The organism is Caballeronia sp. AZ1_KS37, assembly GCF_023631165.1.
GTDB classification, from domain to species: Bacteria; Pseudomonadota; Gammaproteobacteria; order Burkholderiales; family Burkholderiaceae; genus Caballeronia; species Caballeronia zhejiangensis.
Genome location: NZ_JALQDP010000024.1, coordinates 1 through 54803, shown reverse-complemented (window position 1 = coordinate 54803; position 54803 = coordinate 1). Strand labels below are relative to the sequence as shown.

The following is a 54803-nucleotide window of genomic DNA, read 5'->3' as shown; positions in this document are numbered from 1 at the left end:
GCGGTTTCACGACGACCGGCAGCGCGGCGCTGCGCGTGGCGTCGGCGGCGAGCCAGCGCGTGAGCGCGTCGCGCGCGTCGAATTCGCCCGCGACCGGCCAGTAGAACCCGACGCTGCGCGCTTCGTGCCGCGCGAGCACTTCCTGAAGACGGATCGCGAGCGCCTCGTTTCGTGCGTCCTGGCCGGCTTGCTCCTGTTGCGCCTCGCGCTTCGCGAGAAGGGTCGCGCGCAAGGCGCTTTTCGGCTCACGCTTGGGTTCGTCGCAAACGTTGCGTGCTATGCTTTCCTCCGATCTCAGGACCCGGTTCAAGACCATTCGCGCTCCAGAAATAAAGATGTCAAAACGCCTCAACCGAGTATATCTCGCGGTCGGCGCAGCCCTTGCCGCCGCGACGCTCGTCGCCTGCGGCACGGCCTCCGCCGTCCGTCCCGATGCAGATTTCTCCCCCACGTCCGACGACCGCGTCTTCCTGCAGCTGCGCGATGCCGCGCGCGCGAACGATGCGGGCAAGGCCGCGATGCTCGCCGCACAGATTCCGAATTACCCGGCGCCGAGCTACATCGAATACTTCACGATCAAGCCGCAGCTTTTCGATTCGCAGGGCCACGCGCGCCTCGACGCGCCCGACGCGCCGGTGCTCTCGTTCCTGCAGCGCTACGACGGCCAGGCGATTGCGGACCGCCTGCGCAACGACTATCTCGTCGTGCTCGGCGGCCGTCACGACTGGAAGAACTTCGAGCAGCAGTATTCCCGTTTCGTTCTCAACGACGACACGCAGGTCAAGTGCTATGCGCTCGAAGCGCGTTTGTCGCGCGGCGAGAACGTCGCGGATGCGGCGCGCGCGCTGCTCGTCGAGCCGAAATGGTATGGCGACGGTTGCGTCGATCTGATCGGCGCGCTCGCGGCGTCCGGCCAGTTCACGAGCGACGATGTCTGGCAGCAGATCCGCCTTGCCTACGAGCAGAACTACACGTCGACGGGTTCGAATATCGTCGACGCGCTCGGCCAGGAAAAGCCGAAGGATTCGCTCTTCGACGACGCCGTCAACAAGCCGCCGCTCTATCTCGCGCGCGGCGTGATGCCCAACACGCCGGCGCATCAGCTGACGCTGCTCGCGGTCACGCGCCTCGCCCGCAACGATCCGGCGATGGCCGCCGCCACGTTCAGTTCCGTCGCGCCGAGTCTCACGCCCGCGGAGCGCGCGACCGGCTGGGGCACGATCGGCTATCAGGCGGCGATCAAGCGCATGCCGTCGGCGGCCGACTGGTATCGGCTGTCGGCGAACGCGCAATTGTCCAACCCGGCGTACGAATGGCGCACGCGCAGCGCGCTCCTCATCGGCGACTGGAACATGGTGCGTTGGTCCATCGAACAGATGCCGCCCACACTGCGCGCGCAGCCGTCGTGGGTCTACTGGCACGCGCGCGCCGTGAAGCAGGCCGGCGATACGGCCACGGCGAATCAGGAATTCCAGAGCATCGCCGATCAATACAACTTCTACGGCCAGCTCGCGCTCGAAGAGCTCGGTCAGAAGATCACGGTGCCGCCGCGCACCACGGTGTCCGACGCCGAGATCGAGCAGATGCAATCGGTGCCGGGCTTCGCGCTGTCGCAGCGTTTCTACGCGCTGAACATGCGGCTCGAAGGCAACCGCGAATGGAACTGGCCGCTGCGCACGATGACGGATCGTCAACTGCTCGCCGCCGCGCAGTATGCGAAGCGCATCGAGATGTTCGACCGCACGGTCAACACCGCCGACAAGACGAAAGCCGAGCACGATTTCACGCTGCGCTATCTGTCGCCGTTCCGCGATATCGTCGAGCGCGACGCGAAGGACACCAATCTCGACATCGAATGGGCGTACGGGCTGATCCGTCAGGAATCGCGTTTCATCATCAACGCGCGGTCGGAAGTCGGCGCGGGCGGCCTGATGCAACTGATGCCGGGCACGGCGCAACTCGTCGCGAAGAAGATCGGTCTTGGCACGGTGTCGCGCGCGCAGATGAACGACATCAACACCAATATCCTGCTCGGCACGAATTACCTGTCGATGATCTACAATCAATTCGATAACTCGCCCGTGCTCGCGACCGCTGGCTACAACGCGGGGCCGGGCCGGCCGAAGCAGTGGCGTCAGGACTTGCGCGCACCCGTCGAGGGCGCGGTTTTTGCTGAAACGATCCCTTTCACCGAGACTCGCGATTACGTGAAGAACGTGCTGTCGAACACCGTCTATTACGCGGCGCTGTTCGAAGGCCGCCCGCAGTCGTTGAAGGCGCGTCTGGGCTACATCGCACCCTGACCGTCTGAAACGAAGCTTCACGCCCGCGCGTCGAACGACAGGACGCGCGGGCGTTTTCATTTCTGCGCCGGCGTTCTGAACTGAAGCCGCATTCGTCAGGCCGCGACCCAAGAGGCGAACTATGCGACACCAACATATAGCGTTGATCGGCGGTTCGGGATTCATCGGCAGCCATCTCGTCAATGCGCTCGTCGATCTCGGCAAGAACGTGCGCGTCGCGACGCGACGGCGCTCGAACGCCGCGCATCTCACGCTGTTGCCCGTCGACGTCATCGAGACCGATGTGCACGATCCCGTGCAACTCGCCGCGTTCATCGATCAGAGCGATGCCGTGATCAATCTCGTCGGCATTCTTCAGGGACGGCGCGACGATCCGTACGGGCCGGAGTTCGCGAAAGCGCATGTCGAACTGCCGCGCAAGATCGCCGCCGCGTGCGAGGCGAAGGGCGTGCGGCGTCTGTTGCATATGAGCGCGATCGGCGCCGATCCGGCGGGCCCGAGCATGTATCTGCGTTCGAAGGGCGACGGCGAAAAGATCGTCCGAGAATCCGGACTCGACTGGACGGTCTTTCGCAGTTCCGTCGTGTTCGGTCCGGAGGACAATCTCCTGAATCAGTTTGCGTTTCTGGAACGCATGTTCCCGGTGATTCCGCTCGCTTGTGCCGATGCGCAGTTTCAGCCGGTCTTCGTCGGCGACGTGGCGAAGGCGATGGTCAACGTGCTCGATCTCGACGCCGCCAATGGCCATGTCTACGAGCTCGCCGGGCCGAGCGTCTACACGCTCGCGGAACTGGTGCGTTTCGCGGGCGCGACCATCGGCAAGCATTCGCGCATCATCAAGCTGCCGGAGAGCCTCGGCCGCCTGCAGGCGATGACGATGGAAATGGCGCCCGGCCAGCCCGTCATCTCGCGCGACAATCTCGATTCGATGAAGACGCCGAGCATCGCGAGCGGGCCGCTTGCGCCGGAACTGGGCATCGACGAGCCGGCGAGCATCGAGACCATCGCGCCGCTGTATCTGAGCGGCAACTCGCCGCGCTCGCGCTTCAACGGATATCGCGCAACCGCGCATCGTTAATCTTCTTTTTGTGATCGCATGAAACTCGTTATCGGTGACAAGTTCAATTCTTCCTGGTCGATGCGCCCGTGGGTGCTGCTCAAACATTTCGGCATCCCGTTCGAAGAGACGCTGATCCGCCTCGGCCAGCCCGACACGAAAGCGAAGATTCTCGAAGTGTCGCCGTCCGGCAAGGTGCCGTGCCTCATCACCGATGCGGGCGATTCCGTGTGGGAGTCGCTCGCGATCGTCGAAACGATCGCCGAGGCGCATCCCGAACACGCGATGTGGCCACGCGATGCGGCTCTCCGCGCGCGCGCCCGCAGCATCAGCGCGGAAATGCACGCGGGTTTCGCGGACTTGCGCGAGAACATGCCGATGGAAATCACGACGCGCGCGCCGGGCGCGGGCGCGACGCCGGGCGCGCTCGCGAACATCGCGCGCATCGAGGCGATCTGGGCGGAGTGCCTGGCGAAATCGGGCGGGCCGTTTTTGTTCGGCGAGTTCGGTATCGCGGACGCGATGTTCGCGCCGGTCGTCATGCGCTTCAACACCTACGCGCCTGAACTGAGCGCGACGTCGCTCGATTATGCGAAGCGCGTGACGGCGCTGCCCGCGGTCGCGGCGTGGATCGACGGCGCGCGCGAGGAAGCGCGATGAACATCTACGCAGTCGGAGGCGCGATCCGCGACGAATTGCTCGGCGTGCCGGTGGTGGATCGCGATTATGTCGTCGTCGGCGCGACGCCCGAGCAGATGGTGGCGCAGGGTTATCGGCCGGTCGGCAAGGACTTTCCGGTGTTTTTGCATCCGCAGACGCACGAGGAATACGCGCTCGCGCGCACGGAGCGCAAGACGGCGGCGGGTTATCACGGCTTCCAGTTCTACTATTCGCCGGATGTGACGCTCGAGGAAGATCTCGCGCGCCGCGATCTCACGATCAACGCGATGGCGCGCGAAGTCACGCCGGCGGGCGAGCTGACCGGTCCGGTGATCGATCCGTTCGACGGGCAGAGCGATCTGAAGAACAAGTTGTTCAGGCATGTCGGCGATGCGTTCATCGAGGATCCGGTGCGTATTCTGCGACTCGCGCGTTTTGCGGCGCGTTTCGCGGATTTCGATGTCGCGCCCGAAACCGCCGAGCTGATGAAGCGGATGGTCGCGGCGGGCGAAGTCGATGCGCTCGTCGCCGAGCGTGTGTGGCAGGAAGTGTCGCGCGGGCTGATGGAAAAGAAGCCGTCGCGCATGTTCGACGTGCTGCGCGGATGCGGCGCGCTCGCGCGGATTCTGCCGGAGGTGGATGCGTTGTGGGGCGTGCCGCAGCGCGCGGACTATCACCCGGAAGTGGATACCGGCGTGCACGTGATGATGGTGCTCGACTACGCGGCGTCGCAGGGATTCGCATTGCCGGTGCGCTTCGCGGCGCTGACGCACGATCTTGGCAAGGCGACGACGCCGGAGCATGTTTTGCCGCGGCATATCGGCCATGAGGGACGCAGCGTCGACCTCTTGCGGCCTTTGTGCGAGCGCTTGCGCGTGCCGAACGAATGCCGCGATCTGGCGATGCTCGTCGCGCGTGAGCACGGGAATATTCATCGCGTGATGGAGATGGGCGCGGCGGCGCTCGTCAGGCTGTTCGAGCGATCGGATGCGATACGCAAGCCTGCGCGGTTTGCTGAAGCGCTACAGGCTTGTGTCGCGGATGCGCGTGGGCGGCTTGGGTTGGAGCAGCAGGCTTATCCGCAGGCTGAGCGTTTGCGGGAGGCGTTGGTTGCGGCTCGTGCGGTCGATGCCGGGGCCGTTGCGCAGGCGTTTGCTTCTAATCCTTCCAAGATCAAGGATGCCGTGCATGATGCGCGGGTCGCGGCGGTGAAAGGCGCTTTGGGGGTTTGACGGCTTCTTGTTTTGCTTTGTTTTGCTTTGTTTTGCTTTGTCCTGCGGTTCGTTAGTTTTTTTGTTTTCGCCGGATCCCGTGTTCGTGTCGGTCTATTAGCGTTGCCCCTGTGCGGGGCGGCACCTACTTTCTTTGCTGCTGCAAAGAAAGTAGGCAAAGAAAGCAGCTTTTCAGGCCCGCGGTCACACGCAATTTGGGTAGTTCTCTCGTCCTCGATGGCACTCGCCTAAAGAGTGCCCTCATCACAATAACCGGGCTTGGATCGCGCACGGTCCGCCGCCCGAAACCGTTGAGAACGCTGGTTCAGCACGAAAGAGCTTCGGCACAGCGCTACGCGCTGCCGCCGGGTCTGCAAAGGAAGCCATCGGTTTGCGCGCGCAGTGCGATAAAGATGTTAGTAGCGAAGCACACGCAGACCCGATTCACCGGTCGGCCGCGAAGCGGGCCGGAGCTATTTAGTGCTGAACCGGTTTGTTGTGTGGTGCGATGTGGCAGACCGTGCGCGAGCCAAGCCCGATGGGGCCTATGAGGGCACTCTTTAGGCAGCCCACGATGGACGAGAGGACTACCCAAATTGCGTGTGACCGCGGGCGTGTCAGTAGCTGCTTTCTTTGCTTACTTTCTTTGCAGCAGCAAAGAAAGTGAGTGCCGCCCCGCACAGGGGCAGTGCTAATAGACCGACACGAAAACGGGATCCGGCGAAAACGAAAGCAGAAGCAGAAGCAAAAGCAAAAAACCCTCAAAGCGCCCGCGCAATCAACGACAACAAAACCGACAACAGCAGCGTCGACATAAAGGGAAACGAATATTCCCGCCCAAATATCCGCAGCGTGAAATCTCCGGGAAGCCTCCCGATGCCGATCTTCTTGAGCCACGGCAGCGACCCCGAAAGAATCGCGAGCGCGATAAACGTAGTGAGCAGCCAGCGGATCATGATCGCTTACTCATAGCGTATGAGACCGATCGCCGGCCGAAAACGCATCCAGCATTCCGGGAATGCCGCGCGAAAACGCGATCACCTTGAACAACTCGCCCATTTCCGCCTCCGAAAGCAGCTTCTGCACGGCATTCGCAGCAGGCAAAAAGCGCTTCACATCAGCGAGATCGAGATCGCTGAGCACATCGGTGATGCCGGCATTCATCAGAAACCGCGCCTGCGACGTAAATCCGAGCAAATCCGCACCCGCTTCGACGCCTGCTTCCGCGATGCCCGTAAACTCGACATGCGCCGTGATGTCCTGCAATCCCGGATACAGAAACGGATCCGAATGCGCGCGATGCCGGTAGTGACACATCAGCGTGCCCGCCGCGCGCTGCGCGTGATAGAACTCGCGTCGCGGAAAACCATAGTCGATGAAAAATGCCGCACCGCGCACAAGCATCGTGCAGACGGTCTTCGTGAACGCGAGCGCGGCCTCGTGCGTCTCCGTCACATATTCGGCAAAAGGCTCGTCGTTGGCTTCATCGATGGCGGCATCGATCAGTTCGACCTGCGCGTCCGGCGCAATCGGCCGGTCATCGAAGGCAAAGCGGTCGTTCAGCGCCACGACGCCACGCTCGTGCCACGCGCCGAGCTTGCGCACGACCAGACGCACAGGCATCGCGTCGAGCACTTCGTTGCCGATCACGACGCCCTCGAACGCATCGGGCAGCGCGTCGAGCCATTTCACCTTCGCGGCGAGCGCCGGCGCGTCCTTCTCGATGGTCTCGCGCTGACGTTCGCGCAACTCGCCCGAAAGATCGACGATCGTGTAGCTGTCGAAGGCGACATCGAGTTCGGCGAGCGCGTTCAGCAAGCCCGCCGCGAGCCTGCCGGTGCCCGCGCCGAATTCCATCAATTGCTTCGTGTCGCTTTGTTGCAACGCCTGCGCGACGGGCCGCGCGAGCGTCGTCGCGAAAAGCGGGGACAGTTCCGGCGCGGTGACGAAATCGCTGCCGTCTTCCGCGCGGCGGCCGAATTTCATTGCTCCGCCGCTGTAATAGCCGAGGCCGGGCGCGTACAGCGCGAGGTCCATATAGCGGTCGAACGGCAACCAGCCGCCCGCCGCGGCAATGCGCCCGCGGATCAGGTCGGTGAGCGCTTCGGACTGCGCGAGCGCGTCGGCGCCCGGAGCAGGTAAACTATCGGATTGTCTGGCATTCGGATTCATCCCAGTATTGTAAATGAGCGCTTCCACGCCGTTTTCTTCCGTCAACACGTCGTCATCCGGTTCCGTTTCGCGTGCGCGCGCCGTGCTCGTGACCGGCGCGGCGAAACGCATCGGGCGCGGCGTCGCGCTCGAATTCGCGCGGCAAGGCTGGGATGTGGCCGTGCATTACGGCCACTCGGCGCATGAAGCGCGCGAAACCGTCGCGGATATCGAGTCGCTCGGGCGCCGCGCGGTTGCACTGAAAGCGGATCTCGCCGTCGAGGCCGAGGTAGAACGGCTCGTGCCGGCGTGCGCCGAAGCGTTCGGCGGTCTGAACTGCGTGGTGAACTGCGCGTCGCGTTTCGACGAAGATACGGCCATCGACTTCGGCTACGCGAAGCTGCTCGAGATGACCGCCGTCAACGTCGCGGCGCCGCTCACGCTCGCGCGCATGCTGCACGAGATCACGCCCGAGTCCGCAACCGTCGATGACGCGCAACGCGGCGTCGTCATCAACGTGCTGGATCAGAAGCTGTACAACATGAACCCGGACTACCTGTCGTACACGCTGACGAAGGCGGCGCTCGAAAACGCCACCATCGCGCTCGCGCAGGCGCTGGGTCCGAAACTGCGCGTCGTCGGCCTCGCGCCCGGTCTGACGCTGATTTCCGCCGGCCAGACGCCCGCGTCGTTCGAGACGGCGCATCGCGTGACGCCGCTCAACCGCGCATCGACGGTCGACGACGTCGCGCAGGCCGCGTGTTATCTCGCGAACGCGCACGGCGTGACCGGCACGACGCTCGTCGTCGACGGCGGCCAGCATCTCGTGCCGAGTCCGCGCGACGTCATGTACATGATCGGCGCGCAAAAGTCCTGAAACGCGCCACTGAATATTGGAACCAACATGCTTGCCGCACTTTCGCATCCCCGGCTGACCGATTGCCGGCGGCTTTTTCTGCGTAACTACGAAGTTCGCATCAACATCGGTGTGCATGACTTCGAAAAGCGCGGCGAGCAACGTGTCGTCATCAACGTCGAGTTGTACGTGCCGCTCGCGCTGTCGACGCCCGTCGCCGACAAGCTCGCCGAAGTCGTCGACTACGATTTCATGCGCTCGACCATCGCCGAGCGCGTGAAGCGCGGACACATCCATTTGCAGGAAACGCTGTGCGACGACGTCGCGGCCGCGCTGCTCGCGCATCCGAACGTGCGCGCCGTGGCCGTGTCGACGGAAAAGCCCGACGTCTATCCCGATTGCGACGCGGTCGGCGTCGAAGTCTTCCGCATCAAAGAGGAACGAGCATGAACGCGCGCGACACGATCGAAGCCGCAGCCGAAACCGCAAAAGCGCAAAAGCCGGTGCGCGAGGCGCTGACGAAGCGCCAGCAAAAGGAAGCGTACGAGAACAACAAGCTGTTCAAGCGCATCGCGCGCCAGGTCGGCGAGGCGATCGGCGACTTCAACATGATCGAGGAAGGCGACAAGGTCATGGTGTGCCTGTCCGGCGGCAAGGACAGCTACGCGATGCTCGACATCCTCATGCGCCTGCGCGAGCGCGCGCCGATCAACTTCGAGATCGTCGCCGTCAATCTCGATCAGAAGCAGCCGGGCTTTCCGGAACACGTGCTGCCGGAATATCTGAGCAAGCTCGACATTCCGTTTCATATCGAGAATCAGGACACGTACAGCATCGTCAAGCGGCTCGTGCCGGAAGGCAAGACGACATGTTCGCTCTGCTCGCGACTGCGCCGGGGCATTTTGTATCGAGTCGCGGGCGAGCTCGGCGCGACGAAGATCGCGCTCGGACATCATCGCGACGACATCCTGCAGACGCTGCTGCTCAACATGTTCTACGGCGGCAAGCTGAAGGGCATGCCGCCCAAGCTGCAATCCGATGACGGCAAGAACATCGTCATTCGTCCGCTCGCGTACGTGAAGGAAGTCGATCTCGAAAAATACGCCGAACTGCGCGAATTCCCGATCATTCCGTGCAATCTGTGCGGCAGCCAGCCGAATCTGAAGCGCGCGGAAATGAAGGCGCTGGTCCGAGAATGGGACAAGCGTTTTCCGGGGCGCGTGGAAAACATGTTCAACGCGCTGTCGAACGTGGTGCCGTCGCATCTGATGGACAGCAAACTTTTCCCGTTCGCCGGATTGCGCGCGACGGGCGAGGCCGATCCGCAAGGCGATATCGCGTTCGACGAGGAACCGTGTGCGACCGAACCGTCAGGAACGTCCGGCACGGTTTCAATTGTGCAGTTCGACGACCTGTAACCTTTATCCAATAAGGCGCAGCGTGGGTTTCGCCGCATTGCGCCAAAGAGCCGCGTGATAAATTGGCGGCTCGTCATACCAGCAAGGCTTTCAGCGATGAACATCGTGATTCTGGCTGCCGGCATGGGCAAGCGCATGCGCTCCGCCCTGCCGAAAGTGCTTCATCCATTGGCGGGCAAACCGCTGCTCGCGCACGTCATCGATACGGCGCGCACGCTGTCGCCGACGCGGCTCGTCGTCGTCGTCGGACATGGCGCGGAAAAGGTTCGCGAGGCCGTCGGCGCGCCGGACGTCCAGTTCGCTCTGCAGGACAAACAACTCGGCACGGGACACGCCGTGCAGCAGGCGCTGCCGCTGCTCGATCCATCGGTTCCGACGCTCGTGCTGTACGGCGACGTGCCGCTCACGCGTGCGAGCACGCTCGAACGTCTGATCGCCGCCGCGGGCGCGGAGCGCTACGGCGTCCTGACCGTGAACGTGGGCGATCCGACGGGCTACGGGCGCATCGTGCGCGACGCCGCGGGCAAGGTGAAGAAGATCGTCGAGCAAAAGGATGCGAGCGAGGAAGAACGGCGCATCGCGGAAATCAATACGGGGATCGTCATCACGCCGACGCGCACGCTCGAATCGTGGCTCGCGTCGCTGAAGAACAACAACGCGCAGGGCGAGTTCTATCTGACGGACGTCGTCGAGCGCGCGATCGAAGCGGGCGTCGAAGTCGTCACCGCGCAGCCGGACGCCGAATGGGAAACGCTCGGCGTGAACAGCAAGATCCAGCTCGCGGAGCTGGAGCGCATCCATCAGCGCAACGTCGCGAACGCGCTGCTCGATGCGGGCGTGACGCTGATGGACCCGGCGCGCATCGACGTGCGCGGCACGCTCGAATGCGGCGCGGATGTGTCGATCGACGTGAACTGCGTCTTCGAAGGACGCGTGACGCTCGCCGACAACGTGACGATCGGCCCGAACTGCGTGATCCGCGACGCGACCATCGGCGCGGGCACGCGAATCGATGCGTACACGCACATCGAAGGCGGCAAGACGGGCGCGAACGTCGTGCTCGGTCCGTACGCGCGGCTGCGTCCGGGCGCGACGCTCGGCGATGAAGCGCATGTCGGCAACTTCGTCGAAGTGAAGAATGCGGTGTTCGGGCGCGGCTCGAAGGCGAACCATCTCAGCTATATCGGCGATTCGGATGTCGGCGCGCGCGTGAACATCGGCGCGGGCACCATCACCTGTAATTACGACGGCGCGAACAAGCATCGCACGGTGATCGAGGACGACGTGTTCGTCGGCTCGGATACGCAACTGGTCGCGCCGGTGCGCGTGGGCCGCGGCGTGACGATCGCGGCCGGCACGACAGTGTGGAAGGACGTTGGCGAAGGCGAGCTGGTGCTCAATGAGAAGTCGCAAGTGAGCAAGACGGGCTACGTGCGCCCGGTCAAGAAGAAGTCGTAAGGCTGTACGTCAGATTCAGCCCAACGCGCGCGGCGCATCGTGCATCGCGCTTTCGAATGCAAGTCTCAGAGGAAGAACGTCCATGTGCGGAATTGTCGGCGCGGTAGCGCAACGTAACATCGTCTCGGTGCTGGTCGAAGGTCTGCGCCGGCTCGAATATCGCGGCTACGACTCGTGCGGCGTGGCCGTTCTGAGCAACGGCGAGCCGCGCCGCGCGCGCAGCGTCGCGCGCGTATCCGATCTCGACGCGCAAGTGCGCGAGACGAACCTCGGCGGCATGACCGGCATCGCGCACACGCGCTGGGCCACGCACGGCGCGCCCGTCACCGACAACGCGCATCCGATCTTCTCGCGCGATACCGTCGCGCTCGTGCACAACGGCATCATCGAGAACTACGAGTCGCTGCGCGAAATGCTGAAGGGCAAGGGCTACGAGTTCGTGTCGCAGACCGACACCGAAGTCATCGCGCATCTGATTCACAGCATGTATCGCGGCGATCTCTTTCAAACCGTGCGCGAGGCCGTGAAGCAACTGCACGGCGCGTATGCGATCGCGGTGATGCACCGGAATCAGCCGCATACGGTCGTCGGCGCGCGTCAGGGTTCGCCGCTCGTCGTCGGCGTGGGCGAGGGCGAAAACTTCCTGGCTTCCGATGCGCTCGCGCTCGCCGGCAGCACGGACCGCTTCGCGTTCCTCGAAGAAGGCGATGTTGTCGAGATCGGTCTCGAAGGCGTGAAGATCGTCGATCGCGAAGGTGTACCCGCCGAGCGCGAAGTGCGCGTGGTGACGGCGTACGGCGGCGCGGTCGAGCTCGGGCCGTATCGCCATTTCATGCAAAAGGAAATCTTCGAGCAGCCGCGCGCGATCACCGACACGATTCCGCAAGCCGACGAGTTCAGCCCGAGCCTCTTCGGTGAAGCGGCGCGCGACGCGTTCTCGCAGGTCGACAGCATTCTCATTCTCGCGTGCGGCACGAGCTACTACTCGGGCGTGACGGCGAAATACTGGCTCGAATCGATCGCGAAGATTCCGACGCAGGTCGAGATCGCGAGCGAATATCGTTATCGCGAATCGGTGCCGAATCCAAAGGCGCTGGTCGTCGTGATTTCGCAATCGGGCGAAACCGCCGACACGCTCGCCGCGCTCAAGCACGCGCAGTCGCTCGGCCACAAGCACACGCTCGCCGTGTGCAACGTCGCGACGAGCGCGATGGTGCGCCAGACCGAACTCGCATTCCTGACGCACGCGGGCACCGAAATCGGCGTGGCATCGACGAAGGCGTTCACGACGCAGCTCGTCGGTCTCTTCGTGCTCGCGGTGACGCTCGCGAAGATGCGCGGTCACGTCGACGCGAAGCGCGAAGCGGCGTACTTCACGCAACTGCGCCACTTGCCGGCTGCGCTGAACAGCGTGCTCGCGCTGGAGCCGCAGATCATCGCGTGGTCGGAAGAGTTCGCGCGCAAGGAGAATGCGCTGTTCCTCGGCCGCGGCCTGCATTATCCGATCGCACTCGAAGGCGCGTTGAAGCTCAAGGAAATTTCGTACATCCACGCTGAAGCGTATCCGGCGGGCGAGCTGAAGCACGGGCCGCTCGCGCTCGTCACCGAGGCGATGCCGGTCGTGACCGTCGCGCCGAACGACGCGCTGCTCGAAAAGCTGAAGTCGAACATGCAGGAAGTGCGCGCGCGCGGCGGCGAACTGTACGTGTTCGCGGATGCGGATACGCGCATCGTCAGCGAGGACGGCATCCATGTGATCCGCATGCCGGAGCATTACGGCGCGTTGTCGCCGATCCTGCACGTCGTGCCGCTGCAGTTGCTCGCGTATCACACGGCGTGTGCGCGCGGGACGGATGTCGACAAGCCGCGCAATCTGGCTAAGTCGGTGACGGTGGAATAAGGTCGGTTGATCGGCTGAAAAAGAATAAAGAGGTCCGCGCATGTCGCGGACCTTTTTCATTTTCACGCGCCGATCATCCATCCGCCGATCGCGGTCAGCGCCACGACGATCACCGGAGACACGCGCCCCACGACGAGCAAACCGAACGCGGCCAACGCCAGCGCGACATCCGCACGCGAATGCACGGCGCTCGTCCAGACCGGGTCGTACAGCGCCGCGCCGAGAATGCCGACGACCGCCGCGTTCACGCCGCCCATCGCGCGCTGTATCGCGTCCCGCTGACGCAACGTCTCCCAGAACGGCAGTGCGCCGAGCACGAGCAGAAACGCGGGCAGGAACATGGCGACGAGCATCGCGAAACCGCCGATCCATCCGCCGAGCGGCGCGGGCATCACCGCGCCCAGAAACGCGGCGAAGGTAAAGAGCGGCCCCGGCACGGCTTGGGCCGCGCCATATCCGGCGAGAAAAACATCGTCGGGCACCCATCCGTTCGGCACGACGCTCGCCTGAAGCAGCGGCAACACGACGTGCCCGCCGCCGAAAACGAGCGAGCCCGACCGGTAAAACACCGACGCCATCGCGAGCCAGTTCGCGCCGGTCCAACCGGCGACCCCCGGCAGCAAAGCGAGCAGCACGAAAAAAACCGCGAGCAGCATCGCGCCCTGCGTTCTGCCGATGCCATATCGCCGATGCTTCGCCGACGCCAGATGCGTCAGCGTCAACATCCGCCAGCCGATGACTCCGCCGAACGCGATGGCGCCCAATTGCCCGGCGGCCGACGGCACGGTCAGCGCGATCAACGCGGCGGCCACGGCGATGCCGGCCCGCAACCGGTCCGGACACAGCGACGTCTTCATGCCCCACACCGCTTGCGAGACGATGGCGACCGCCGCGAGCTTGAGACCGTGCACGATCCCGGAGTGAATCAGCTGCGCCGAGTGCGCCAGGCCGAGGGCGAAGAGAATCAGCGCAATCGCGGACGGCAACGTGAAGCCGGTCCATGCCGCCAGCGCGCCGATCCATCCTGCGCGCGCGAAGCCGATCGCGATTCCGACCTGGCTGCTCGCCGGCCCGGGAAGGAACTGACATAGCGCGACGAGATCGGTGAAGCTCGTGTCGTCGAGCCATTTCCGGCGTTCGACGAATTCAGCGCGAAAGTAGCCGATGTGCGCGACCGGTCCGCCGAACGATGTCAGGCCGAGTTTGAGAAACGTCGCGAACACTTCGAACGGCGTTCCGCGCGCGGACTTCGGTTCATGCAAAGCCATCGTCCTGTGGACAACCTTGTTGGCACATCGTCGCGTTAACTGTTGGCGCTTTCTGAACAACTCGACGTCCGTCGAAACGACGCGAAAGTTGTCCCGAGTTCAGGCCGAAACCACGCCCGCCATACCGGAGTTGTCGGCGCGGTAAACCTCTGACGTAAAAAGCGCATTGCCAGTTATCCACCGATTTGCGGCGAGCTTGTTAACTACTACCACGTATACATACGAACTCTTTTGTTTACTCAGACAACGTGGCGGCACTGCCCAAAACATCGGCGCTCATTCAGGCGGCAGCGCCATGCGCGTGTCTCAACCGTTCGCGGCTGTTGCTCAGATGCATGCGCATCGCGGCGCGGGCATCGTCCGGATCCTGACGCACGATCGCCTGATAGATCGCCTTGTGCTCGCTCAGCACACAGCGCAGACGCTCGATCTGATCCAGCTCCGCGATTTCGGCCTTGCCCAGCCGCGTGCGCGGACTGACGCCGCGTCCCATCTGACTAAGCACGTCGTGGAAATAGCGATTCCCGCTCGCCCGCGCGATCTGCAAGTGAAACTCGACGTCGTGTTGCAGCACGTCCGTACTTCCGTTCGAGAGTTGCTCCTCGAAGCGCTTGAGCGCGGCGGCGATCTGCTTCAGATGCGCGTCCGTGCGCCTGCCGGCGGCGAGCGCGGCGGCGGCGCCTTCGAGATCGATGCGAAATTCGATGATCGCCATGATGTCCAGCAGGTTCGACAGGTCGGCATCCGCGAGACGCACCGATTCGCGTTCCTCGGGCGAGCGGATGAACGTGCCGACGCCGTGCCGCGTTTCCACGACGTTCGCCGCCTGCAAGCGCGACACCGCCTCGCGCACCACGGACCGGCTCACCGACAGTTGCTTCATCAGCGCGGCTTCGGTCGGGATCTTGTCGCCGGGACGGAGAACGCCGCGTTCGATATCCTCGATCAGGGTTGCGACGACTTTATCGGTGAGACTGGCCATGGTGATTCGCTGCTGATGGATATTGTTCTGGGAAGCGGGGCGTTTACGCCCGTTGTCGGACGTCTTGGCTTCGCTTAGGATCGGTCGACGCGCATGGCGCGATAAGCCTCGCGCGTGGGGATGTCCGACGACGCATCTTCCTGCGTGGGGAACGCTTCGTCAATTCGACGCGGCCCGCATGTCCTGCAGATTGATATAAGACATCGTATAAGTAGAATTAGACGATTCTTAGCAGAAATCTCTTAAACTAAAGGAATGCAGGGTTTACGCCGCTGTCGTTTTCCCGCGTTTCCACAGTACCCTGTGTTAAGACGTCCGATAACTACGTGAGTTCGGACTTGCCGCTTTCCAATCAAATCGCCGTCGTCACAGGGAGGCATCATGCCGTCTTCGTCACCATATCAACCGCTGCCCAATACATTCCGAACGTCGCTGCGCGAGCGCAAGCGGCTGATCGGATGCTGGATGTCGCTGGCGAGTCCGATCGTCACCGAACTCGTCGGCGTGGTCGGATTCGACTGGATGCTGCTCGACGCCGAGCACGCGCCGAACGACGCGCTCACGCTCATCCCGCAATTGATGGCGCTGAAAGACAGCCCGAGCGCGCCTGTCGTGCGCCCGCAGGCCAACGATCCCGTCGCGATCAAGAAGCTGCTCGACGGCGGTGTCGTCAATTTCCTGATTCCGTTCGTCGACAGCGCCGCCGATGCCGAGCGCGCCGTCGCCGCGACGCGTTATCCTCCTCAGGGCATCCGCGGCGTGTCGGTCGGGCATCGCGGCAATCGCTACGGCACGGTTCCGAACTACTTCCAGGTCGCGAACGACAATATCAGCGTCGCGGTGCAGATCGAGAGCCGCGCGGCGGTCGAAGCGATCGACGAGATCATCGCGGTCGAAGGCGTCGACGCGCTGTTCGTCGGACCGTCGGATCTCGCGGCATCGTACGGTCACATCGGCCAAGCGAACCATCCGGACGTGCAGGCGGTCATCGCACATGTGTTCGAGCGCGCGCACGCGGCCGGCAAGCCGAGCGGCATTCTCGCGCCCGTGCAGGAAGACGCCGAGCGCTATCTGGCAATGGGCAGCACATTCGTCGCCGTGTGCGCGGATCTGGGGATGCTCAGAAACGCGGCGCAGGGCGTGCGCAAACATTTCATCCCGGACTGAGCGTCGCGCTCGACAAACCGGCATCGAAAATCGACATCAAGGAGCGATACATGCAAAAGGCAGGCTTCATCGGACTGGGCATCATGGGCAATCCCATGGCGGCCAATCTTCTCAAGGGCGGCGTCCAGCTCGCGGCATTCACGCGCAGCGGCGTGCCCGCCGATCTGACCGGCGCGGGCGCCACGGCCTGTGATTCGCCCGCGGCCGTCGCGGAGCAGGCCGACGTCATCTTCATCATGGTGCCGGACACGCCGGACGTCGAACGCGTGCTGTTCGGCGAGAACGGCGTCGCGAGCAAGCTGAAGAGCGGTCAGATCGTCGTCGACATGAGCTCCATTTCGCCGATCGCCACGCGCGAATTCGCGGCGAAAGTGCGCGAGAAGGGCGCGGATTATCTCGACGCGCCCGTCTCCGGCGGCGAAGTCGGCGCGAAGGCCGCGTCGCTGACGATCATGGTCGGCGGCGCGCAAGCCACGTTCGACAAGGTCAAGCCGCTTTTCGACCTGATGGGCAAGAACATCTCGCTGATCGGCGAAGTCGGCGCGGGACAGGTCTGCAAAGTCGCGAATCAGGTGATCGTCGCGGCGACCATCGAGGCGGTCGGCGAAGCGCTCTTGCTCGCATCGAAGGCCGGCGTCGATGCCGAAAAGGTTCGCACCGCGCTGATGGGCGGCTTCGCGTCGTCGCGCATTCTCGAAGTGCACGGCGAGCGCATGACGAAGCGCACGTTCAATCCGGGCTTCCGTATCGAGCTGCATCAGAAGGATTTGAATCTGGCGCTCGCGACGGCGCAATCGCTCGGCGTCGCGCTGCCGAACACGTCGACGTGCATGCAGTTGTTCAATGCGTGCGCCGCGCACGGCGGCAAGGCGTGGGATCACTCGGGCATGGTCCGCGCGCTCGAGATCATGGCGAATCACGAGATCGGGCAGGACAAGAAGTAAGCGTCAGCATTTCCCGTCTTCGTTGAACACTGCCGGCCTCGCGCCGGCAGTGTCGTTTTCGCAACCGGTTTTGTGCTTCTGAAGTTGTCAGACGTCCTAGTTTAAAGGGCCAGCGTCCGCACATGCGCTCCGTGTCCATCGGCGTGTAAGCCATATACGACAAGCCTAGAGCCGAGAAAGGGTAAACACGCGATTGGCCCCGAAAGCATCTCGCCATAGAATGTCATCAGACAACGTACCACGAGACGCGATCCGGAGACATCCCTTGAACACGATTCCCGCCACGCCAGCCGCCGATCTGCTCGAATCGGCCAGCGCCAAGGTCAAGCGCCATGTGCTGCCCTTGTTCCTCATCATGTTCATCGCGAACTACATCGATCGCGTGAACGTCGGTTTCGTGAGCTCGCATTTGCAGACCGATCTCGGCATCGGCGCGGCGGCGTACGGTCTCGGCAGCGGTCTGTTTTTCATCGGCTATGCGCTGTTCGAAGTGCCGTCCAACGTGCTGATGCAGAAGTACGGCGCGCGCGCGTGGCTCACGCGCATCATGGGTACGTGGGGCGTCGTCGCGGCGATGATGGCCTTCGTGCAGAACGAAACGTCGTTCTACGTGCTGCGCTTTCTCCTGGGCGTCGCGGAAGCGGGATTCTTCCCGGGCGTCATCTATTACTTCACGCAATGGCTGCCGCAGAAGGAACGCGGCAAGGCGATCGCGATTTTCCTCGGCGGCTCGGCGTTCGCATCGATTCTGTCCGGCCCGATCACGGGCGGTCTGCTGTCGATTCGCGGTCTTGGCCTGCACGGCTGGCAGTGGATGTTTCTGATCGAAGGCGGGTTCTCCGTCATCCTGTGCGGCGTGAGCTGGATGCTGCTGAAATCGCGCATCAGCGATGCTCACTGGCTCTCCGTCGACGAGCAACGCGCGCTGCAAAACGCGATCGCATCCGAACAGGCGGAACGCGAAGCGGCCACCGGCGGCCACATTCCCGCGATCAAGCTGCTGAAAGATCCGCAGATCGTGCTGTTCTGCTTCATGTATTTCGCGATTCAGCTCACGATTTACGCCGCGACCTTCTGGCTGCCGACGATCATCCGCAAGATGGGCGGCCTCACCGATTTCCAGGTCGGCCTCTACAACACGATTCCGTGGATGATCGCGATCGTCGCGATGTACTGCTTCGCGCTGCTCTCCGCGCGCTGGCGCTTCCAGCAGGCGTGGGTCGCCGTGGCGCTCGTGATCGCGGCATGTGGCCTGTTCGCATCGACGACCGGCAACGCGGTGCTGTCGTTCGTCGCCATCTGCTTCTCCGCGATCGGCTTCAAGGCGGCGTCGTCGCTGTTCTGGCCGATTCCGCAAGGCTATCTCGATGCGCGCGTCGCGGCTGGCGTGCTCGCGCTCATCAACTCGGTCGGCAATCTCGGCGGTTTCTTCGCGCCTGCGACCTTCGGCTATCTTCAACAACATACGGGCTCGGTGTCGGGCGGCTTGTACGGCCTCGGCGTCGCATCGCTGATCGCGGCGGTCGCGGTCTTCTTCACGCGCAACCGCCGCTCGGATCGCACGCCGGACGGCCACGTCGCGCATCAAGGCGCGCACTGAAACCCGCTTCAACCTCTCTGGGAAGGATCACGCTCATGTCCACGAACACTCCGAAAGTCACCGAATTGCGCGTCGTGCCGGTCGCGGGCCGCGACAGCATGCTCATGAACCTGTCCGGCGCGCACGGTCCGTTCTTCACGCGCAATCTCGTGATCCTGACGGACAGCGCGGGCAACACGGGCGTCGGCGAAGTGCCGGGCGGCGAGAACATCCGCCAGACGATCGACGATGCGCGCTCGCTCGTCGTCGGGCAATCGGTCGGCAATCTGCATGCGGTGCTGAATCAGGTCCGCACGAAATTCGCCGATCGCGACGCGGGCGGCCGCGGCCTGCAAACCTTCGATCTGCGCACGACGATCCACGCCGTCACCGCGCTCGAAGCCGCGCTGCTCGACCTGCTCGGCAAGCATCTCGGCGTGCCCGTCGCGGCCTTGCTCGGCGAAGGCCAGCAGCGCGATGAAGTGGAAATGCTCGGCTATCTGTTCTACATCGGCGATCGCCACAAGACGGATCTGCCGTATGCGTCCGGCGCGGACGGCAAGGACGATTGGGACCGCGTGCGTACCGAAGTCGCGCTGACGCCTGAGGCGGTCGTGCGTCTGGCCGAAGCGGCACAAGCGCGCTATGGCTTCAACGATTTCAAGCTGAAGGGCGGCGTGCTCGCGGGCGATGCGGAAATCGAAGCCGTCACGGCGCTCGCCGAGCGTTTTCCGGATGCGCGCGTGACGCTCGATCCGAACGGCGCGTGGTCATTGGCCGAAGCGATCCGCCTGTGCCGCGACAAGCACGACGTGCTCGCCTACGCGGAAGATCCGTGCGGCGCGGAAAACGGCTACTCCGGCCGCGAAGTGATGGCGGAATTCCGCCGCGCGACCGGCCTGCCGACGGCGACGAACATGATCGCGACGGACTGGCGTCAGATGGGTCATGCGATCCAGTTGCAATCGGTCGACATTCCGCTCGCCGATCCGCATTTCTGGACGATGCAAGGCTCGGTGCGCGTCGCGCAGATGTGCAACGACTGGGGCCTGACGTGGGGCTCGCATTCGAATAATCACTTCGACGTGTCGCTCGCGATGTTCACGCACGTCGCCGCTGCCGCGCCGGGCAAGATCACCGCTATCGACACGCACTGGATCTGGCAGGACGGCCAGCGTTTGACGCGCGATCCGCTCCAGATCGTCGGCGGGAAAGTGAAGGTGCCGGAAGCGCCGGGCCTGGGCGTCGAACTGGATATGGACGAAGTCGAGAGGGCGCACGAACTGTACAAGCAGCATGGACTCGGCGCGCGCGACGACGGCGTCGCGATGCAATATCTGATTCCGAACTGGAAGTTCGACAACAAGAAGCCGTGTCTCGTCCGCTAAAGGTTCTTTAGCCTTTCAGACGTTCGATGAGCGTGATCGACGCCGCGGGATTGCGCTCCTTGAATCCGCTGATGACGTAGAGAAACACATCGCGCGATGCGGCTTTCGGCGCAGCCTTGCCGAAGGTCTGCAAGTCGTCCGGCGAGCCGCCCGACGACCACGTCTTCGCGCGCTCGGCCCAGCGATCGAGCGCCGCTTTCGCATAGCCCTTCGCCTGCTTGTCGGTCGTGCCCATGATGCGCGCATAGACGAACGGCGCGGTGATATCCGCGATTTGCGGATACTTCGAATCCCCCGCGATGACCACCGCGACGCGATACTTCCGCGCGAGCGCAACGAAGGCCGCATCGCAAAAGCTCTCGTGCCGAACTTCGACCGCGTGACGAATCGCGCGGCCTTCCACTTTCGCGGGCAGCAGTTCGAGAAAGCGTTCGAAGTCCTCCGGATCGAACGTCTTGGTCGGCGCGAATTGCCAGTTGATCGGGCCGAGCTTGTCCTTCAGTTCGAGCACGCCGCTGCCGAAGAATCGCTCGATGGTATCGCCCGCTTCGGCGAGCACCCGGCGATTCGTCGCGTAGCGCGGCGCCTTCAGCGAGAACACGAAGTCGTCGGGCGTTTCGTCGCGCCACTTGATGAACGTCGCGGGCTTTTGCGCGCCGTAGAACGTGCCGTTCACTTCGATGGACGTCAGCGCGCGGCTCGCGTATTCGAGTTCGCGCTTTTGCGGCAGATCGTCCGGATAGAACGTGCCGCGCCACGGCTCGAACGTCCATCCGCCGACGCCGACGCGAATGCGCGCGGTCTTGCTTTTCGAGGTGGCCATCGCGCGCTTACTTCCGGCCGGCATCGAGCGAACCGTCCGGCTCGCGCGTCTCGGTCACGACTTGGTTGAAGCCTTCGTCGAAGAGAGGTGCGGGAGATTCGTCGCAGTGCATGCTGGCCATTCCGTGGATAAGGGAAGCGCGTCCGTTCTCACCGAACGGACGCGCCGGGTCATGCACCTATGCTGGCGCAGTCTAAAAAATTCACTGGCCGAAGAAGATATTGCATTGCGGCCCGCGCGTGCAGGGCTTGGAGGCCGGACTGTCCATCGTGCCCATCGTGGTTGCGCCGGCCGCGCCGCGTGTCATCGGCGAGCCGCCGTAGGACGTGTCGGTCGACTGGCCCTGCATGGCGCTTTGCGCGGGCGCGCCGGGATCGGTCCAGGTGTCGGCGGTGGCCTGTCCCGGAACCTGCGCGGTGCGGTAATAGGACTGCTGAGCCGATGCGAGACCGGCAGTGGCGAGTAACGAGGCGGCGAGCGCCGCCATGGCGATACGTGATTTCATGTCGACTCCTTGATCGAAAGGCGCGTTCGCGTGTACGCCGCGCAACGCTGTTCGCTGATTCGAATCGTTGATCCGCACGGAACGTGCCACGAGTGCTGCATGTGCCATGCATGGCGCTGGCGAGCGGATATTGGCGCCGGTTCCCGGCGAGCCTGCCGCGACGGGTTTCCCGGACTTGTTCGAATGTGATGCAGACGGAGCGCCGGTGCGCTTGCCGGCGAATGGGACCCGCGGGTCCGCAGAAGACGCATGCCGCGCTGCACTCTTCGTTATAGGCCGTCGCTCCGCGATTGAACAGGGCAATTGAACGCGCATGGCGCTCGCGGTCGCGTGCGTGACGCGAAGCTGTCGATCGCGCCATCGCCTAGAATGCGATGGCTAATCCACGAACGCAGGGACATCGCCGCCATGACCGTCACCATCTATCACAACCCGAAGTGCGGGACTTCGCGCAACACGCTCGCACTGATCCGCAACGCGGGCATCGAGCCGGCGGTGATCGAGTATCTGACGCATCCTCCGAGCCGCGAGACGCTCGTTGCGCTGATCGCGCGCGCGGGACTGTCGGTGCGCGAAGCGCTGCGCGAGAAGGGCACGCCATACGCCGAACTCGGCCTCGACGATCCGAGCCTCAGCGACGAACAACTCATCGACGCGATGCTCGCGCATCCGATTCTCATCAACCGTCCGTTCGTCGATACGCCGAAGGGCGCGCGGCTGTGCCGGCCATCGGAGCTCGTGCTCGATATCCTGCCCGAAGCGCAGAAGGGGCCGTTCACGAAGGAAGATGGCGAAGTCGTCATCGACGGTTCCGGCAAGCGTGTGCGCTAGGACACCTTCGTTTTCGCTGACCGTTACCTGACGTTACCTTTCTGGCAAACCCGTTGCACCTGTATCCGTCATCGCTTTCTAGACTGCACTGACTCACACGGCACTCGGTGCAAGGAGAAAGCGGCATGAAGAAGAAACTTCTTGGTACGGCGATCGGGCTGGCGGGGCTCGCGGCACTTGCGATATCGGCATCGGCGAACGCGCACGTCGATGTGGCGGTGGGCGTGGGCGTGCCGGTCTACACGCAGCCCGTGTACGCGCAGCCCGCGGTGCCGGTCGGCTATTACGGATATGGATACGGCGATCGCGACGAACGCTGGCGCGAGCGCGAATGGCGTCGTCACGAATGGCGCGAGCGCCGCTGGCATCACGAGATGCGCCGCGAGCAACGCTGGCGCGAGCGTCATGAATGGTAAAAGCGCGCGGGAATCCGCGTTCGAACGCGGCGCGCCGAAAGGCTGCGCCGCGTTTTTACATGCGTCATGCGACGCCATGACGCAGGTCGACCTGTTCAAGGCACGCCGATTCGAGCCGTAAACACGTCGGTGTTGTCGGATACTCGTGCTCTTTCGCCGCGAATCCCTTTTAGCGAATCTTTTCGTCGCACCGCGCGTGCGGCGTCGTTTGCTCAAAGCACGAGCGATAACCCGTCCACTTTCAGCGATGTTCAGTCCCGTCAGCATTCTCGTCGTCACCGCGCTGTCGAGCATCCTCTCGATACTGGTGCTGATCTCGCTGCTCTCGCACGCGATTGCGGGCGTGCCGCGCTGGCTTGGGGCGAACGTCATCGCAATCGTTTCGCTCTTGCTTTTCGCCGTGCAGAACGTGGCGCCGGCGTGGCTCGGCATCGTCGTCGCGAATCAGTTGCTCGCCGCGACGGTCCTGCTCATCTACGAAGGCTGCAACGATTTCTTCGACGTTCGCATGCGTCCCGCGCAGCGCTGGGCCGGCTGGATCATGTGGCTCGGCGTGATGGCGGGCATCGTCTACTTCACATATGTGACGCCGGATGTGAATGCGCGCGTCGTGATTGTGTCGGCGTTTCATGCCGCGTGCGATTTCGCGATCGCCGGACGCGTGCTGATCGAGCGTCCGAGGGAACGGCCGCGCTATAACTACTTGTTCGTCGCCGGCGCGGCGGCGCTCGGCGCGCTCGGCCATACGGTGCGCGGCGCGATCTACGTCGTGGAGCCGCCCGCGCAGACATCGCTGCTGCAGCCCGGCGTGATGCAGATCACGTTTCTCGCGCTCGGCATTCTCGTGCTGCCGTCGCTGTGCATCGGCCTCGTGATGATGGCGCACGACCGTCTCGCGCAGCGGCTCGAACGGCTTGCGCGCTTCGACGATCTCACCGGCGCGCTTTCGCGCAAGGCATTGCTGGCCGGCGCGGGCGAGCGTCTCGCGCGGGCGCGGCAGGAAGGCGAGCGCGAGTTCGTCGCGGTCATCGACATCGATCACTTCAAGAGCGTGAACGACCGCTACGGTCACGCGGCGGGCGACGAAGTGTTGCGCCATTTCGCGTCGATCGTGCGCGCGCGCATTCGCGAAGACGATGCGTTCGGGCGTATCGGCGGCGAGGAGTTTTGTCTTTTCTGCACGGCGGCGCGCATCGACGATGTCACCGCGCTCGTCGAGCGGCTGCGCAAGACCGTCGAGGCGACGCCGTGCGCCGTGCCCGGCGGCCTGCTGCATTACACCTTCAGCGCGGGCATTGCGATGTGGGACGGGCGCGAGCCGCCCGCATCGCTGATGGCGCGCGCCGACGGCCTGCTCTATGCCGCGAAGGTCGCGGGCCGCAATCGCGTGAAAGCGCCCGCCGCCGACGCGTTCGCCTAAGCCTCTTCGACGTCCGCGTATTTCTGGCGTTCGTCTTCCGGCTTGCTCATCCAGCGACGCAACAGACGCTTCTCGACGACGCGCCCGATCGTGAGCAGCGCGATCATCAGGATCATCGCGATGAACGCGAGGCTCCAGACGCCCAGTCCGCAGACGATGCCCACCGCCGCCGTCACCCAGATCGACGCCGCCGTCGTGAGCCCGCGCACGCGATTCTCGCGCGGATTCTGCAGGATCACGCCCGCGCCGAGAAAGCCGACGCCCGTCACGATGCCCTGCACGGCGCGCGACACGTCAGCGTCGTTGGAGAGCGTCATCGAGAAACCTTGCGCGCACATGGTCGCGATGCACGCGCCGAGCGACACGAGCCCGAGCGTCTTCATGCCGGTCGGCTTGCCGTGCAGATCGCGATCGATGCCGATGATGCAGCCGATCAGCATCGCGGCCAGCATGCGCAACACGGCGTCGGCGAGAATGGGATAGGGAAGCATCGCGTGTAAAAAGGTAATCGTAAGCCGGGCCATCTTCGCATGCGGCGCCGGCGCGCGCGCAATTTTGGCGCGCTAACGTGCCGGTTCTGCTTTATATCGAACGCAAAACGGGGAGACGAAGTGACTCAGATGCCGAAATTCACGATGGTCGATGCCGCGCCGACGCCCGTCGGCCCTTTCTCGCACGCAGCCGAAGCCGACGGCTGGGTGTTCCTCACCGGTCAGATGCCGACCGATCCGAACGACGACGGCGCGCCGTTGCCCGAAGGCGTCGCCGCGCAGACGCGCCGCGTGATGGACAACCTGATTCTCGTGCTGAACGGCGTCGGGCTGACGCTCGACAATGTGGTCAGCGTGCGTATCTTTCTGACCGAGTTCAAGCGCGACTACGACGCGATGAACGCGGTGTATCGCTCATACTTTCTGCCGAAGCCGCTGCCGGCGCGAACGTGCATCGGCGTGACGGGGCTTGCGCGCGATGCGCTCGTGGAGATCGATTTCGTCGCGAAACGTCCTTGAGCGCGATTACTTCCGTTTCGACGCATCGACCCAGCGGAAAGTGAGGTTGATGCGCTCGCCGCGCGCCCCCGGCTCTTTCGGCACGCGATGCACCCATTCGCGCTGCGTGCGCCCGCGCATCACGAGCAGGCTGCCGTGTGTGAGCGCGAGCGTGTGCGTCGCGTGCGTGCGCGCGTGACGAAACTCGAAGGTGCGCGTCGCGCCGAGACTCACCGATGCGATCACCGGCTCGGGCCCGAGTTCGCGTTCCTTGTCGGCATGCCATCCCATGCTGTCGAGGCCGCTGCGATAGCGGTTGAGCAGCACGCTGTTGAAGCGCGCATCGCAGGCGGCCTCGGCGCGCTCGCGAAGTTGCGCGACGGCGGGCGTCCACGGCTGCGGCACATTGCGGATGCCGGAATAGACATAGACCGCGTCCGGTTCGCCTTGCCACGCGGTCAGGCGCGGCAGCGGCACGCGGCCGCCCGGCGTGGTCATCGTGTCCTGCTGCCAGGCGACTTCCGCGATCAGGGCGCCCATCAGATCGGAAGCCGCGTCGGCGTCGATCCAGTCCGGATGCCACGCGATGTCGGGCTTGGGAATGTCGTCGAAGAGATCGAACATGACTGTGGTGCGAGACGGCGGCGGAAGGAACGTTCACGATAGCAGAGCCGCCGGGCGGCGTGATTGCGGAGTCGTTTTCAGCCTGGAAGGGTCAGTTCGGCCTCTTATCTGCCCGCAGCCGTACATCGCCGCCATAACCGGACCACCCCCCAAGAGACCAGTCCGGCCACGATCGCATCGATGGCGAGCATCGACGCGATGTAGAGAAACTCGTAGTCCTGCACCTTCAGCATCCTGGCAACGCCGATCAGGATTTGCTGCTGATCTGCGGGTATTGGCAGCGGATAGGTGTGGACGTACCGCACCGCAAGCCGAAACAGACCGAGGAACAGAAGCATTACGAGCACTACGCTAAGGACACGTTTTCCCAATTGTCGTTACCTCGATCCAACCGTAAGCCTCGATGCGGCCCGCTCTGACGGAGATCTTCGGCGTGTGCAGCAGCGCATGCCGCAGCCTCTGAAAGTCCGCCCAACTCTCGAGTGTGATGCAGCCAAGCGAAATACCTGCGCCGCCGCGAGGGTGCAACCGGAAGTTGCCGCGGCGAACGCCATTGATCCACGTCCAGTCATCGACGGAGCCGTCATCCCGGTACAGCGCGAACCACTCACCGTGATTGCTTGGACTGTTTCGCACCCAATCATTCCATAGGTCTTTCATCCAGGCCTGCGCTTGCGAGGCCACGCCTCCGGTAGGCCGTGCGACGATCCAATACTTTCCTTCGGGTATCGGCCCTGCATCGGGCACCGCCGTGCAGCCGCCCCGGTTCTTGTATATGCCGTCCCCCGAGAATGCCTGGAAAACGCCGACTCCGAGCACCGTTAACGTCGCCCGCGACGTATTGTCGGCGACAAATTTGCCTTGGAGTGGCATGGCAGCACGCTTGTCATTTTGTGGAACCCACACAATGGAGTAAGACGGGCCGACCGGGAAATACGGTTTTTCTGAACTCAGAGTGCTTTCTTGCAGGGGTATCCGACGGATGCGCCGGCATGTTGGGCAACCCGCTGTGCTACATTGCCCCAATCATCTCAATAACGTCGTGCGAGGGTCGGAACATCCGCTTTGGCCTTTTCGTGCGACGACGGCAACGGGGAACTGCATGAACACCACCGCCCAAGCAAGCGGCGGCACGGTGCCGGGCCGCCGCATCCTGCTCGTCGACGACAGCGTCGATGCGGCGCTTGCCATGTCGATGCTGCTCGAAGCGCTCGGCCATGAAGTCCGCACCGAGCATGACGGCCCGCGCGCGCTCGCATCGCTCGACGATTTCAAACCGGATGTTGTCGTGCTCGATATCGGATTGCCGGGCATGAGCGGCTTCGACGTCGCGCGCGAAATGAGAAAGCGCGACGCGACCCGAAGCGCGCTGCTGCTTGCATTGACCGGCTGGGGCAGCGATGCCGATCGTCGCAGCGCGCTCGACGCGGGCTTCGATCATCATCTGACGAAGCCCGTCACCATCGCCGATCTGGAAGCGCTGCTCACGAAGCCCTGAGCGCGCTCACTCCACGCGCAGCCGCGCCATGTACGGAAGGTGATCGGACAGCCACGCGGTGTCCTGCGTCGGCACGAGCCATTCGACCGGCTTCAGGCCGCGCACGAACATCTTGTCGAGCGCGAGCGCCGGTGAGAAAGCCGGAAACGTGCGGCCCGATTCGCCGAGCATCGTCGCGACTTCGCTCATGCCGAGTTCGCCGAAAAGCGGCACGGAGTCGTTGCGCCAGTCGTTGAAATCGCCCGCCAGCATGAGCGGACCTTCCGGCGCTTCCTTCGCGATCCAGTGCGCGATCCAGTTCATCTGACGCAGCCGCGCCTGCCGCGTCAACGCGAGATGCGCGCACAGCAATGTGATGGCCTGACCGGCGAAGGTCGCGCGCGCGACCAGCAAGCCGCGCTTTTCGAAACGATGCGCGGAGATGTCCCAGCGCCCGGAAAGATCGAGCGGATGCGGCGAGAGAATCGCATTGCCATGCCGCCACGACGGCTTGAACACGTTCGGTCCGAGCGCGATCTGCAATTCGAGCGCGGTGGCGATCTCGGTCGCCTGGCAATGCCAGACATCGTCGAGCGGCGCGTCGAACGGCTTGCCGAAGCCGCTTGCGAGCACGGGCTGCGGCATGCGCCGCGCCATCGCTTCCTGAAGAAAATAGACGTCGGCGTTGGTGGTCTGAACCCACCGTTGCATCGCGGTCCACGCGCGCAGGCCGAGGGGCGAGCGGCCCTTGTGCAGATTCCAGCTGACCGCCGTGAAATCCGGCGTGGCCGAATGAGCGGACGGGCCTGGCGGAAGATGTTCTGGGTTTCGCATGCGTTCTTTGTCTCGAGCGGCGGCCTCTTGAGTCTATGTCACCGCGGTTGTCATTGCGCCGCCGCCGGCGACCCCAGGCTCGCGCGTACCCGGTAGGCGAGCGACGGATTGCTGTCGATGAGCTGCCACTGCGCCCATTCGCCTGGCTTGAGCGCCAAGCCCGGATGCGATCCGCTCACCTGACGCGGCACCGGCGGCAGCTTGCAGCCCGAGGGCGATGCGCGCGAGCTATCGTCCTGCAAGGTTTCCTGCGCGTCGATGGCGAGCGTGATGTCGTCGGCGTTCGCGCGCGTCGGCGAAATGGTGATGGTGCGTTGCAGATCGATGTCGCCGGCAGGCTGATCCGCGCAGCCGACGCGATTCTGCACCTTGTTGTGATGCGTGTCGGTGCGCGCCTGTCCGACGTTCGTCGTGCCGGAAAACGAGTCGATCTGTTGTCCGTCGCGCACGACCTGCAACTCCCAGGTCACCGGTTGCGATGGCGCGGTCTGCGCCTGCGCGTTAAGCGCGCCAAGACCGGCGCCCGTCATGAGCGCGGCATTCAGAAAGACGGTGCGTATCGTTTTATGCATTGAAAGCGACTCCTGCGCGCGGACTGTTCGGATGGCGGCGCGGCTGGCGCGTCGCTGGATCGGCGTTCTCCGGCGAATTCGTTGTGACACGGCGGCGCAGGTACGGTTCAGCCAGACCGCGCAACACACAATTGTGGACGAACGAAACGAATCTCAACCTGGCCTGACGCGAAGCAGATTTCGAACCCGCTCGCCGCGTCGTCCGACGATGATACTCGCACGCTTTGCGCGCATCGCGATTAGCAGCACACGCGTTCGACTGCTCGCTTGCGTGCGGTTTTGGCGTCGATACACTGGACTCGTCGACCATAAAAATTGACGGGGTGTGACATGACGACGGCCGTGGTCAAACAGGAACTCGCAGTGGCATCGTTCAGCAAGGTCTACAGTCTCGACGATGTGGAGTCCGCGCTCAACGATCTCTCCGAAGGCGCGAACGACGCCTTGCGCGCCACTTACGAAAAAATGCTCAAAGTGGGTAATCTGCGTTTCTGCGTGAAGCCGAACCGCATGCCGTCGGTGAACGATCTCGCCGCGGATCTGCCGAATTTCGAGGAGCCGCTCGCCGATATCCGCAAGCAGATCGCGCTGTGCCTCGAAACCGACGATCGCCTCGAACTCATGCCGATGCTGCTGCTCGGCGAGCCGGGCATCGGCAAGACGCACTTCGCGAAGCAGCTCGCGCGGCTGCTCGGCACGTCGAATCACTATGTCGCGATGAGCTCGCTGACGGCGGGCTGGATCCTGTCGGGGGCGTCGTCGCAATGGCGCAATGCGAAGCCCGGCAAGGTGTTCGATGCGCTCGTGAACGGCAGCTACGCGAATCCCGTCATGACCGTCGACGAAATCGACAAGGCCACCGGCGACGCGCAATACGATCCGCTCGGCGCGCTCTATGCGCTGCTGGAGCATGACACGGCGCAGACTTTCGTCGACGAATTCGCCGAAGTGCCGATCAACGCGGGCAACGTCGTGTGGATCGCGACGGCCAACGACGCGCGCGCGATTCCCGAGCCCCTGATGAATCGCATGAACGTCTACGAAATTCCGCCGCCCGATCGCGACGGCGCGCGGCGCATCGCGCAGTCGATTTACGCCGAAATCCGCAATGCTCATTCGTGGGGCGCGCGTTTTCCGGAAACACTCGGCGACGCGCCGCTCGACGCGCTCACGCAGGCGTCGCCGCGCGGCATGCGGCGCGCGATGCTGAACGCGTTCGGCAACGCGCGTATCGACGGACGGCATCACGTCGAAGCGCGCGACATTCAGATCGACCGCAACTTGCGCAAAAAAGCGATCGGCTTCTGAAAGCGCGCCGTTCGCGAAATTGCCGAAAAGGCCGCCAAAACCTGTCGTTTTTGACATCTGGCGGCCAGATTCTTGCCTTTTTCTGAATTGCACCGGAAAACGATCTAATCGGCGTGCATTTGTTGTGTAACGCGCAATAGTCCCGAACGTAAAATAGTTGGGACAAATCTGCCGCGGAAGAAGACATGGATCGGATCGAGTGCGTAGTAATCGGGGCGGGCGTCGTCGGACTGGCGATCGCCCGAGCGCTGGCCAAGCGCGGCCGCGAAGTCATCGTGCTGGAGGCGGGCGAGGGCATCGGCATCGGCACGAGCTCGCGCAACAGCGAAGTCGTTCACGCAGGCATCTACTATCCGCGCGGATCGCTGAAGGCCGAACTGTGCGTGCGCGGGCGCGACATGCTCTACGCGTTCTGTCAGGAGCACGGCGTGCCGCACCGGCAATGCGGCAAGCTGCTCGTCGCGACGGCGCGCAATCAGGTGCCGCAACTCGCGGCGCTGGAACAGAAGGGCATCGAGAATCGCGTGAAGGGACTCGTGCGCATCAGCGGCGCGCAGGCGGCCGAGATGGAGCCGCAACTTCAATGCGTCGAGGCGGTGTGGTCGCCGCTGACGGGCATCGTCGACAGTCATCAGTACATGCTCGCGCTGCAGGGCGAGGCGGAGAATCACGGCGCGAATATCGTGTTCCATACGCCGGTCACGTCGATCGATGCGCGCGAAGGCTGCTTCATCGTCGAGACGGGTGGCGAGTCGCCGGCGCGCTTTCGGGCGTCGTTTCTCATCAACAGTGCGGGCTTGCATGCGAACGAGATCGCGCGGCGCATTCGCGGACTCGACGATCGTCACGTGCCGCCGCTCTACTTCGCGAAGGGCAACTACTTCAGCGTGAGCGGACGCGCGCCGTTCGAGCGGCTCATTTATCCGATGCCGAACGAAGCCGGCCTCGGCGTGCATCTGACGATCGATCTCGGCGGGCAGGCGAAGTTCGGTCCGGACGTCGAATGGGTGCAGGCGCTCAATTACGACGTCGATCCGCGTCGCGCCGATTCCTTCTACGCCGCGATCCGCGCGTATTGGCCGGGTCTGCCCGACGACGCGCTTCAACCCGCGTACGCCGGCATCCGTCCGAAGCTGTCCGGTCCGGGCCAGGCGGCGGCGGATTTCGTGATCCAGGGCAAATCGGCGCACGGCGTGCCGGGACTCGTGAACCTCTTCGGCATCGAATCGCCGGGATTGACGGCATCGCTCGCGATCGCCGAACGCGTCGCCGACATGGCGCGCTGACTGTCATGCGACTTTCCGCCGTGCCTTATCTCTAACATTTGGCGTCGTCGACTCGCTTTCAGGTTGCTATGCTCGGGTATCGCCGTCGCCAAGAACGGCGCTATCCCCCAATACAACATGGAGTGAGTCACCATGAAGACATCACGTCGCACGTTTCTCATTACCAGCGTGGGCGTCGCATCGACGTTCGCGCTCGGCTCGAAAGCGGCCTTCTCCGCCGACGCCCCGAAAGTCGCTGAAAGCGATCCCACCGCGCAGGCACTCGGCTACAAGGAAGACGCGAGCAAGGTCGACAAGGCCAAGTTCGCGAAGTACGCCGCCGGGCAGGACTGCGGCAACTGTCAGTTCTATCAGGGCAAGCCGACGGACGCCTACGCGCCGTGCCCGATGTTCAGCAACAAGCAGGTCGCGGCGAAGGGCTGGTGCAGCGCCTATGTGAAAAAGGCATAAGCGCGGCTCGCGCCCGAGCCGAAGCGCGCCCGGCCGAAAGGCACGGCGCGCTTTTCTTCGTTCGCAATTAGCTTGATCGGGAGAAAAACCGTCTTTACACTCGCCAAGGAAAAAAGAGCCGCGCGTTCGCATCTTTAAAGCGCGGACACCCACTGACCTTGGGGGATCGCATGCCAGGAAGAGCATTGAACGCGCGCGCCGTGATGGCGGCGGTCATCGGCAACGCGCTGGAGTGGTACGACTTCACCGTGTTCGGCTTCATGACGGTCGTCATCGCCCGCTTGTTCTTTCCGAGCAGCAGCGATTATTCGTCGATTCTTCTCACCACCGCGACCTTCGGCGTCGCGTTCGTGATGCGTCCCGTGGGCGGCATCGTTCTCGGCCTGTATGCGGATCGCGCGGGGCGCAAGGCGGCGCTGACGCTCGTCATCGGACTGATGACGCTCGGCATTCTCCTGCTCGCGATAGCCCCGCCTTATTCGGCGATCGGCATCGGCGCGCCGCTCGTCATCGTGTTCGCGCGGCTGCTGCAGGGATTTTCCGCTGGCGGCGAGTTCGGCAGTTCGACCGCGCTGCTGATCGAAGCGGCGCCGTTTTCGAAGCGCGGCTTCTACGGCAGTTTCCAGATGGCGAGCCAGGCGGCGTCGCTCCTGCTCGGCGCGATCGTCGGCTCGGCGATTTCGCGCGGACTGTCGCCCGAAGCGCTCGATTCATGGGGATGGCGCGTGCCGTTCATCTTCGGTCTCGTGATCGGGCCGGTCGGGCTGTACATTCGCCGCAACATGGCCGACACCGAAGCGTTCCTGCACGCGAAGAAAACCGCGCGCCGCGCGACGCTCGGCGAAGTGTTCAGCACGCATGGCCGCGAGGTGCTGTGCGGGCTCGGCTCGGTGATCGCGTTGACGGTGAGCGTGTACGTGCTGATCGCCTATCTGCCGACGTTCGCCGTCAAGCAATTGAAGCTGCCGTTCGGTCAGTCGTTCACGGCGTTGATCGTCGGCAATCTTCTGCTGACGGTGCTGTCGCCGGTCACGGGCGCGTGGTCGGATCGCATCGGGCGCAAAGGGCTGTCGCTGTGGTCGCTCGCGATCACGCTCGTCATCATCTATCCGCTTTTCGCGTGGCTCGCGGCGGAACCGAGCGTGATGCGGCTCGTTGTCGTGCAGGCGCTGCTGTCGATCGCGCTGTCGGGATACTACGGGCCGTTCGGCGCGCTGATCGCGGAGCTATTTCCGGCGCACGTGCGCTCGACAGGGCTTTCCCTCGCGTACAACATCGCGGTGATGATCTTCGGCGGCTTCGGACAGTTCATCGTGACGTGGCTCATCCGCGTGACCGAATCGCAACTCGCACCCACGTTCTATGTGATGGGCGGGCTCGTGCTCTCGCTGATCGCGGTGGCGTGCATCCCGGCGACGCGCCATGCGGATGTCGACGAAGCGCGCGACCTCACGCGTTAGGCGCAAGCCGACTACACGGCCGGGCGCGCGCAGGCGATTCTTCCTAACCCGTTCGGACAGGTGGCATGGGGCGAACGTTGGCGGTCATAATCGGCCCATCGTCGTGCAAATGCGAAGGCGGAAAATGGTTAGGACCGTTGAATTAATCGAGCGTAAGTATGAAGCGGGGCGGGCAGCGGGGCGGTTGTCGAGCGAATGGGGCGAGATGCCGTTGCTGGATTCGGAGAAGCTCGTCGTGGTTCCGAAGGACAGGCTGGCGCTGTACATTGCGCGGCTTCAAGAGGTCGAAAACGAGCTTTGCCGGCGGACAGTCGACGAGACGTTCGAGTTGATGGAGGCGCAGGGCGTCAGGTTTCTTACGCCGGCATATCTGGAAGAGGAGGAAGCGTCGCAAGGTGGGAAGCTTCTGCGAGCGCGGCGCATACGTAGGACGCGGGCGCCGAAATCGTCGTTTCTCAATATGTTTCGCAACATGTTCGCGAAACGAACGAAGCAGGCCGGATGATGGGGCGCGGCGTGAAGTTCTTGATGCCGGGCTGGTGTGATTATCACCAGTGGCGCAGTTCGGATGCAAAGACCTTCGAGAAGCTGACGAGCCTGATCGATGAGTCCTGCCGCAGCCCGTTCAAGGGAACGGGCAAGCCGGAACCGCTCAGGCACGACAAAGCGTAGTCGCCGCGCATCGTTCGCTGCCGCGGCCACCACGGCGACAACCAGCGCTTACCGCTCCAGCCCCGCCTTCACCAGCAACTCGGCCAGCACTTCCGTCATCCCGCCTTCATGCGCTTCGGCGCGTTCCTTCAACTGCTTGACGAGCTTTTCATCGAGCTTGCACGCGAACGGCACGAGCCCCTTCGCCTGATCGAGCTTGCGCTGTTCACGCCGATCGAGCTTCTGCGCATCCGCTGCGCCCACGCGTGCCCGGCCGCCCTGCTTGAGGTCGTTGGCGAGTTTGAATGCCTTGTTCTGTTCCAGTTCGAATTTGTTCACGCGATGCTCCGATGCGACGATTGATTGCAAGTCCGACATTGTACGGAACTAGCGACCCGCCTCCGCCAGCGCATCGATGCGCGCCCGCATGCGCCGCCAGTGCGAGCCTTCCCAGAACACGCGATGGCACACATCGCAGGTCACGAAGCGCGCATGCCGCTCACGTACGCCCTCGGGCACGCGGCCGTCGATCTCGCCGGGCGCGGCCGGACGCAATGGCGCGTTGCACATCAGGCAGAGACGGAACGCGCGGACGTGCGGCGCGAGATCGAAGCGCTCCGAGACTTCGCGGAACTGGTCATCGGCTTGCAGGGTCCGCACGTAGCATCCGCGCAAGACGGTGCGGCGCTTGAGCAATTCGCGATCGCGCGTGAGCACGATGCGCGCTTCGTCCTGCGCGAGCTGCTCGATTTCATCGTCGGGGAAGTTGTTGTCGTAGCGCGTGTCGAAGCCCGCCAGCCGGAGGAGTTGCGCGAGTCCGCCGAGATGTGCATCGGCGATGAAACGCAGGTCCGCGGCGTCGAGCGGCGGGCGCAGCAGCAGCGCGCCGTTCTCCATTCCGGCGGGCGCGTGACGCGCGGGATAAACCTCGATGAGATCGTCCGGCTCGATCGGGGCGTCGAATCCAACCGCGCGGCCGGCCTTCACGATCAGATCGACTTCGGTATGCGGCACGCCGAGCGCCTCGATCATGTGCTTGGTCGACGAAGACTTCGCGCACGCGCACGCGAACGTGTGCCCGCGCAGGGATCGAGCGAGGAAATCGTTCAGTTCGCGATGGAAGTGAAAGCGCGCCTTGACCATGCAGCAGTATGGCATTGCGCGCTTCTGCGCGCTTTCCGGCGATGTGCTTTACTGGCGCTCGGTCCGCGCGGCATTGCGCGCGCGGCAAGCGGACAAGGCAAAGGAGCACACGAGCATGGATATCGGATTCATCGGATTGGGGGAAATGGGCGGCGCGATGGCGGAGCGCGCGCTCAAGGCGGGGCACAGCGTGCGCGTCTGGAATCGCTCGCGCGACAAAACGCGCGCGCTCGCGGATCAGGGCGCGTCGGTCGTCGATACGCCCGAGCAGGCTTTCGCCGGCGACGCCGCGTTCTCCATGCTCGCCGACGATACCGCGCTGCGCTCCGTGCTCGTCGATGGCGGCCTGCTCAAGCACGCGCCGAAAGGCCTGGTGCACGTCAACATGGCGACGATCTCGGCGGCGCTCGCCACCGAGCTCGCCGAATTGCACGCGCAGCACGGCGTCGCGTATGTCGCCGCGCCGGTGCTCGGCCGGCCGGACGTCGCGGCGGCGGGCAAGCTCAACATTCTCGCGGCGGGCGCGGGCGAAGCGATCGACCGTGTGCAGCCCGTCCTCGATGCGCTCGGCCAGAAAACGTGGCGCGTCGGCAGCGAGCCGCAGCACGCGAACGTGCTCAAGCTCGCCGCGAATTTCATGCTGGCGTCGGCGATCGAGAGCTTCGGCGAGGCGGCGGCGCTCGTGAGCGGCCACGGCATCGAATCGCAGACGCTGCTCGACGTCATCACGAATTCGCTGTTTCCGGGTCCGGTGTACCAGGGCTACGGGAAGATGATCGCCGAGCGGCGCTACGAGCCCGCGCTCTTCAAGGCGCGTCTCGGACTAAAGGACGTGCGTCTCGCGATCGCCGCGGGCGATGCCGTCAACGTGCCGCTGCCGGTGGCGAGCGTCGTGCGCGACAACCTCGTCGATGCGCTCGCCCACGGCGACGGCGAGAAGGATTTCGCCGTGCTCGGTCAGGTGGCCGCGCGCCGCGCGGGGCGCGAGTCGTAAATCGATGTCGTGGCGAAGGCGGTCAAACGGCATAATTCGAATCCCGTTTCCGTCCTTGCCACGCCGCAATGAGCCTGCATCTCTGGTGGCTGTTCGTCGCCACCGTCTTCGTCGTATCCGCGATTCCCGGCCCCAACATGCTGCTCGTCATGACGCACGGCGCACGGCATGGTCTCGAGCGCTCGACCGCCACCATGGCCGGCTGTCTGACGGCGCTCGTCATCATGTTGTCGGTGTCGGCGGCGGGGTTGGGCGTGTTTCTCGAAGCGTGGCCGCGCCTCTTCGACACGCTGCGTCTGATCGGCGCGGCGTATCTCGTCTGGCTCGGCGTGAAAAGCTGGCGCGCCAAGGCGGGCGCGATCGACGTGCGCGACGAAACCGGCGGCGCGCATGCTTTCAGACCCTTCACGCTTTTTCGCAACGGCTTTCTCGTCGCGAGCAGCAATCCGAAGGCGATTCTCTTTGCGGCGGCGCTGCTGCCGCAGTTCATCGATGCAAGCCGGCCGGTCTTGCCGCAATTCGCGGTGCTCGTGTCGACGTTCGCCGTCATCGAGGTGAGCTGGTACGCCGTGTACGCGGGGCTCGGCGCGCGCATCGGCGACAAACTGAAAAGCGCGAGCGTCGCGCAGGTGTTCAACCGGCTGACGGGCGGCGTGTTCGTCGGCTTCGGCGCGATGATGGCGCTCGTGCGTCACTAACGCGCTTCCAAACGTCTGCAAAAACGGGTGCGTGACTTGCTGCCGTTTTCAGTGCTTCATTCGCTTTCGAACAGACATACGCGAATCGGCAGCGCATAGTCGCGCTCGCCGGTTCTCGGCGACACGAAAAGAACAGCTAAAAGGAGGCGCTCATGGATGAGACAGGCCGACGCGCCGTTTTCGCCGCGCTCTTGCCGCTCTGCTTCGGCATGCTTTCGACGACGTGCGCGCGCGCCGACGACACGCCGAATCCGTGCGATGCGCTCAAACGCGTGCTGTCCGCCGCGCCGAATTTCTCGTCGCTTTCCGCTTTCGACGGCCGCGCGATCGCGCTTCCCTACGGCGACGACGCGAAGTGCGCCGCTTCGCAAACCAACTATCGATGCACATGGACGCCGCGCGGCGGATCGAGCGCGGATGCGCTGCAGGGCGTCGCGGCGGACATCGCCTCGTGCGTGCCCGACGCGACGCACGATCAGAATTCGCCCGCGCGCCAGCACTTTTATCTGGGCGCACGCGGTGCGCGCACCGAGATTACGGCGGCGCAGGCCGGGTCGAACAAGCTGACACTCGAAATTTACGGTTCCCGCTGAGGCCATCATGAGCAAGCGCATCCTGATAGCCGACGACGACGACGATGCGCTCGCCGGTCTCGCGAACTTGCTGACCGGCATGGGCCACGAGGTCGCGCTCGCGGCGAACGGCGCGCAGGCTGTGGAAGTCGCCGCGCAGTTCGACCCCGAAGTCGTGATCCTGGATCTCGGCATGCCGCTCGTCGACGGACTTGCGGCGGCGCGCCAGTTGCGCAAGCTGCCGAACGGCCACGCGTTGATGCTCGTCGCGCTCACCGGCTGGGGGCAGCCCCAGCATCGAGAAATGACGCTCGACGCCGGTTTCGACATGCATCTCGTCAAGCCGATTTCCGCGGATCAGCTCCAGTTCATCCTTTCGATGATGCAGCCCTGAGTTTCGTCGGCGTGTCGGGCGTCAGCGCGTTGCGACGGCCATGTTGCGATGCACCAATATTCTTGGTATATTTACTCCTGTCTCCTCCATGTCTCCACTGATATGGATTCAGCCCGTCAACCTTGGCGGGCTTTTTTTCGTCGGTACCTTCCGATGCTGCGCCGCACCGACTGATACGAAAAAGGCCGATTCGCCCCGTAGCGTATCGGCCTTTTTTGATTCGGCTGAAGCTCGATCAGCGGGCGAGCCCCGTCTCTTCGTCGGCGCCGATCGCGAGATTCATACACTGGATCGCCGCGCCCGACGCGCCCTTGCCCAGATTGTCGAGGCGCGCCACGGTCACGAAGCGCTCGTCGTTGCCGAACACGAGAACATCGACGCGATTCGTTTCGTTGCACGCCTGAACGTCGAAGAAGCCGGCGTCGAGGTTACTCTCAGCGTCGAACGGCATGACGCGCACGAAGGGCTCGTTGTTGTAATACTCGGCGAGCATGTCGCGCACGTCCTGCGGCTTCGCCGGGCGCGCGAGCTGGTCCGGCGAGAAATACGTCGTCACGGCGAGACCTTTCAGGAACGGTCCGACGATCGGCGTGAAGACCGGCGCGCGTTTCAGACCCGTGCGCACCGACATTTCCGGCAGATGCTTGTGCGTCAGGCCGAGCGCATACGGGCGCGGGCTCATCAGCTTGTCGTCGCCGCCTGCTTCGTACTCCGCGATCATCTTCTTGCCGCCGCCGCTGTAGCCGGTGATCGAATAGGCGTGAGCGTGGAAATCGGCGGGCACGAGGCCGCCCGCGACGAGCGGCTGCACCGACAGCACGAACGCCGACGCGTGGCAACCCGGCACCGCGATGCGCTTCGCCGTGCGCAGGCGCTCACGCTGCGCGCGCGACAACTCCGGCAGACCGTACGCCCAGTCGTCCTGCGTGCGGAACGCCGTGCTGGCGTCGATCATCACGGTGCGCGTGTTGTCCGGCGCGACGAGCGAAACCGACTCGCGCGACGCGACATCCGGCAGGCACAGGAACGTCACGTCCGATGCGTTGATGAGGCGGCGGCGCTCCTCCACGTCCTTGCGCTTCGCATCCTCGATGCGCAACACTTCGATGTCACGGCGCTGCGACAGATATTCGAAAATCTTCAGGCCGGTGGTGCCTTCCTGTCCGTCGACAAATACTTTCGTGGTCATCTCGATCTCGCTGGTTCGTGCGGGCGCTCGCCGCAAAACGGACATTTTAGTGCGAATTCGAGGCGGGCTGATGTCCGTCATTGTCGACGGCGGCGCGATCGCCGATCCAGCGCGCCGTCACAGCCGCGACGCGCGCGCCGAAAACCTTCGCCGTCTCCAGATCGCCGATCGGCGGCGCTTCCTCCGGCGAGGCATCCGCGGGCGATTGCGTGAGCAGCCCGGTGAATCCGCCGACGAAATTCAGGTCGTTGCGCGTGGCCGCCTTCGTGTTCGACGGCATCATGCCCGTGCCGACCCAGACCATCCCGTGCTGCATGGCGAGCGTCACGAAATACGAGATCGTCAGGAATTTATCGCCGTTCATGTGCGCCGAATTCGTGAAGCCGGCCGCGATCTTGTCCTTCCATTTCTGCGCGAACCACGGTTTCGAGCTTGCATCGGCGAATTTCTTGAAATCGGCGGACGGCCCGCCCATGTAGGTCGGCGCGCCGAAAACGATGGCGTCGGCGGCGTCGAGTTCGGCCCAGCCGGCGTCGTCGAGCTCGCCGACGGCGATCAGCTTCACGTTCGCGCCGGCGTCCGTTGCGCCGCCGAGCACGGCGTCCGCGACCTTCTTCGTGTGGCCGTAGCCGCTGTGATAAACGATGACGATGTTCGGCATGGTGTCCCCGAGGTCGGTCCGTGCGCGGCGGCACACGCCGAAGGCGCGCCGTGCGGACGGTTCGGGCCAGTCTAGCAAAGACAATTTCTGACCGACCGGCGCGACCGCACGGTTCTCGACGTCCGACTATCGCCCGTATGTGAAGGTGAGTCGCGCGCTGGCGATGGCCATTGTGCGGATTTCGTGTTCGAACATGAGTGCGGGCGTGCCCTGGCGCAAGCGCAGATCGGCGCTGTTGAGCGCGTACACGGTCACGATGTAGCGATGCGGCTTGCCGGGCGGCGGGCAGGGGCCGCCGTAGCCGTCCGTGTCCCAGTCGTTGCGCGCTTCGATGGCGCCCAGCTTGCGCAGCGCGCCCGAAGCGCTCGCGTTGTTCGGCAGCCGATCCGTGCCGGCGGGAATGCCGGCGACGGCCCAGTGCCACCATCCGCGCCCCGGCGCGTCGGGGTCGAAGATGGTCACGGCGAAGCTGCGCGCGTTCGAAGGCGCGCCATGCCAGGAAATTTGCGGCGAGCGGTTGCCGCCCTTGCACTCGGATTGATCGAAAAGCAGATCGCGCCCGATAGTCTTGCCCGGCGCGAGATCCGTACTGGTCACGGTGAAGACGGGATCGGCCGCAGCGTCGCGCGAAATGGGAAAAACCGCCGCCGCCAAGGCGATGAACAGTACTGATACGACATGGCCACTCGAACTCACGCGTCGGCCGGTGAGGCGCATGGGCTGAACTCCTGTCAGTATCGCCGCGCGTTATAGCAGCGTTTCGCTGGCCGCAACGATGTTTTTTGTCTCAGTGATGCGCTTCGAACCAGCTTGCAGTTTAACATTGCAACAAAGCATTAAAGCTTGGATTCCTTGGGACTTAACCGATGGCGCATTGTGCGCTCGCAGGTTTGGACGTAGTGAAAGCAGCGCCTTGACGGCGACGACTTCCGACTCTATTGAATGTAGAAATGAGTAATTCGATGCAGATTCGCGCGGCAACAAATCGACTGAAATACAGGAGAGTTAAATGAGCCAGCGAATAAAAGTCATTATCGCAGACGACCATCCGGTGATCCTTTTCGGCGCGACGCAGGCGCTCAACAAGTTTCCGGAGGTTGACGTCGTCGGGCAGGCGCGTCAGTCGACCGAACTCATCCAGTTGCTTCAGAAGTCTCCCTGCGACGTTCTTGTCACCGATCTCGCCATGCCCGGCGGTTCGTACGGCGACGGCATGCCCTTGCTCGGCTACATCGGACGGCAGTTCCCGCGGGTCAAACTCGTCGTGCTGACGATGCTCGAGAATCCGGCGTTGCTCAAACGTTTGCGCGAGGTCGGCGTGATGTCGATCATCAACAAGGCCGACGACATGAATCACATCGGCTGGGCGATCCAGCACGTGATGCGCGGCCAGGAATACCTCGGGCCGTCGGTGAAGGTCGCGCTCGACAGCATGGGCCTCGGCGCGAGCGGGCAGCAGCGCAGCGTCATCCTGTCCAAGCGCGAGCTCGAAGTGGTGCGCCTGTTCGTCTCGGGCATGACGATCACCGAAATTGCGGCTCAATTGCGGCGCAGTATCAAGACGATCAGCACGCAAAAGAATACGGCGATGCGCAAACTCGGCATCGAGCGCGATTCGGAATTGTTTCAGTACGCGCAAAGCAACGGATTAATGAACCTGTCGGCGTATTCCGGCGACGGCTCGCTCGACGATTCCTCGCTTTCCAATCCGAACTCGCTCTAGTTCGTCCGCTTGCAGAATTAAAAAAACCGCTGAGTTTAATCAGCGGTTTTTTGCATTTTCATTGCCTTGCGACTGTCAATATTTATTGCGGAGCCGCAGTTGCGCCGCCGTGCGCGGCCGACCATTCCGCCGGCGCATGCAGGAATTTCTCGACTTCATCGAGCGTCTTCGTCTCGAAATAGCCCTGTTCCTTCGCGACGCGCAGCACGTCCCACCATGTGGCGAGCGCGTGCAGATCGACGTCGATGTCCTTCAGCACGGACACGCTTTCCTTGAAGATGTTGTAGTGGAAGAGCACGAAGCAGTGATTCACCGTCGCGCCCGCGGTGCGCAGCGCGTTGATGAAGTTGATCTTGCTGCGGCTGTCGGTGGTCAGGTCCTCGACCAGCAGCACGCGCTGGCCTTCGGTCAGCAAACCTTCGATCTGCGCGTTGCGGCCGAAGCCCTTCGGCTTCTTGCGCACATATTGCATCGGCACCATCAGGCGATCGGCGATCCACGCCGCGAACGGGATGCCAGCGGTCTCGCCGCCGGCGACCGCGTCGATCTGCTCGTAGCCGACGTCGCGCAGAATGGTCGCTTCGGCCATCTCCATCAGGCCGCGGCGAACGCGCGGGTAGGAGATCAGCTTGCGGCAATCGATATACACGGGGCTCGCCCAACCGGACGTGAAGATGTACGGTTTTTCCGCGTTGAAGTGCACCGCCTGCACTTCGAGCAACATCTTGGCGGTGGTGTCGGAGATCGTCTGGCGATCGAAGCCTGTCATGGGCGAATCCTTGGACTTGTGTGGCGCTTGGAAAGCGGGAGGCGGCCGCGCGGGCCCTGGCGCATGGATCGACGCGGAAAGAGCATTCCTTTCGGATGGCTTTTGGCGTTTCCTGCGCGCGTGTCGACGGGACTTGGCGCTTCGGCGCCTTAGTTCGGCGCGTTAGTTCGGCGCCTTAAGGCCGTCCCATGCACAGCTAGCCCGCCATTTTACCCGAGGCGGCGAGGCCGGGCGAATTGTTTGCAGGTTGTGAAGCCGCGCCGCTCGCGCGTAAACTCGCGGCGCCGTTGCGCAACTTCACATCGCCGATGACATCCGTTCCCTCTACACAAGATTCCAGCGTCGCGCCCACGCGCCACGCGCTGCAGGCGCTCATCGCGTCGGTTCTCGGCTACGCGATGGACGGCTTCGATCTGCTGATTCTCGGCTTCATGCTGCCCGCGATCGCCGCCGACCTGCATCTCACGCCCGCGCAATCCGGCGCGCTCGTCACGTGGACGCTCGCCGGCGCGGTCGCGGGCGGCATCGTGTTCGGCATGCTGTCCGACTATTTCGGCCGCGTCCGCATGTTGACCTGGACGATTCTCGTGTTCGCCGTCTTCACCGGTTTATGCGCGCTCGCGCAGGGCTATGGCGATCTGCTGATTTACCGCACCATCGCCGGGATCGGGCTGGGCGGGGAATTCGGCATCGGCATGGCGCTCGTCGCCGAGGCGTGGCCCGCGCGTTTGCGGGCGCGCGTGTCGTCGTATGTCGGAATCGGCTGGCAACTGGGCGTGCTCGCCGCCGCGCTCGTCACGCCGTTGCTCCTTCCCCTGATCGGCTGGCGCGGCATGTTCGCGGTGGGGCTGCTGCCGGCGGTGGCGTCGTTTTTCGTGCGGCGGCATGTGGAGGAACCCGCGCTCTTCACCGAACGCCGCGCGGCCGCGAAAGCGAACCGCGCCCGCAAGCTGCCGCTCAAACGTCTCTTCGACGACGCCCGCACCGCGCGCGCGAGCATCGGCGTCATCATTCTGTGCTCGGTGCAGAATTTCGGCTATTACGGGCTGATGATCTGGCTGCCGAGCTATCTGTCGAAGACGTTCGGCTACTCGCTCACGAAATCCGGTCTCTGGACCGCGGCCACCGTGCTCGGCATGGCGCTCGGCATTTGGCTGTTCGGTCTCGCGGCGGATCGCTTCGGGCGCAAGCCCGCGTTTCTCGTCTATCAGATCGGCGCGGTCGCGATGGTCTTCGTCTACTCCAATCTGACGAGCCCGTCCGCGTTGCTGATCGGCGGCGCGGTGATGGGCGTGTTCGTGAACGGCATGCTCGGCGGCTACGGCGCGCTGATCTCCGAAATCTATCCGACCGAAGCGCGCGCGACAGCGCAGAACGTGCTGTTCAACATCGGGCGCGCGGTGGGCGGTCTGGGACCGGTCGCGGTCGGCGCGCTGGCGGCGCGCTATTCGTTCGCGGTCGCGCTCGCGTTCCTCGCGTCGATCTATCTGCTCGATGTCATCGCGACGCTCTTTCTGATCCCCGAAAAGCGCGGCGCCGAGCTCGTCTGAGCGTGCTTCATCGGACGAAATTGCGCTGAAACGTTGCATCGCGTCATTTCAAGTGCGCGGTGTACACTGGACGTCCCAAAAAAACCAAGGCTCCGTCCGCTCGTCACATCCTTCCGAGCGGCACGTTGCGTCTATCCGACGTGCCGAGCCGTGATACTTGGTCCATCGATTCACATTTCCGCATTCATTGCAGCACGGTCGACGGCAGTGTGAACCCTGTTCAAATAATTCCCAAACGTCTCAGGTCAATCATGGACGAACAACTCAAGCAAAGCGCCCTCGCGTATCACCAGAATCCCCGCCCCGGCAAGATTTCGGTTACTCCGACCAAGCCGCTATCCAACCAGCTCGATCTCTCGCTCGCGTATTCGCCGGGCGTCGCGGCCGCTTGCATGGCGATCTACGACGAACCGCTCGACGCGCAGAAGTACACGTCGCGGGCGAATCTCGTCGGCGTCGTGACGAACGGCACGGCCGTGCTGGGACTCGGCAACATCGGCCCGCTCGCGGCCAAGCCGGTGATGGAAGGCAAAGGGTGCCTGTTCAAGAAGTTCGCGGGCATCGACGTGTTCGACATCGAGTTGGCTGAAACCGATCCGGACAAACTCGTCGATGCGATCGCGATGCTCGAACCGACGCTCGGCGGCATCAATCTCGAAGACATCAAGGCGCCGGAATGCTTCTATATCGAGAAGAAGCTGCGCGAGCGCATGAAGATTCCCGTTTTCCATGACGATCAGCACGGCACGGCGATCATCGCTTCGGCGGCGATTCTCAACGGCCTGAAAGTGGTCGGCAAGAAGCTCGAGGAAGTGAAGCTCGTCTGCTCGGGCGCGGGCGCGGCGGCGATCGCGTGTCTGGATCTGCTCGTGCATCTGGGTTTGAAGAAGTCGAACACGCTCGTGATCGATTCGAAGGGCGTGATCTACGAAGGCCGCGGCAATCTGGATGCGTCGAAGGAGCGCTATCAGGCGTCGACCGACGCGCGCACCCTCGCCGATGCGATGCACGGCTGCGACGTGTTCCTCGGCTGTTCCAGCGCGGGCGTGCTGAAGGCCGAGATGGTCCAGACGATGGCCGACAAGCCGCTGATTCTCGCGCTCGCGAATCCCGAGCCGGAAATCCGCCCGGAAGAAGCGAAGCGCGTGCGTCCGGACTGTATCGTCGCGACGGGCCGTTCGGACTATCCGAACCAGGTCAACAACGTGCTGTGCTTTCCGTTTATCTTCCGCGGCGCGCTGGATGTCGGCGCGACGACGATCACTGAAGAGATGAAGCTCGCGTGCGTGCGCGCGATCGCGGAACTCGCCGAAGAGACCGATCAGGGCGATGAAGTCGCGAAGGCATACGAAGGTCATTCGCTGGAATTCGGTCCGGAATATCTGATTCCGAAGCCGTTCGATCCGCGCCTCATCATCAAGATCGCGCCGGCTGTCGCGCAAGCCGCGATGGATTCGGGCGTGGCGACGCGTCCGATCAAGGACATGGACGCGTATCGCGAGACGCTCGGCGCGACGGTGTATCGCACGGGCATGGTGATGCGCCCGGTGTTCGCGGCGGCGAAGGCGGCGCCGGCGCGCATCGCGTTCGCGGAAGGCGAGGACGAGCGCGTGCTGCGCGCCGCGCAGTTCGTGCTGCTGGAGAAGATCGCGAAGCCGATCATCATCGGGCGTCCCGCGGTCGTCGAGATGCGTCTGCAGAAGATGGGCTCGAAGCTGAAGCCAGGCGTCGATTTCGAGATCGTGAATCCGGAAGACGATCCGCGTTATCAGAAGAGCTGGCAGGCGTATCACGAGATCGCCGCGCGTCAGGGCGTGACGCCCGAAAGCGCGAAGGCCGCGCTGCGCAAGTTCAACACGCTGATCGGCGCGATTCTGGTTCATACCGGCGACGCGGACGGGATGATCTGCGGTCTCATCGACACGTATCAGGATCATCTGAAGTTCATCGATCAGGTGCTCGGCAAGGCCGAAGGCGCCAACAACTTCGCGGCGATGAACTTGCTGATGCTGCAAGGGCGCAATCTGTTCATCAGCGACACGTACGTCAATGAGACGCCGACGGCCGAACAACTCGCCGACATGACGATTCTCGCCGCGCGCGAGATCGAGCGTTTCGGCGTGCAGCCGAAGGTCGCGCTGCTGTCGAATTCGAACTTCGGCAGCGTGCCGAGCGCATCGGCGAGCCGGATGGCCGAAGCGCGCAAGCTGATCGCCGAGCGCGCGCCGGATCTCGAAATCGACGGTGAAATGCACGGCGACGCGGCTTTGTCGGAAGCCGTGCGCAAGGCTTCGTTCCCCGGCACGACGCTGCATGGCGAGGCGAATCTGCTCATCATGCCGAACGTCGAGGCGGCGAACATCACGTATAACCTGCTCAAGATGGTGAGCGGCGAAGGCGTGACGGTCGGGCCGTTCTTGTTGGGTGCCGCGAAGCCGGTTCATATCCTCACGCCGGCGGCGACCGTGCGTCGGATCATCAATATGACGGCGGTGGCGAGCGCGAATGCGCGCGTGGCGAAGTAAGGTTTATTTGCTGCGCTGAAAGAAAAACGGCGATCCGGAAAGGATCGCCGTTTTTTTTGAGCCAGCGCGTCAGGCTACTTGTCGCTTTTCGTCACCCTGCGGATCGCGCCACCGTCCCAGCAACTTCTCCCACTTCAGCTTCGCGGCCTTCACGTTGTTTTCCTTGATGTGCCCATACCCGCGCATCGAATCCGGCAGATTCGCCAGTTCGATCGCGAGCGGCAGCTTCTCTGCCGTCAATCCGCCGATCAGCTCCTTCACCAGCGCTTCGTATTCGCCGATCAACGCGCGCTCCATCTTCCGCTCCTCCGTGCGTCCGAACGGGTCGAGCGCCGTCCCGCGCAGGAACTTGAAACGAGCGAGAACACGCATCGCGGACATCATCCACGGGCCGTACTGCTTCTTCACCAGATGCCCATGCGAATCCTTCTTCGACAAGGAAGGCGGCGCGAGATGCACCTTGATCTTCCAGTCGCCTTCGAAGCTCCCGCGAATCTTGTCGAGGAAAGCCGGATCGGCATACAGGCGCGCGACTTCGTACTCGTCCTTATAAGCCATGAGCTTGTGAAGATTCTTCGCGACAGCTTCCGTCAACGAATAATCACCGGTTCCGAGTTCCGCTTCCTTCGCGCGCACCGACGCGACCAGCCGCCCATACCGCGCCGCATAAGCCGTGTTCTGATACTTCGCGAGATAGTCGAGCCGCTTGTCGATGAGCGTATCGAGCGCCTTCGGCGTATGCAGCGCAATGATCTTGCCCGGCGCGTCTTGCGTGTGCGTCCCGTGAGCGAGCCGCGTAACCGACGAAAGATCGTGCGCCGCGCGTCGTCCCCATTCGAACGCCGCGAGATTCTTCTCGACCTGCACCGCGTTCAATTCGATCGCGCGCACCAGCGATTCATGCCGCAGCGGCACCCAGCCCTTCTGCCACGCAAACCCGAGCACGAACGGATTCGTATAAATCGCGTCGCCCATCAGCGCGACGGCGAAGCGGTTGGCATCGACGAGCGCGACGTGCTCGCCCGCCGCCGCGCGGATATCCGCCTCGGCGCTCGCGCCCGGAAAGCTCCAGTTCGGATTCTTGATGAACTCGGCGGTCGGCGTTTGCGCGCTGTTCACGACGACACGCGTGTGGTCCGGCTGCATCCGCGAGCCGCATTCGTTGCTCGCGGTCACGATCGCGTCGCAGCCGATGACGAGATCCGCCTCGCCCATCGCGATGCGCGTCGCGTGGATATCGGCAGGACGATTCGCGATCTGCACGTGGCTCATCACGGCGCCGCCTTTCTGCGCGAGACCGGTTACGTCGAGCACGGTGACGCCTTTCTGCTCCAGATGCGCCGCCATGCCGAGCAGCGCGCCGATCGTCACGACGCCCGTTCCTCCGACGCCCGTCACCAGCACGCCATACGGCCGCCCGATTTCCGGCAGCTCGGGCGTGGGCACGGCGGGCATCGCATCGCTCGCGACGCTCGTCGCCTTCGGTTTCTTCAACTGCCCGCCTTCCACCGTGACGAAGCTCGGGCAGAAGCCGTTCAGACACGAATAGTCCTTGTTGCACGTCGACTGGTTGATCTGCCGCTTCGTGCCGTACTCGGTTTCGAGCGGTTCCACCGACAGGCAATTCGACTTCACCGAGCAATCGCCGCAACCTTCGCACACGGCCTCGTTGATGACGACGCGCTTCGCCGGATCGGGAAACGCGCCGCGTTTGCGGCGACGCCGTTTCTCGGTGGCGCAGGTCTGGTCGTAGATCAGGATCGACGTGCCCGGAATGTCGCGCAACTGGCGCTGGATATCGTCGAGTTCATCGCGATGATGCACGTCGATGCCCGGCGCGAGTCCGACATTCGCCGTGTACTTCTCCGGCTCATCCGTGACGATGACGATCTTCGCCGCGCCTTCCGCCGCGAGCTGATGCGTGATCTGCGGCACGGTCAGCACGCCGTCGACGGGCTGGCCGCCCGTCATCGCGACGGCATCGTTGTAAAGAATCTTGTAGGTGATGTTCACCTTCGCCGCGATCGCCGCGCGGATCGCGAGCAGGCCCGAATGGAAGTACGTGCCGTCGCCGAGATTCGCGAAGACGTGCTTGTCGTTCGAGAACGGCGCCTGGCCGACCCACGCGACGCCTTCGCCGCCCATCTGGCTGAACGTGCTCGTGTTGCGGTCCATCCAGACCGTCATGTAGTGACAGCCGATTCCGGCCATCGCGCGCGATCCTTCCGGCACGTTCGTCGACGTATTGTGCGGACAGCCCGAGCAGAACCACGGCTTGCGCTCCGCCTCGACGCGCGGCCGCGCGAGCGATTTCTCCTTCGCGTCGATCACGGCGAGGCGCGTCGCGATGCGCGCACGCACGTCGGCGGGGAGATCGAACTTTTCGAGGCGCGTGGCGATCGCCTTCGCGATGATCGCGGGCGACAGCTCGTAGTGCGCGGGTAGAAGCCAGTTGCCCATCGGCACGGACCATTCGCCGCCGGCGCCGTCTTTCTCGTCGAACTTGCCGTAGACGCGCGGACGTTGCGCATCCGGCCAGTTGTACAGCTCTTCCTTGATCGCGTATTCGAGAATCTGGCGCTTTTCTTCGACGACGAGAATCTCTTCCAGCCCGCGCGCGAATTCCTGCGCGCCTTGCGCTTCCAGCGGCCACACGCAGCCGACCTTGTAGAGACGAATGCCGATTTGCGAACACGTCGCGTCATCGAGGCCGAGATCGGTCAGCGCCTGACGCACGTCGAGATACGCCTTGCCGCCGGTCATGATGCCGAAGCGCGCGTGCGGCGAATCGATCTCCACGCGGTCGAGCTTGTTCGCACGCACATAGGCCAGCGCCGCGTACCACTTGTAGTCGAGCAGACGCGCTTCCTGCACGAGCGGCGGATCGGGCCAGCGGATGTTCAGGCCGCCGTCGGGCATCGCGAAATCGGTGGGCAGCACGATTTGCGTGCGATGCGGATCGATATCGACCGAAGCCGACGACTCGACGACATCTGTCACGCATTTCATCGCGACCCACAGGCCGGAGTAGCGCGACATCGCCCAGCCGTGCAGGCCGAAATCGAGATATTCCTGCACGTTCGACGGAAACAGCACCGGCAGTCCGCACGCCTTGAAAATGTGCTCCGACTGATGCGCGAGCGTCGACGATTTCGCGGCATGGTCGTCGCCGGCGAGCACGAGAACGCCGCCGTGCTTCGCGGAGCCAGCGGAGTTGCCGTGCTTGAAGACATCGCCCGAGCGATCGACGCCCGGACCTTTGCCGTACCACATCGAGAAAACGCCGTCGTATTTGGCGCTCGGGTACAGGTTGACTTGCTGCGAGCCCCACACGGCGGTGGCGGCCAGATCTTCGTTCACGCCCGGCTGAAACACGATCTGATGCCCGGCGAGATGCTTCTTCGCCTTCCAGAGGGACTGATCGAGACCACCGAGGGGAGAACCGCGATAACCGGAGATGAATCCGGCCGTATTGAGACCAGCGGCTTTGTCGCGCTCTTGCTGGAGCATCGGCAGACGCACCAGCGCCTGGATGCCGCTCATGTAGGCGCGGCCGCGTTCGAGCGTGTATTTGTCGTCGAGCGTGACGGACTTCAGCGCGGCTTCTAGCGAAGCTCTCTGTTCTGCGTCTAGCGGGGCGTTCATTATGTGTCTTCCTCCACCCGAGGTTTGGGATCACCAAAGCATGTTTCCGGGCCGTCGCGTCTTATGAACGGTCGGGCCGGGATTCCAGTTTGCCGGTCTAAGGGTTTTCGAGACAGTGGGACAAACCCGTTAAAAATTCCTCGCTTGGTTGCGCTTTGCGTCAATTCCTTGACGATTTGACCGTGATCGGGAAGGTTTTGTTACATCGTGTAAAACCGACCGATCTGCGGAACCCTGCCGCTCATCCCTGTCTAAAATGGCGCTTCCGGAAATCCCGTGCCATCTTTTTAAGCACGTTTTGGCTTCCGAAAGCGAGTTGTACGCAAGCAGTTAGAAGGAGATAACGATGAAACAACGCCACATCCAGAATTTCTTGATGGTTTCGGCAGCCTTTTTCGCCATTAGCGCGCCCGTTGGTGGCGCACGGGCGAATAATGCCTCGCCGTTCGGGGCGTCGTCGGTTGCACAGGTCGCGCAAGTGCGCGTTCAGTCGGTTCAGGCTGGCGCCCAACAGCGCCGCGAATCCGAAAGCAGCGACGACGAGACGGCGGGCTGACCCGATCGTCGCGGTCCGCGCCGACAAAGCGGGTCGCCGGAATGGAAAAAGGGACATGAAATTCATGTCCCTTTTTTTGTGCCGCTCGTATTTCTTAGCTCGCGGTGGTGTCCTTCAGCACGCCACGGCGCATTTGATCCAGTTCGATCGATTCGAACAGCGCCTTGAAGTTGCCTTCGCCGAAGCCCTGGTTGCCCTTGCGCTGAATGATCTCGAAGAAGATCGGCCCAATCTGGTTCTCCGTGAAGATCTGCAACAGGATTTCGTCCTTGGTGCCGTCGATCAGAATCTTGCGCTTTTTCAGTTCCGCGACGGATTCGCAATGCCCCGGCACGCGACGATCGACGAGTTCGTAATACGTGTCGATGGTATCGAGCAGCGCGATCTTCGCGCCGCGCAGTCCGTCGACGGTGCCGTAAATGTCGCCCGTGCCGAGCGCGATGTGCTGAATGCCTTCGCCGTGGTACGCGTCGAGATATTCCTGAATCTGGCCGGCGTTCTCCGAGCCTTCCTCGTTGATCGGAATGCGGATCTTGCCGCACGGCGAGGTCATCGCTTTCGACTTCACTGCCGTCACCTTGCCTTCGATATCGAAGTAACGCACTTCGCGGAAGTTGAAGAGCCGCTCGTAGAACTCCGCCCATTCGACCATGCGGCCGCGATGCACGTTGTGCGTCAGGTGATCGATATACGTGAGGCCGTGGCCGACCGGATTCTGCTCCGCGCCCGGGATCGGCTCGAAATCGACGTCGTAAATGCTGATATCGCCGATGCTGCCCGGCTGCGCGCCGTTCTTGCCGCGCCAGCGATCCACGAAATAGATCAGCGAATCGCCGATGCCCTTGATCGCCGGGATATTCAGCTCCATCGGACCGGTCTTGTTGTCGAAACCCCAGGCGCCGAGTTCGAGCGCGCGCTGATACGCCTTGGCGGCATCGGCGACGCGGAATGCGATCGCGCAGATCGACGGCCCGTGCAGACGCGCAAAGCGCTGCGCGAAGGAATCCGGCTCCGCGTTCACGATGAAGTTGATTTCCCCTTGCCGATACAGCGTCACATCCTTGTGACGATGCTTCGCGATCGCCGTGAAGCCCATCTGCTCGAACAGTTTCCCGAGCGCGACGGGATCCGGCGCGGTGTATTCGATGAACTCGAAGCCGTCGGTGCCGACGGGATTGTCCCAAGTCGTTGCGGTCATGCATGTCTCCTGATTGGCGTGCGGCGCGTGTGCGCGACGTGAAGACAGTTTAGTCAGATGGCGATGGCAAAAACTTGCGAAACAAATCGCGCATTCATAAGATTGCGCACGATACTGCTAATCGAGTGCATTCCGGAGCTATGAAATGGCCGAACCCGAATTGGACATGATAGACCGCCGCATTCTTGCGATCCTTCAGGAAAATGGCCGGCTGTCGAATCAGGAGATCGCCGAGCGCGTGAATCTGTCGCCGAGTCCGTGCTTGCGGCGCATCCGTCGGCTGGAGGAGATCGGCGTCATTCGCGGGTACGTCGCGTTGCTCGACGCAAAAAAACTCGGGCTCGGCTTGCTTGCCTATATCAACGTGCGTCTGGAAAAGCGCGGCGGCACGCAGGCCGCGGCGGGCACGCCGAAGGCGCCGACGCACGGCGATCTCTTTCGCGAAGCCGTGCGTTCATGGCCGGAAGTCGTCGCGTGCGACGCGATGACCGGCGAGATGGACTTTCTGCTGCGCGTGCAAGTGCGCGACATGGATGACTTTTCGCGCTTCGTGCAGGACGAGTTGCTGCATCATCCATCGGTGATCGACGTACGCTCGAGCTTCTCGCTGGAGCGCATCAAGGAGACGACGGTTCTGCCGTTGCGCTGAAATGAAAAAGGGCGGTCGATGCCGCCCTTGCTGGTCCCGCTCGCAGCGCAAACCCCGCGCTGTTCTCGATGATGGTTAAGCTGCGTCCGCCGTCGGAACGAACGCCTGAAAAACCTGCGACGCACGATGCGCCTGGCGCTTGATCGCGTAGTCGAACACGGCCGCTTGTTCCTGGAGCATTTCGGCCATGATGCTGGTCTGATCGGCCGGCGCGAGCGACAGATAGGCGTCCGCTTCGCCGTACGCGTACTCGATCTTCATGCCCGACTTCTTCGCGATGTGCATCATGGTCGAGTTGCGCGACAGGCAGTGCATGTAGAGCACCGACACGTGCGTGTTGCGGCTGCGCATGGCGGCGCGCTCGAAGAGCTTCGAGCCGACGCCGCGGCCGCGGGCGCTTTCGAGCACCGACACGCCGAACTCGGCGGTGCGCTTGTCGCCTTCGGCGGGCAGATAGGCCAGATGGCCGACGCCGATCAATTCCAGCGCGCTGCCGAAGACACCGAACACCTTGTCGTCCGCGAAATTGATGTTGCGCACGTAGTTCTCGATGACGTGGTCCGGCACGATCTGGCCGAACCGCAGAAGACGGTCGTCTTCATCGAGCGCGAGGAAGTGCGTGAGGAGACGCTCGCGATCCGCCGAAGACAACTCGCGGACGAGAACCGGCATACGCGCGTCTTTGAGCGGCTGATCGTGCGCGACGATCTGCTCGGCAGTGCGGTTGATAGTCAGTTCCACGGTCGTTTCTCCTTCGATTCGTCATGCAGCGTGCTGCAAAGCAAAACGAATTCTAGCCGATCTGGGAGAAGCGAGTACGGGAAAACCCTTAAAACCGATTAGGCGTGACGTTCTAAACAAGCGCTGAAATCAATTTAGGTCAATGAAATCAGTCGCTTAACAGATTGGCGTGAACGCAACGGTTCACCGACCGGTGAGTCTGTTGTGCCGCAGCATTTTCTAACGGTCGACGTTTAACCCATTTTCGATCATGTCGACGACCTGCTCGGCGAATTCGCTGTAGCCGAGCTTTCCGCCCGGCTTGAGCCAGGTGAACGTCCAGTTGATCATGCCGAACACCATCATTGTGAGGGCGGTCTGATTGTCCTTGGTCGCGCGTTTCGGATACGCGCGCGCCAGTTGTCGCGCGAACGCCGCCACGATGTCGCGCTGACGATCGAGGACGATTTCGCGCTGCGCCTCTTCGAGATACTTCACGTCGTTCAGCAGCGCAACGTGCCGGCTGTGCGACGTCTCATATTCGGCGAGGAACGCGCGCACGAGCTCGGCGAACGCCTCGCGCTCGCCCAGTCCGCGCCGCTGGCTCGCGCCTTCGACCTCCGCGATGATCAGCATCAGCCGCTTCGTGTAGCGATCGAGCAGATCGAAGAGGATCGCTTCCTTGCTCTCGTAATAGTGATAGAGGCGGGCTTTCGACGTGCCGCTCGCCGCGGCGAGATCGGCCATCGAGGTACTGGGATAGCTCGTCTGCGCGAATTTCGCGGCGGCGAGTTCGAGGATCTGTTCGCGTTGCGTCTCGTGATCGGGCGCTTTGGTACGGGCCATGTGTTCGAAGAATGCGTTCTTATAAATATGGATTCAGCGGCGCAGTTCGGCCTGACTGATTTCGGACGGCGTGCCGCGGATTTTAAGCCGTCCCGCCATCACGAGTTCGCGGCAACGCCAGAACGCGACGGCATCGGAGAGCAGGAAATCGAAGCGCTGTGCCATCGCCGCGCCGGCGATGCGGGCGGCCGGCTTCCATTCTGGACTGGCGAGATCGAGCAGCGCTTCGTCGACGTCGGTCCAGGTTCCCGATACGAGCATGTTGTCGCGCAGCCGGCGCGTTTCCGCGTTGGCGTACTTCGCTTCCTGCCATTCGAGCGCGAGCCGGCTGATGCGCAGCACGGAAATGGGCGCGGCGGTCGGCAGCTTCGCGACCAGTTGCTTCGGCGAGAACATGCCGACGGCCGTCGCGCGGTCTTCGCGGCTGACGCGTTGCGGCTCGCTGTCGTCGGTTCCGATCGACAGATCGTCGTACGTGAGTTTTGCTTCGTTCAGGCGCTGCGGCGCATTGCGCAGATGATAGGCGACGCGTCGCAACGTGAGCTGATCCGCCGCGCTCTGACCGTGCCACACGACGATCTGTCCGTCGCCGCGCGCGAGGCGGGTGAAGAGCGCCTGTTGCTGTTCGAGTTCGTCTTCGAAGTCGATGCCGCTCGTTATGATCTGACGCCAGAACGTGGCGCGCGCGAGCACCGATTCGTCGATGTCCCTGAGCGGACCGACGGCGAGATCGTCGCGCAGCGCAATGACGCGCTCATCGCGTTCCGCGCGCAGCAGGGCTTCGGTGAGCGATTGGGCCGCGCTATCGCCATTCGTGACATGAATCGTGTTCATCGGTGTCGGCTGCCGGAAAGACGAAAGGACCGCTCGGGTGAGCGATCCTAGTTTACGCGAATCGAATGCCGGCGGGACGTCGCTTACCGCTCGTCGAAGCTCACAACCACGCGCTCGCTCACCGGATGGCACTGGCAGGTCAGCACGAA

The 54803-nt window shown here is 63.4% G+C and carries 57 protein-coding genes (1 of these 57 running past the window's edge); 33 read left to right on the top strand and 24 right to left on the bottom strand.

Features of this window, described 5'->3' with window-relative positions:
• On the bottom strand, nt 1-316 hold the 5' portion of the coding sequence (locus tag NCS00_RS13515; RefSeq protein WP_250440273.1) for a 5-formyltetrahydrofolate cyclo-ligase. Its footprint begins 314 nt before the window's first position; only the first 316 of its 630 coding nucleotides appear in the window; it begins with the start codon at nt 314-316; the stop codon falls past the left edge of the window.
• A gap of 19 nt (nt 317-335) precedes the next feature.
• Here NCS00_RS13515 and NCS00_RS13510 point away from each other — a divergent pair, with 19 nt between their 5' ends.
• From NCS00_RS13510 to NCS00_RS13495, 4 genes are all read left to right on the top strand, one after another.
• Nucleotides 336-2303, top strand: coding sequence for a lytic transglycosylase domain-containing protein (locus NCS00_RS13510; RefSeq protein WP_008352634.1), 1968 nt, complete (start codon nt 336-338; stop codon nt 2301-2303).
• Between the two features lie 121 nt (nt 2304-2424).
• Nucleotides 2425-3381 (top strand): complex I NDUFA9 subunit family protein, encoded by a 957-nt coding sequence (locus NCS00_RS13505; RefSeq protein WP_008352635.1) that lies wholly within the window; start codon nt 2425-2427, stop codon nt 3379-3381.
• Nucleotides 3382-3399: 18 nt separating this feature from the next.
• Nucleotides 3400-4020 (top strand): glutathione S-transferase family protein, encoded by a 621-nt coding sequence (locus NCS00_RS13500; protein WP_008352636.1) that lies wholly within the window; start codon nt 3400-3402, stop codon nt 4018-4020.
• Complete coding sequence (locus tag NCS00_RS13495) at nt 4017-5252, top strand: multifunctional CCA addition/repair protein (RefSeq protein ID WP_008352637.1); 1236 nt, start codon at nt 4017-4019, stop codon at nt 5250-5252. The genes NCS00_RS13500 and NCS00_RS13495 overlap by 4 nt, the downstream gene beginning before the upstream one ends.
• A 740-nt stretch (nt 5253-5992) precedes the next feature.
• On the opposite strand, the gene NCS00_RS13490 is transcribed toward NCS00_RS13495, so the two are convergent.
• Both NCS00_RS13490 and NCS00_RS13485 read right to left on the bottom strand, forming a co-directional pair.
• A complete protein-coding gene (locus NCS00_RS13490) occupies nt 5993-6187 on the bottom strand; it encodes a DUF2905 domain-containing protein (RefSeq protein WP_008352638.1) in 195 nt (64 codons plus the stop codon).
• Nucleotides 6188-6197: 10 nt separating this feature from the next.
• The gene (locus NCS00_RS13485) at nt 6198-7403 is read right to left on the bottom strand and encodes a class I SAM-dependent methyltransferase (RefSeq protein ID WP_250440271.1); all 1206 of its coding nucleotides are present in this window, start codon (nt 7401-7403) and stop codon (nt 6198-6200) included.
• A 13-nt stretch (nt 7404-7416) separates the two neighbouring features.
• Between NCS00_RS13485 and NCS00_RS13480 the strand changes: the two genes are divergently transcribed.
• From NCS00_RS13480 to glmS, 5 genes are all read left to right on the top strand, one after another.
• Nucleotides 7417-8259: an SDR family oxidoreductase gene (locus NCS00_RS13480; RefSeq protein WP_239295471.1), complete on the top strand. Its 843-nt coding sequence runs from the start codon at nt 7417-7419 to the stop codon at nt 8257-8259.
• A 27-nt stretch (nt 8260-8286) separates the two neighbouring features.
• Complete coding sequence (locus tag NCS00_RS13475) at nt 8287-8688, top strand: dihydroneopterin aldolase (RefSeq protein ID WP_008352641.1); 402 nt, start codon at nt 8287-8289, stop codon at nt 8686-8688.
• Nucleotides 8685-9656 (top strand): tRNA 2-thiocytidine(32) synthetase TtcA, encoded by a 972-nt coding sequence (ttcA, locus tag NCS00_RS13470; protein WP_250440270.1) that lies wholly within the window; start codon nt 8685-8687, stop codon nt 9654-9656. Before NCS00_RS13475 ends, ttcA begins: the two co-directional genes overlap by 4 nt.
• Nucleotides 9657-9752: 96 nt before the next feature.
• A complete protein-coding gene (gene glmU, locus NCS00_RS13465) occupies nt 9753-11114 on the top strand; it encodes a bifunctional UDP-N-acetylglucosamine diphosphorylase/glucosamine-1-phosphate N-acetyltransferase GlmU (RefSeq protein ID WP_175979611.1) in 1362 nt (453 codons plus the stop codon).
• 82 nt (nt 11115-11196) lie between these two features.
• Nucleotides 11197-13014 carry a glutamine--fructose-6-phosphate transaminase (isomerizing) gene (glmS, locus tag NCS00_RS13460; protein ID WP_034473249.1) on the top strand — a complete coding sequence of 606 codons (1818 nt, stop codon included), beginning with the start codon at nt 11197-11199 and terminating at the stop codon, nt 13012-13014.
• A gap of 62 nt (nt 13015-13076) precedes the next feature.
• On the opposite strand, the gene chrA is transcribed toward glmS, so the two are convergent.
• Entirely contained in the window at nt 13077-14282 is a 1206-nt protein-coding gene (chrA, locus tag NCS00_RS13455) for a chromate efflux transporter (RefSeq protein WP_250440269.1), read from the bottom strand.
• Between the two features lie 280 nt (nt 14283-14562).
• A complete protein-coding gene (locus NCS00_RS13450; RefSeq protein WP_250440268.1) occupies nt 14563-15264 on the bottom strand; it encodes a FadR/GntR family transcriptional regulator in 702 nt (233 codons plus the stop codon).
• Between the two features lie 381 nt (nt 15265-15645).
• Between NCS00_RS13450 and garL the strand changes: the two genes are divergently transcribed.
• The 4 genes from garL (at nt 15646) to gudD (ending at nt 20342) form a co-directional block, all read left to right on the top strand.
• Entirely contained in the window at nt 15646-16431 is a 786-nt protein-coding gene (gene garL, locus NCS00_RS13445; protein WP_175979608.1) for a 2-dehydro-3-deoxyglucarate aldolase, read from the top strand.
• Nucleotides 16365-17375 (top strand): 2-hydroxy-3-oxopropionate reductase, encoded by a 1011-nt coding sequence (locus NCS00_RS13440; RefSeq protein ID WP_268811673.1) that lies wholly within the window; start codon nt 16365-16367, stop codon nt 17373-17375. The genes garL and NCS00_RS13440 overlap by 67 nt, the downstream gene beginning before the upstream one ends.
• Nucleotides 17376-17640: 265 nt before the next feature.
• Nucleotides 17641-18975, top strand: coding sequence for an MFS transporter (locus tag NCS00_RS13435; protein ID WP_008352655.1), 1335 nt, complete (start codon nt 17641-17643; stop codon nt 18973-18975).
• Between the two features lie 35 nt (nt 18976-19010).
• Nucleotides 19011-20342 (top strand): glucarate dehydratase, encoded by a 1332-nt coding sequence (gudD, locus tag NCS00_RS13430; protein ID WP_008352656.1) that lies wholly within the window; start codon nt 19011-19013, stop codon nt 20340-20342.
• Between the two features lie 7 nt (nt 20343-20349).
• Here gudD and NCS00_RS13425 read toward each other — a convergent pair whose 3' ends face one another.
• Together NCS00_RS13425 and NCS00_RS13420 are read right to left on the bottom strand one after the other, a co-directional pair.
• The gene (locus NCS00_RS13425; protein ID WP_250440267.1) at nt 20350-21165 is read right to left on the bottom strand and encodes a DUF72 domain-containing protein; all 816 of its coding nucleotides are present in this window, start codon (nt 21163-21165) and stop codon (nt 20350-20352) included.
• A gap of 202 nt (nt 21166-21367) precedes the next feature.
• Nucleotides 21368-21670, bottom strand: a complete 303-nt coding sequence (locus tag NCS00_RS13420; protein ID WP_144403794.1) for a hypothetical protein — start codon at nt 21668-21670, stop codon at nt 21368-21370.
• Between the two features lie 408 nt (nt 21671-22078).
• Between NCS00_RS13420 and arsC the strand changes: the two genes are divergently transcribed.
• The 3 genes from arsC (at nt 22079) to NCS00_RS13405 (ending at nt 24337) form a co-directional block, all read left to right on the top strand.
• Nucleotides 22079-22501: an arsenate reductase (glutaredoxin) gene (gene arsC, locus NCS00_RS13415; protein WP_008352660.1), complete on the top strand. Its 423-nt coding sequence runs from the start codon at nt 22079-22081 to the stop codon at nt 22499-22501.
• Between the two features lie 125 nt (nt 22502-22626).
• The gene (locus tag NCS00_RS13410) at nt 22627-22917 is read left to right on the top strand and encodes a hypothetical protein (protein WP_008352663.1); all 291 of its coding nucleotides are present in this window, start codon (nt 22627-22629) and stop codon (nt 22915-22917) included.
• A gap of 247 nt (nt 22918-23164) precedes the next feature.
• Nucleotides 23165-24337: a GGDEF domain-containing protein gene (locus tag NCS00_RS13405; RefSeq protein WP_250440266.1), complete on the top strand. Its 1173-nt coding sequence runs from the start codon at nt 23165-23167 to the stop codon at nt 24335-24337.
• Here NCS00_RS13405 and NCS00_RS13400 read toward each other — a convergent pair.
• Entirely contained in the window at nt 24334-24828 is a 495-nt protein-coding gene (locus NCS00_RS13400; protein ID WP_051996639.1) for an MgtC/SapB family protein, read from the bottom strand. The genes NCS00_RS13405 and NCS00_RS13400 overlap by 4 nt on opposite strands.
• A 129-nt stretch (nt 24829-24957) precedes the next feature.
• On the opposite strand from NCS00_RS13400, the gene NCS00_RS13395 reads away from it, so the two are divergent.
• A complete protein-coding gene (locus tag NCS00_RS13395; RefSeq protein WP_008352667.1) occupies nt 24958-25347 on the top strand; it encodes a RidA family protein in 390 nt (129 codons plus the stop codon).
• 6 nt (nt 25348-25353) lie between these two features.
• Here the strand turns inward: NCS00_RS13395 and NCS00_RS13390 are convergent, their stop codons facing one another.
• From NCS00_RS13390 to NCS00_RS13380, 3 genes are all read right to left on the bottom strand, one after another.
• Nucleotides 25354-25950 carry an alpha-ketoglutarate-dependent dioxygenase AlkB family protein gene (locus NCS00_RS13390; RefSeq protein ID WP_175979604.1) on the bottom strand — a complete coding sequence of 199 codons (597 nt, stop codon included), beginning with the start codon at nt 25948-25950 and terminating at the stop codon, nt 25354-25356.
• Nucleotides 25951-26054: 104 nt separating this feature from the next.
• Nucleotides 26055-26288: a hypothetical protein gene (locus NCS00_RS13385; protein WP_175979603.1), complete on the bottom strand. Its 234-nt coding sequence runs from the start codon at nt 26286-26288 to the stop codon at nt 26055-26057.
• Between the two features lie 13 nt (nt 26289-26301).
• Nucleotides 26302-26823: a DUF2778 domain-containing protein gene (locus tag NCS00_RS13380; protein WP_175979602.1), complete on the bottom strand. Its 522-nt coding sequence runs from the start codon at nt 26821-26823 to the stop codon at nt 26302-26304.
• Between the two features lie 229 nt (nt 26824-27052).
• Between NCS00_RS13380 and NCS00_RS13375 the strand changes: the two genes are divergently transcribed.
• Complete coding sequence (locus NCS00_RS13375) at nt 27053-27448, top strand: response regulator (RefSeq protein ID WP_008352671.1); 396 nt, start codon at nt 27053-27055, stop codon at nt 27446-27448.
• Between the two features lie 6 nt (nt 27449-27454).
• Here NCS00_RS13375 and NCS00_RS13370 read toward each other — a convergent pair whose 3' ends face one another.
• Together NCS00_RS13370 and NCS00_RS13365 are read right to left on the bottom strand one after the other, a co-directional pair.
• Nucleotides 27455-28261 carry an endonuclease/exonuclease/phosphatase family protein gene (locus tag NCS00_RS13370; protein WP_008352672.1) on the bottom strand — a complete coding sequence of 269 codons (807 nt, stop codon included), beginning with the start codon at nt 28259-28261 and terminating at the stop codon, nt 27455-27457.
• A 50-nt stretch (nt 28262-28311) separates the two neighbouring features.
• A complete protein-coding gene (locus NCS00_RS13365) occupies nt 28312-28833 on the bottom strand; it encodes a hypothetical protein (RefSeq protein WP_239295483.1) in 522 nt (173 codons plus the stop codon).
• Nucleotides 28834-29163: 330 nt separating this feature from the next.
• Here NCS00_RS13365 and NCS00_RS13360 point away from each other — a divergent pair, with 330 nt between their 5' ends.
• The 6 genes from NCS00_RS13360 to NCS00_RS13335 all read left to right on the top strand — a co-directional run bounded on the left by NCS00_RS13360 (nt 29164) and on the right by NCS00_RS13335 (nt 34009).
• Nucleotides 29164-30141 (top strand): AAA family ATPase, encoded by a 978-nt coding sequence (locus NCS00_RS13360; RefSeq protein ID WP_250440265.1) that lies wholly within the window; start codon nt 29164-29166, stop codon nt 30139-30141.
• 185 nt (nt 30142-30326) lie between these two features.
• On the top strand, nt 30327-31427 hold the full coding sequence (locus NCS00_RS13355) for an NAD(P)/FAD-dependent oxidoreductase (RefSeq protein ID WP_175979601.1): 1101 nt from the start codon (nt 30327-30329) through the stop codon (nt 31425-31427).
• A gap of 132 nt (nt 31428-31559) precedes the next feature.
• On the top strand, nt 31560-31877 hold the full coding sequence (locus tag NCS00_RS13350; RefSeq protein WP_250435292.1) for a high-potential iron-sulfur protein: 318 nt from the start codon (nt 31560-31562) through the stop codon (nt 31875-31877).
• 170 nt (nt 31878-32047) lie between these two features.
• Entirely contained in the window at nt 32048-33337 is a 1290-nt protein-coding gene (locus NCS00_RS13345) for an MFS transporter (RefSeq protein WP_250435291.1), read from the top strand.
• A 124-nt stretch (nt 33338-33461) separates the two neighbouring features.
• Nucleotides 33462-33842: a hypothetical protein gene (locus NCS00_RS13340; RefSeq protein WP_250440263.1), complete on the top strand. Its 381-nt coding sequence runs from the start codon at nt 33462-33464 to the stop codon at nt 33840-33842.
• Nucleotides 33843-33853: 11 nt separating this feature from the next.
• Nucleotides 33854-34009, top strand: coding sequence for a type II toxin-antitoxin system YoeB family toxin (locus NCS00_RS13335; RefSeq protein ID WP_250440262.1), 156 nt, complete (start codon nt 33854-33856; stop codon nt 34007-34009).
• A gap of 48 nt (nt 34010-34057) precedes the next feature.
• Here NCS00_RS13335 and NCS00_RS13330 read toward each other — a convergent pair whose 3' ends face one another.
• Nucleotides 34058-34366 (bottom strand): hypothetical protein, encoded by a 309-nt coding sequence (locus NCS00_RS13330; protein WP_250440261.1) that lies wholly within the window; start codon nt 34364-34366, stop codon nt 34058-34060.
• Between the two features lie 9 nt (nt 34367-34375).
• The gene (locus NCS00_RS13325; protein ID WP_033536938.1) at nt 34376-35131 is read right to left on the bottom strand and encodes a Mut7-C RNAse domain-containing protein; all 756 of its coding nucleotides are present in this window, start codon (nt 35129-35131) and stop codon (nt 34376-34378) included.
• Between NCS00_RS13325 and NCS00_RS13320 the strand changes: the two genes are divergently transcribed.
• The 4 genes from NCS00_RS13320 to NCS00_RS13305 all read left to right on the top strand — a co-directional run bounded on the left by NCS00_RS13320 (nt 35130) and on the right by NCS00_RS13305 (nt 37789).
• Entirely contained in the window at nt 35130-36125 is a 996-nt protein-coding gene (locus tag NCS00_RS13320) for an NAD(P)-dependent oxidoreductase (protein WP_284508133.1), read from the top strand. The two genes, NCS00_RS13325 and NCS00_RS13320, sit on opposite strands and share 2 nt — an antisense overlap.
• 68 nt (nt 36126-36193) lie before the next feature.
• Complete coding sequence (locus NCS00_RS13315; RefSeq protein ID WP_250440260.1) at nt 36194-36823, top strand: LysE family translocator; 630 nt, start codon at nt 36194-36196, stop codon at nt 36821-36823.
• Nucleotides 36824-36975: 152 nt separating this feature from the next.
• Complete coding sequence (locus NCS00_RS13310) at nt 36976-37416, top strand: hypothetical protein (protein ID WP_175979596.1); 441 nt, start codon at nt 36976-36978, stop codon at nt 37414-37416.
• Nucleotides 37417-37423: 7 nt separating this feature from the next.
• Complete coding sequence (locus NCS00_RS13305) at nt 37424-37789, top strand: response regulator (protein WP_008352689.1); 366 nt, start codon at nt 37424-37426, stop codon at nt 37787-37789.
• Nucleotides 37790-38024: 235 nt separating this feature from the next.
• Here the strand turns inward: NCS00_RS13305 and argC are convergent, their stop codons facing one another.
• The 3 genes from argC to NCS00_RS13290 form a co-directional block, all read right to left on the bottom strand.
• Nucleotides 38025-38978, bottom strand: coding sequence for an N-acetyl-gamma-glutamyl-phosphate reductase (argC, locus tag NCS00_RS13300; RefSeq protein WP_250440259.1), 954 nt, complete (start codon nt 38976-38978; stop codon nt 38025-38027).
• Nucleotides 38979-39024: 46 nt separating this feature from the next.
• On the bottom strand, nt 39025-39639 hold the full coding sequence (locus tag NCS00_RS13295) for a flavodoxin family protein (RefSeq protein WP_008352694.1): 615 nt from the start codon (nt 39637-39639) through the stop codon (nt 39025-39027).
• A 126-nt stretch (nt 39640-39765) separates the two neighbouring features.
• A complete protein-coding gene (locus NCS00_RS13290) occupies nt 39766-40356 on the bottom strand; it encodes a YbhB/YbcL family Raf kinase inhibitor-like protein (RefSeq protein WP_008352697.1) in 591 nt (196 codons plus the stop codon).
• A gap of 292 nt (nt 40357-40648) precedes the next feature.
• Here NCS00_RS13290 and NCS00_RS13285 point away from each other — a divergent pair, with 292 nt between their 5' ends.
• Nucleotides 40649-41362 (top strand): response regulator, encoded by a 714-nt coding sequence (locus tag NCS00_RS13285; protein ID WP_008352699.1) that lies wholly within the window; start codon nt 40649-40651, stop codon nt 41360-41362.
• Between the two features lie 82 nt (nt 41363-41444).
• Here NCS00_RS13285 and NCS00_RS13280 read toward each other — a convergent pair whose 3' ends face one another.
• The gene (locus NCS00_RS13280) at nt 41445-42131 is read right to left on the bottom strand and encodes an orotate phosphoribosyltransferase (RefSeq protein ID WP_008352701.1); all 687 of its coding nucleotides are present in this window, start codon (nt 42129-42131) and stop codon (nt 41445-41447) included.
• A gap of 308 nt (nt 42132-42439) precedes the next feature.
• On the opposite strand from NCS00_RS13280, the gene NCS00_RS13275 reads away from it, so the two are divergent.
• Together NCS00_RS13275 and NCS00_RS13270 are read left to right on the top strand one after the other, a co-directional pair.
• Nucleotides 42440-43681, top strand: a complete 1242-nt coding sequence (locus NCS00_RS13275; protein WP_250435327.1) for an MFS transporter — start codon at nt 42440-42442, stop codon at nt 43679-43681.
• A 251-nt stretch (nt 43682-43932) separates the two neighbouring features.
• Nucleotides 43933-46206, top strand: coding sequence for an NADP-dependent malic enzyme (locus NCS00_RS13270; protein ID WP_034473239.1), 2274 nt, complete (start codon nt 43933-43935; stop codon nt 46204-46206).
• A gap of 69 nt (nt 46207-46275) precedes the next feature.
• Here NCS00_RS13270 and NCS00_RS13265 read toward each other — a convergent pair whose 3' ends face one another.
• Nucleotides 46276-49851 (bottom strand): indolepyruvate ferredoxin oxidoreductase family protein, encoded by a 3576-nt coding sequence (locus NCS00_RS13265; protein WP_250440258.1) that lies wholly within the window; start codon nt 49849-49851, stop codon nt 46276-46278.
• 346 nt (nt 49852-50197) lie between these two features.
• Here NCS00_RS13265 and NCS00_RS13260 point away from each other — a divergent pair, with 346 nt between their 5' ends.
• Nucleotides 50198-50407 (top strand): hypothetical protein, encoded by a 210-nt coding sequence (locus tag NCS00_RS13260; protein WP_008352707.1) that lies wholly within the window; start codon nt 50198-50200, stop codon nt 50405-50407.
• Nucleotides 50408-50501: 94 nt separating this feature from the next.
• Here the strand turns inward: NCS00_RS13260 and hppD are convergent, their stop codons facing one another.
• Nucleotides 50502-51605, bottom strand: coding sequence for a 4-hydroxyphenylpyruvate dioxygenase (gene hppD / locus NCS00_RS13255; RefSeq protein WP_008352709.1), 1104 nt, complete (start codon nt 51603-51605; stop codon nt 50502-50504).
• Nucleotides 51606-51750: 145 nt separating this feature from the next.
• Between hppD and NCS00_RS13250 the strand changes: the two genes are divergently transcribed.
• Nucleotides 51751-52254 carry an Lrp/AsnC family transcriptional regulator gene (locus NCS00_RS13250; protein ID WP_008352710.1) on the top strand — a complete coding sequence of 168 codons (504 nt, stop codon included), beginning with the start codon at nt 51751-51753 and terminating at the stop codon, nt 52252-52254.
• A 75-nt stretch (nt 52255-52329) separates the two neighbouring features.
• On the opposite strand, the gene NCS00_RS13245 is transcribed toward NCS00_RS13250, so the two are convergent.
• From NCS00_RS13245 to NCS00_RS13235, 3 genes are all read right to left on the bottom strand, one after another.
• The gene (locus NCS00_RS13245) at nt 52330-52926 is read right to left on the bottom strand and encodes a GNAT family N-acetyltransferase (RefSeq protein ID WP_235366314.1); all 597 of its coding nucleotides are present in this window, start codon (nt 52924-52926) and stop codon (nt 52330-52332) included.
• Between the two features lie 288 nt (nt 52927-53214).
• The gene (locus tag NCS00_RS13240; RefSeq protein ID WP_008352714.1) at nt 53215-53820 is read right to left on the bottom strand and encodes a TetR/AcrR family transcriptional regulator; all 606 of its coding nucleotides are present in this window, start codon (nt 53818-53820) and stop codon (nt 53215-53217) included.
• A gap of 33 nt (nt 53821-53853) precedes the next feature.
• Nucleotides 53854-54654: a DUF1835 domain-containing protein gene (locus tag NCS00_RS13235; protein WP_034473234.1), complete on the bottom strand. Its 801-nt coding sequence runs from the start codon at nt 54652-54654 to the stop codon at nt 53854-53856.
• Between the last annotated feature and the right edge of the window lie 149 nt (nt 54655-54803).

Bases quoted from the DNA above. Each gene is read 5' to 3' on its own strand.
- NCS00_RS13510 (WP_008352634.1), top strand. From the start codon at position 336: ATGTCAAAACGCCTCAACCGAGTATATCTCGCGGTCGGCGCAGCCCTT.
- NCS00_RS13505 (WP_008352635.1), top strand. From the start codon at position 2,425: ATGCGACACCAACATATAGCGTTGATCGGCGGTTCGGGATTCATCGGC.
- NCS00_RS13500 (WP_008352636.1), top strand. From the start codon at position 3,400: ATGAAACTCGTTATCGGTGACAAGTTCAATTCTTCCTGGTCGATGCGC.
- NCS00_RS13495 (WP_008352637.1), top strand. From the start codon at position 4,017: ATGAACATCTACGCAGTCGGAGGCGCGATCCGCGACGAATTGCTCGGC.
- NCS00_RS13490 (WP_008352638.1), bottom strand. From the start codon at position 6,187: ATGATCCGCTGGCTGCTCACTACGTTTATCGCGCTCGCGATTCTTTCG.
- NCS00_RS13485 (WP_250440271.1), bottom strand. From the start codon at position 7,403: ATGAATCCGAATGCCAGACAATCCGATAGTTTACCTGCTCCGGGCGCC.
- NCS00_RS13480 (WP_239295471.1), top strand. From the start codon at position 7,417: ATGAGCGCTTCCACGCCGTTTTCTTCCGTCAACACGTCGTCATCCGGT.
- NCS00_RS13475 (WP_008352641.1), top strand. From the start codon at position 8,287: ATGCTTGCCGCACTTTCGCATCCCCGGCTGACCGATTGCCGGCGGCTT.
- ttcA (WP_250440270.1), top strand. From the start codon at position 8,685: ATGAACGCGCGCGACACGATCGAAGCCGCAGCCGAAACCGCAAAAGCG.
- glmU (WP_175979611.1), top strand. From the start codon at position 9,753: ATGAACATCGTGATTCTGGCTGCCGGCATGGGCAAGCGCATGCGCTCC.
- glmS (WP_034473249.1), top strand. From the start codon at position 11,197: ATGTGCGGAATTGTCGGCGCGGTAGCGCAACGTAACATCGTCTCGGTG.
- chrA (WP_250440269.1), bottom strand. From the start codon at position 14,282: ATGGCTTTGCATGAACCGAAGTCCGCGCGCGGAACGCCGTTCGAAGTG.
- NCS00_RS13450 (WP_250440268.1), bottom strand. From the start codon at position 15,264: ATGGCCAGTCTCACCGATAAAGTCGTCGCAACCCTGATCGAGGATATC.
- garL (WP_175979608.1), top strand. From the start codon at position 15,646: ATGCCGTCTTCGTCACCATATCAACCGCTGCCCAATACATTCCGAACG.
- gudD (WP_008352656.1), top strand. From the start codon at position 19,011: ATGTCCACGAACACTCCGAAAGTCACCGAATTGCGCGTCGTGCCGGTC.
- NCS00_RS13425 (WP_250440267.1), bottom strand. From the start codon at position 21,165: ATGGCCACCTCGAAAAGCAAGACCGCGCGCATTCGCGTCGGCGTCGGC.
- NCS00_RS13420 (WP_144403794.1), bottom strand. From the start codon at position 21,670: ATGAAATCACGTATCGCCATGGCGGCGCTCGCCGCCTCGTTACTCGCC.
- arsC (WP_008352660.1), top strand. From the start codon at position 22,079: ATGACCGTCACCATCTATCACAACCCGAAGTGCGGGACTTCGCGCAAC.
- NCS00_RS13410 (WP_008352663.1), top strand. From the start codon at position 22,627: ATGAAGAAGAAACTTCTTGGTACGGCGATCGGGCTGGCGGGGCTCGCG.
- NCS00_RS13405 (WP_250440266.1), top strand. From the start codon at position 23,165: ATGTTCAGTCCCGTCAGCATTCTCGTCGTCACCGCGCTGTCGAGCATC.
- NCS00_RS13400 (WP_051996639.1), bottom strand. From the start codon at position 24,828: ATGCTTCCCTATCCCATTCTCGCCGACGCCGTGTTGCGCATGCTGGCC.
- NCS00_RS13395 (WP_008352667.1), top strand. From the start codon at position 24,958: ATGCCGAAATTCACGATGGTCGATGCCGCGCCGACGCCCGTCGGCCCT.
- NCS00_RS13390 (WP_175979604.1), bottom strand. From the start codon at position 25,950: ATGTTCGATCTCTTCGACGACATTCCCAAGCCCGACATCGCGTGGCAT.
- NCS00_RS13385 (WP_175979603.1), bottom strand. From the start codon at position 26,288: ATGCTTCTGTTCCTCGGTCTGTTTCGGCTTGCGGTGCGGTACGTCCAC.
- NCS00_RS13380 (WP_175979602.1), bottom strand. From the start codon at position 26,823: ATGCCACTCCAAGGCAAATTTGTCGCCGACAATACGTCGCGGGCGACG.
- NCS00_RS13375 (WP_008352671.1), top strand. From the start codon at position 27,053: ATGAACACCACCGCCCAAGCAAGCGGCGGCACGGTGCCGGGCCGCCGC.
- NCS00_RS13370 (WP_008352672.1), bottom strand. From the start codon at position 28,261: ATGCGAAACCCAGAACATCTTCCGCCAGGCCCGTCCGCTCATTCGGCC.
- NCS00_RS13365 (WP_239295483.1), bottom strand. From the start codon at position 28,833: ATGCATAAAACGATACGCACCGTCTTTCTGAATGCCGCGCTCATGACG.
- NCS00_RS13360 (WP_250440265.1), top strand. From the start codon at position 29,164: ATGACGACGGCCGTGGTCAAACAGGAACTCGCAGTGGCATCGTTCAGC.
- NCS00_RS13355 (WP_175979601.1), top strand. From the start codon at position 30,327: ATGGATCGGATCGAGTGCGTAGTAATCGGGGCGGGCGTCGTCGGACTG.
- NCS00_RS13350 (WP_250435292.1), top strand. From the start codon at position 31,560: ATGAAGACATCACGTCGCACGTTTCTCATTACCAGCGTGGGCGTCGCA.
- NCS00_RS13345 (WP_250435291.1), top strand. From the start codon at position 32,048: ATGCCAGGAAGAGCATTGAACGCGCGCGCCGTGATGGCGGCGGTCATC.
- NCS00_RS13340 (WP_250440263.1), top strand. From the start codon at position 33,462: ATGGTTAGGACCGTTGAATTAATCGAGCGTAAGTATGAAGCGGGGCGG.
- NCS00_RS13330 (WP_250440261.1), bottom strand. From the start codon at position 34,366: ATGTCGGACTTGCAATCAATCGTCGCATCGGAGCATCGCGTGAACAAA.
- NCS00_RS13320 (WP_284508133.1), top strand. From the start codon at position 35,130: ATGCAGCAGTATGGCATTGCGCGCTTCTGCGCGCTTTCCGGCGATGTG.
- NCS00_RS13325 (WP_033536938.1), bottom strand. From the start codon at position 35,131: ATGGTCAAGGCGCGCTTTCACTTCCATCGCGAACTGAACGATTTCCTC.
- NCS00_RS13315 (WP_250440260.1), top strand. From the start codon at position 36,194: ATGAGCCTGCATCTCTGGTGGCTGTTCGTCGCCACCGTCTTCGTCGTA.
- NCS00_RS13310 (WP_175979596.1), top strand. From the start codon at position 36,976: ATGGATGAGACAGGCCGACGCGCCGTTTTCGCCGCGCTCTTGCCGCTC.
- NCS00_RS13305 (WP_008352689.1), top strand. From the start codon at position 37,424: ATGAGCAAGCGCATCCTGATAGCCGACGACGACGACGATGCGCTCGCC.
- argC (WP_250440259.1), bottom strand. From the start codon at position 38,978: ATGACCACGAAAGTATTTGTCGACGGACAGGAAGGCACCACCGGCCTG.
- NCS00_RS13295 (WP_008352694.1), bottom strand. From the start codon at position 39,639: ATGCCGAACATCGTCATCGTTTATCACAGCGGCTACGGCCACACGAAG.
- NCS00_RS13290 (WP_008352697.1), bottom strand. From the start codon at position 40,356: ATGCGCCTCACCGGCCGACGCGTGAGTTCGAGTGGCCATGTCGTATCA.
- NCS00_RS13285 (WP_008352699.1), top strand. From the start codon at position 40,649: ATGAGCCAGCGAATAAAAGTCATTATCGCAGACGACCATCCGGTGATC.
- NCS00_RS13280 (WP_008352701.1), bottom strand. From the start codon at position 42,131: ATGACAGGCTTCGATCGCCAGACGATCTCCGACACCACCGCCAAGATG.
- NCS00_RS13275 (WP_250435327.1), top strand. From the start codon at position 42,440: ATGACATCCGTTCCCTCTACACAAGATTCCAGCGTCGCGCCCACGCGC.
- NCS00_RS13270 (WP_034473239.1), top strand. From the start codon at position 43,933: ATGGACGAACAACTCAAGCAAAGCGCCCTCGCGTATCACCAGAATCCC.
- NCS00_RS13265 (WP_250440258.1), bottom strand. From the start codon at position 49,851: ATGAACGCCCCGCTAGACGCAGAACAGAGAGCTTCGCTAGAAGCCGCG.
- NCS00_RS13260 (WP_008352707.1), top strand. From the start codon at position 50,198: ATGAAACAACGCCACATCCAGAATTTCTTGATGGTTTCGGCAGCCTTT.
- hppD (WP_008352709.1), bottom strand. From the start codon at position 51,605: ATGACCGCAACGACTTGGGACAATCCCGTCGGCACCGACGGCTTCGAG.
- NCS00_RS13250 (WP_008352710.1), top strand. From the start codon at position 51,751: ATGGCCGAACCCGAATTGGACATGATAGACCGCCGCATTCTTGCGATC.
- NCS00_RS13245 (WP_235366314.1), bottom strand. From the start codon at position 52,926: ATGCCGGTTCTCGTCCGCGAGTTGTCTTCGGCGGATCGCGAGCGTCTC.
- NCS00_RS13240 (WP_008352714.1), bottom strand. From the start codon at position 53,820: ATGGCCCGTACCAAAGCGCCCGATCACGAGACGCAACGCGAACAGATC.
- NCS00_RS13235 (WP_034473234.1), bottom strand. From the start codon at position 54,654: ATGAACACGATTCATGTCACGAATGGCGATAGCGCGGCCCAATCGCTC.